The sequence below is a fragment of the Bacillus mycoides genome, from assembly GCF_018742245.1.
Lineage (GTDB): Bacteria > Bacillota > Bacilli > Bacillales > Bacillaceae_G > Bacillus_A > Bacillus_A cereus_U.
On the sequence record NZ_CP036132.1, the window covers coordinates 3,301,641 to 3,359,311 of the forward strand.

Consider the following 57,671-nt stretch of genomic DNA (forward strand, 5'->3'; position numbering starts at 1 on the left):
TTCAAGTGTACATAAACCTTCCGTTACTGGCCAAGGCCCATAAGTTGCTGCGTGCGAACTGATGAATGCGGACGTTCGAATATTATGAAGTTTAAATTTTTCACAACACTTTAGAAAATGATCATAACTTAATCCTGCATAACGATGAGGATAGAAGTTATGTGAACCTACTAAGTTCTCTTTATTAGGCTTATAAGCAATAATATTATCTAAATAATTCGTTGCATTACTCATATTAATTTCGATTTTTAAATTATAGGGATTATATGTCATGATAGACTCTTCATTCCCTGTAAACCCCATATCCAGACGAATTCCATACGCTCCTAAATCAGAAAAGAATGATAAATCAGCATAGGATATATCTAAATCCCCAAATACTCGAGGAGAAATATCGACCATTACTTCCATGCCTAATTGATTTGCAAATTCAATTATTTCTTTAAATTCCTTAATAATTTTTTCTTTATCACCTTCTACCGAAAGTAGGCAAGTAAAGATTTTTTTGAACCCATATTTTTGCGCCAGTACAATATACTCTTTATCCTTTTCTATAGTTGAATGTTCCGGGTAAATAGAAATACCTAATTTTCTCATCTTTAAACCACCTTTACCTTTCTACATCCTTCATTATTGCTGTGGTGCTAGTTTTTTTATAATGCGAATCATATGTTCAATCAGCTTTTGTTCACTTATCGCTGTCATTAAGTGATCTTGAGCATGGATCATTAACAATGTTTTTTCACTTTGAACTCCATTCAATTCCGCTTGAATTAACTTTGTTTGTGTTCTATGAGCCAAGCTAAGTTCTTCCCCAGCTTGGTTGATAAGTTCTTCCGCTCTTTCGAAGTTAAATTCTTCTGCGGCTGTTAATGCTTCATAAGCTAGTCCTCTTGCATTTCCACCGTGAGAAATAATTTCAAAAATTTCCATTTCATTATTATTGATTTCTGTTGACATATCATAACACTCCTAATTGTAATAAATTATAGACACGGCATTCTCTAAAAGAATCGATATTTCAGAGAATATCAGATTTCAATTAGTCCTTAATATTAAATTTATTAGTATTCTAATCATCTAAAAAATAGTGGTAAATACTCTTTATGCGCTTTTAATAGTTTCTGTAATACAGCTTCTGCTAAATCATCGCTTGGAATAAGCGGGTTAATTGATAAGGCTAATAAAGCCTTATCATAAGAACCTGTTACAGCTGCCTCAGCGCCTACTCTTTCAAATGATTTGATTTGTTGAATTAACCCTTGAACTTGAACTGGTAATTTCCCCATTGTTATAGGAACTGGTCCATTTTTTGTTACAATACAACTGACTTCGACAGCTGAATCATAATCGATTTCGGTAATGGATCCTTTGTTCTGGACATTTAATACTTGAATGTCTTTTTTATCATTATAAATAGAAGAAATAACATTACACGCTGCGTCACTATAATACGCACCACCTCGTTTTTCTAATTGAGGAGGTTTAATGTCAAGTTTTTCATCTTTGTATAAATCAAATAGATCTTCCTCTAGTTTTTTGACAATTTCAGCACGGGTTTGCCCTGATTTAAATGCTTCTAATTCTTCTTCTAAAATATTTTTTGTTTTGTAATAATAACGATGATATGGGCATGGTACTACACCTAATGACTTCAAAAATCTTGGATTCCAAGGAAGAGGTGCAATATTCTTCATTGTCATTTGGATTTCTGGATTTCCTAGCATATCAAGCACTTTCTCTGTCACTTCCTGATCATCAACGTACACGTGTGTCCCAAACACCATGTGGTTTAATCCAGCAAAATCAATATGTACTCTCCCCATCTCCACACCTAACATTTTTGAAATAGACATATGCATATTAAATGGCACATTACATACACCAATAACCTTTTTATGCTTGCTGTAACGAAGAAGAGCCTCCGTTACCATTCCAGCAGGATTTGTAAAATTAATTAACCATGCATTTGGGCAAAGTTCTTGCATTTCTTCTGCGATTTCTAGAAGCACTGGGATTGTTCGTAATGCTTTAAATAGCCCACCTGCACCATTTGTTTCTTGTCCAATTAATCCCAGTTGTAAAGGAATACGTTCGTCTTTAACTCGAGCATCTAGTAAACCGACTCTCATTTGCGTTGTCACAAAATCAGCACTCTGTAAAGCTTGACGACGGTCTAATGTTAAATGAATTTCCATTGGAACTCCTGCTTTTTCAACCATTCTTCGTGCTAAGGCCCCTACAATTTCAAGTTTTTCTCTTCCTTCCTCAATATCCACTAACCAAATTTCTCTAACTGGTAGCTCATCGTAACGTTTAATGAAACCTTCAATTAATTCTGGCGTGTAACTGGATCCGCCACCAATTGTAGCAATTTTTATTCCTTTTTGCTTTTCCATTTCACTAACACCTCATTTTAGATAACGAACTTTTTCTTTTCATTTACGCATAGACAATAGGGTAACAAATTAGTGCACTCACTACTATTAAAGACAAGAACAAAATTAACGCTTGTTTCTTGTTTTTAAACTTACCTTCAACCAAAGTAATAACAACAGTTAATCCTGCACTGAAGGCAAAGGTATTACCTAGGTACAATGACAATTGTTTATCTATCCCACCTACATTCATTAAAGGATTAAAGATAAGATTAAAAACAAGAATAAAACTAAAAAGTAAAAATGCACTTTTGTAACTAAAAAAGTGAATTTTGGATGTTGAATTCATTTTTATCCCCCTTCTCTTTTCATATTAAAAGGAGCTTGAAGCAATTAGTCCCAAACTCCTTTCAGATATTTTTATAAGGCCACGTTCGTGTCTTCTGTTGTTTCTGATGTATTTTCTTGTTCTAAAAGCTTTTTATCATACATTTTAAAGAATGGTAGATAAATAGTAACTGAGATTGCAAGATTGACTAATACAAGAATAATTGCTCTCCAATCACCGCCTGTTGAAAGATAGGCACCTATTGGGGCTGGCAATGTCCATGGAACCATTACATACGTTGGATTAACTAATCCTATTGACGTCGCGATGTACGCAAGTGTCGCACCAATTAATGGTGTTATAACAAACGGAATAATTAAGATTGGATTTAGTACAATTGGCATCCCAAAAATAACAGGTTCATTGATGTTAAATATGCTTGGAACAATTGTCGCTCTCGCCATCGTCTTACTATAACTAGATTTTGCTGTTAATAACATAGCAATTACTAATCCTAATGTTGCACCAGAACCACCAATCCAAATAAACCATTGGAAGAATGTTTCAGGAGCTATGTGCGGAATTGCCTCCCCAGCTGCAACTGCTGCTGAATTATTAGCTAAGTAAACTTCCCAAACTGGACGAGCAACAGCACCTACAACTGATACCCCATGAATACCGAATGCCCAGAAGAATGTTATTAAAAAGACAGGAATTAATACGCCCGGTAATGTATCTCCTGCTTTAATAAGTGGTGCAACAGCTTTATCAACAAGAGAATGTAAATCAATACCTAAGACTACTGTAATTAATGTCATGATAACCAATACGATTGTAACTGGTATTAACGCTTCAAACGAACGGGCTACAGAAGCTGGAACAGACTCTGGCATTTTTATTGTAATATTTTTGTTCTTACATAGACGTAAAGTTTCAACCGCAAATATGGAAACAATCATCCCTACAAAGAGTCCATGTCCGCCAAGATTTGACATTGGCAACACAAAACCTACACCCTCTATCATTTTTACACCTATTGTAAACAAGAAGGCAGCTACCGATAGTAATCCTCCTGATAGAGGATCTAACTTATAACTTTGAGACAAACTATAACCTATTCCAAAAGTAATATATAAGGTCATAATAAACATCGTTAATCGATAGGGTATTAAAATATCTGCGACATGTTTTGCTGCCCATTCACCTATTGCGGAATCTGCTGCTACAGGTGGGAACGCAATAATAAGAAATAAGCTCCCGAAGATGATGAATGGTAGAGCGGAAACTACCCCGTCACGTATTGCACGTAAATGTTTTTGCTCAGACAATTTAGCCATGGGTGTTGAAAGATTATTTTCTAAAAAATCAATAAACTTATTCATTTGCATTTTCCCCTTTAGCCATTTAATGGTTAAACCTATTTGTTAGATTATTACTTTACTAGTTCATTTACTAACTTTAATAGAGTGGGTCCACCCAGAGGACTATACGCTTGAGCTGGGATTACTTGACATGGTACTCCTGCTTCATCTGCAGAGTTTTTAAAACTATCAAAGCGATGTTTGACTTGTGGGGCTACCATTGCAACATCCCAACCATTACGTACTTCTAAATCAAATTCTTGAGTACCAACTGCCAATACCTCTAAATCTATCCCTTGTTTTCCACCTTCCTTTTTTAAAGCGTTTACAATAATTGCACTTGACATTCCACCAGAACATACGAATAATACCTTCATCTTTATTCCCCCTACTACTTCTTTTTTATTTAATAAACTTTAAATCGCTTTTCTTATAAATCCTTCTGCTGCTTTTAAGCGTTCTACCGCTTCTTCATAAGAAACATTTGTCAAAATCATGACAATAGCAATTTTAGGCTGATTATTTGCCTTTACTAAGTATTCTTCTGCCACTTTGTAACTGCATTCAGTGGCATCCATAATAATACGTTTTGCACGTTCAACTAGCTTTTCATTTGTTAACTGTAAATCTACCATTAAGTTCCCATAAACTTTTCCAATTCCAACCATAGAAGCTGTCGAGAGCATGTTACATACTAATTTTTGAGCCGTTCCGGCTTTTAAGCGAGTAGATCCCGTCAGTACCTCTGGTCCGTTTACAACTTCAATAGCAACTGTGGCAATTTTTCCAATCTCTGACTCTTTATTACAACTTATTGAAACTGTACCTGCCCCAAGTTGATTTGCATAATTTAAACCTGCAATAACATAAGGAGTACGCCCACTTGCAGCAATACCTACTACAACATCCTTACTAGTTAATTGAATTTCCTTTAGATCTTTAAGGCTTAATGTAAAACTATCTTCTGCCCCTTCAACCGCCTTAATAAATGCACCTTCTCCACCTGCGATTAGGCCTATTACTTTACTAGAATCAGTGTTAAACGTTGGTGGACATTCTACAGCATCCAACAATCCAATCCGTCCACTTGTTCCAGCACCTATATAGATTAATCTACCTCCTTGTTTCATTGCTGCAACAATCATCTCTACAGCCTTTGCAATTTGAGGAAGTTCCTTTTGAACACAGTAAGCAACTTTTATGTCTTCTTCATTCATCACCTCCAGTAAATTAAGCGTTTTCATTTCATCTAAAAACATAGTCTTTTCATTGCGACATTCCGTTGTTAAATGTTCTATCATATACACCATCCCTCTACCATTCGTAATCTAATCGCTTTCTTTGATACGACTATAACACCACTAAAAATAAATTTCAATTATTTTCCGTAAAATTAAAATGAAATTTCAAAACTGTATATACAACTAGAATATTAGCGAGTATAATACATAATTGTTAACGCTTACAAAAATATAAACTATACGGATCAGAAAGAAATTCATGCTATTGAGTAAAAGTAAATTAACAAGGAACTTAAAAATCTATGTAAAGTAGGTGTAATGATAATGTACATTGTTGGGTTAATGTCTGGAACATCATTAGATGGTATTGATGCTGCGCTTGTACGTGTGAATAATAGCGGCGTAAGGACGGAAATAGAAATGATTGAGTTTCTAACATATCCTTTCCCAAAAGATGTTGAAGGAGAAATTATACAGTCTTTGTCTGTAGATACATCTAACGTGCAACTAATTTGTAGTTTAAATTTTAAGCTCGGAAAATTATTTGCAGATGCTACAAAGGAAGTTTGCAAGAAAGCTAAACTATCTTTAGAACAGTTGGACCTTATAGGATCCCATGGACAAACTCTTTACCATCAGCCTTTACAAGAACAAAACTGGGTACCCTCAACGCTACAGATTGGTGAACCCTCGGTAATTGCTTATGAAACCAATACAACCGTAATATCTAACTTTCGTACTATGGACATGGCAGCAGGTGGACAAGGCGCTCCTCTGGTACCTTATACCGAATATATTCTTTATCGAAGTGAAACAAAGGGCAGATTGTTACAAAATATAGGAGGTATTGGGAATGTAACTGTTTTGCCTAAGCAAGCTTCACTAAATGATCTGTATGCCTTTGATACAGGTCCTGGGAATATGATTATCGATGAGGTATGTCGCCAATTGTTTAGCGTAGAATACGATGAAGGTGGTAATTTAGCGAAACAAGGAAAAATAAATGAACAGCTCTTATCATACTGTATAAACCATCCTTATATTATGAGCCCTCCCCCAAAAACAACAGGTAGAGAATTATTTGGGAAGCAGTATGTTGAAATACTATTAAATAAGTTTAATTCGCTTTCAAGCCACGATATAGTAGCGACTATAACAATGTTTACAGCAAAATCCATTGTAGAGAACTATTGCAAATTTATCTTTCCACAAGTTAAAATCGACGAAGTCATTATTGGAGGTGGTGGCAGCTATAATAAAACTTTACTCAACATGATTCAATCACTACTTGGGGAATCAATTCAAATTTACACCCAAGAAGAGTTAGGATACTCCTCGGAGGCTAAAGAAGCTGTAGCATTCGCTCTTCTGGCAAATGAAACCTACCATGGTAACGCAAGTAACGTTCCAAATGCTACAGGTGCAAAAGATGCTGTCATCCTAGGAAATGTATCCTTCCCTCCCTCGAATCAGTGGATTAAGAAAAGAAATCCTATAGAATAAAGTGAATTTTCCATCGCCAAAAAATTTTCTTCATCTCCAGCTGATTAGTAGATCTAACCAATCGGGATTTTTCATATTATTTTTTGTACATGATCACTTTAAACGAATTTATTATCTTCACACACTAAATAATACAGTTACTATAATTAACACAAATAGTTTTTAAGTGTCATTACCCTTTTTCATAAGAAATATCGCACTTCCTAGTGTCCATCCATATTTCCCCTTTCGTATAACAATTATGATAGATAGGTCATTCGTACAAGCCGCACTTGTCCTGCTTACATATCGTATTACGGTAATACGGAAGGAGGAAAGAACATGCATAGAAAAAGATGTTATGATACATGCCAACGTTATTTCGGTAAAGTTGTTCGAATTGAAGATCGTGATGGTCGCGTTCACTTAGGCAAAATAATCGATGTAACAAATGATTCTGTTTGGATTGAACCAATGCAGCAGCGCTCATCCTTTGATACAGGGTTCGGATACTCTAACGCATATTCAAACGGCGGATGTGATATTTGCGGTGGTATTAGCAGATGTGATAACTGTGGATTTGGATGTGGTGGTGGATTCGATGGTGGATTCAGTGGTGGATTCGGTGGCTGCGGATGTGGCCGTCGTGGTTGCGGCGGTTGTGGCTTTGGTGGCGGCTGGGGCCTTGAACTTGGATTTGGCTTTATTTTTGGAATTACTTTGGCTGCATTATTTTTCATCTAACATAGTAAAGAGTTGACTATCTTTAGCCAACTCTTTTTCTCTATTTTTCACATATAAAAATGCGATGTCCTAAAATATGTTGATACATAAGCAGTACTTGTTCGTGTTGCACCCACGCTTCATACAATTCTTCTGGAATAAACGGTGATACATTCCACTCTGGCTCTTCCATATGTCCTGCAACTGTTTCTGCAATAGTTCCGCCACCCGCAATTGTAATTCTTTTAAAATTTGCTGCTTTAAATAAATGAACCCACTCATTCTCAGTTAATACTTCTTTCATACCGTATAACTGTCCAATCTTTTCTTCCTCTTTCTTCTCAATATGTTTTTCGGTAATCATTTCAATGACAACAAGCTTTCCATCCTTTTGTAATACACGATAACATTCCGAAATAACCTTTTCTTTATTTGTAAAAGCTAGTATAGATTCCCCAAGCACTAGTTCAAATGAATCATGTAAACAAGGTAATTGTTCTACATTCCCTTGAATCAATTGAATATTTAACCCTTCATACGACCATCTATCTTTCGCTTTTTGAATCATAATTTCATTCTTTTCAACCGCCGTTACTTGATAGCTAAATTCTTTTGCCATATAAGCCGCCGTTTTCCCCGTGCCGCAACCTATCTCAAGGACATTCGCTCTATGTCTAAGTGGCAATTGTGCTAATAATTGTTTTGTTAATGTAAAACCACCAGGATGAGCACTCCCTATTCCGTAATAAGCTAGAAAATCGATGTATGTGTTTCTTTTCATGAGATTCTCCTTTGAGTTTTCTATAATACATATATTCATCCATAAAAAAATAGTGCACAGAAAAAAAGCATTTTCAAGTGCTATAATACCGCAACTTGAAAATGCTTTTTTCTTTTATTATTTCTCTTCTACATACGCCCATTTGAAACTATATTCCGGACTAATATTATGTTTCACAATTCCCTTTACATTTGGTTTCATAACATATGATCTACCACTTTGATATAAAGGTACGAGCGCTACATCTTCTTCAAGTAACAATTTTTCTGCTTTCCCTAACTCTGTCCAACGTTTTTTTGCATCAGCCATCCATTCCGTCTTACTTTTATTAATAATGTCATCATATTTTGAATTTGAGTAGCTCATTTGGTTCTGAGAATTCTTTGTTTCAAACATATCAAGGTACGTCATCGGATCCGCATAATCTGGATTCCAGCCGCCATATGAGAAATCATAATCTTGTTCTGATTCTAATTTTAGTTTTTGCTTAAATGGCTGAAGTTTAATATTTACTGTTACACCTTTTAAATTCTTTTCAATTTGATCTTTTACATACTCCCCAACTTTTTTCGCATTACCAGTATCATAATTTAATAGCTCTATTGTCACTTGATCTTTTCCAAGTTCTTTTTTCGCTTCTTCCCAAGCTGCTGCTGCCTTTTTCGAGTCTTGGTTTAAACCATTCTTAAATGTTTCTGCAAAATCTTTACCGTCTGGACCACTTGCTAAACCTTTTGGTACTAAGTAATCAACTGGTTTTGAACCATCATTTAAAATTACATTAGTTAAACCCTTCTTATCAACCGATAATGCAATTGCTTCACGTAATTTTTTGCTCTTTAGCGGTGTATCTTGCCCACCTCGTTTTTGATTTAAACGTAAGTAAAACGTACTTGTTTCTGAATATGCTCCAAACTCCTCTTTATTGTTTCTATACTTATCAACAAATTCACCTGATAAAAGTGCGAAATCAATTGCACCTGTATCATATAAATTTACTCTAGTAGCCCCTTCTTTTACTACACTATAATTAATTTCATCCAGCTTCACTGTCTTTTTATCCCAATACTGATCATTTTTCTTTAATTTCCATCCTTGCTCATGTTTCCAATCGGTAAGCACAAACGGTCCATTATAAACTGTCGTATCAGACTCTAAACCGTATTTATCTCCTTTTTCTTTTACGAATTTTTCATTTAATGGATAGTAAGACGCGAATGCCATTAAATTCAAGAAATACGGTACTGGTCTTTCTAGTTCAACTTCAAGTGTATAATCATCTACCGCTTTTACACCTAATGTAGAAACTTCTGCTTTCCCTTGATTTATTGCCTCTGCATTTTTAAGATAATATGCAATAAATGCATACTCAGCAGCTGTTTTTGGATCTACTAGACGTTGCCATGCAAATACGAAATCTTTCGCTGTTACAGGATCACCGTTTGACCATTTTGCATCTTTCCGTAATTTGAATGTATATTTTTTTCCATCCTCGCTTGTCGTACTAGATTCTGCCGCAGCTGGAATTGGCTTATTATCTTTATCTAGACGATATAACCCTTCCATCGTGTTTCCTAAAATTTGAGAACCTAACGTATCTGTATTTTTCGAAGTATCCATCGTCGGAATTTCATTCGTTTCTGTACGATTCATTACTTGCTTTGCAGCTAATTTTCCGCCTTCTTTTTCACCACTTTTCGGCGTTGTGCTTGCCTTATCTTTATCCCCTGATCCCGAGCAAGCTGTTAATGCCATACTCATTGCTAGAACTGGTGCTACAACCGCTGTTAATTTTGTCATCTTTTTTCTCTTCATTTTTTGGTACCCTCCCCAATTATATGTACGATATTAACATTTAGAGATTTTCTATTAACTTTCATTATCAGAAAATTCTTATTAATTAATATTCTACTATTTTTTTGAGTTTTGTAAAGTATTTTTGTGAATTTTCTAAATGTTTATTTTTTTATGATAGTAACTTGCTATTTTACTATTACTACTATATAAATTATCCCCCACCTACTATATGTAAACATACCTCTCCTTATTCTTCTCTATTGCTAATTTCTATCTTTTCCTTATCCATATGAAATCTTTTACTATATTTATCTTTCCACCGTTGAATTCTTTTCGAATATCCTACAGTAAAATTTAAAAAGTGTCCTCAACGCTTCTCAAGAATTCAATAAGCCTTATTCTCCTTATACTAAAAAAAGCATTTCAAAAGCATATTAGCCACTTTTGAAATGCTTTCATGTTATTTCTTTCCGCCACCCTCAGTTACATACGCCCACTTAAAGCTATATTCTGGACTGATGTTGTGTTTCACAATTCCTTTTACATTCGGTTTCATTACATATGATCTTCCTGTTTGATATAAAGGAACTAATCCTGCATCTTCTTCAAGGAATAATTTCTCTGCTTTTCCTAACGTTTCCCAGCGCTTCTTCGGATCAGATAATAATTCATTACCTGCTTTTTGCACCATTTCATCGTATTTTGGATTCGAATAACTCATTTGGTTATACGGGCTCTTCGAGTCAAACATATCAATAAATGTCATTGGATCCGCATAATCTGGGCTCCAGCCTGCATAAGAGATTTCATAATCTTGCGCTGACTCTAATTTTAATTTTTGTTTGAACGGCTGAATTTTCGTATTAATCGTTACACCTTTTAAATTTTTCTCAATTTGATCTTTAACATAATCAGCAATCTTTTTCGCAGTTCCATCATCATAGCTTAGTAATTCAATTGTAACTTGATCTTTTCCAAGTTCCTTTTTCGCTTCTTCCCATGCAGCTGCTGCTTTTTTCGTATCTTGTTTCAGACCATTTTTAAACGTATCTTGGTAATCTTTACCGTCCGGCCCTGTCGCAAGCCCTTTTGGAACCAATTGATCTGTTGCTTTTGATCCATTATTTAAAATAACGTTTGCTAAGCCCTTTTTATCAACTGATAACGCAATTGCTTCACGCAGTTTTTTGCTCTTTAATGGTGTATCCTGTCCGTTACGCTTTTGATTTAAACGCAAGAAGAATGTACTTGATTCTGCATACTCACCGTACTCATCTTTATTCGATTTATATTTATCTACAAACTCTCCTGATAGTAGTGTGAAATCAATTGATCCTGTATCATATAAATTTACTTTCGTAGCAACTTCTTTTACTACACTATAATTAATTTCTTCTAATTTCACAGTCTTATTATCCCAATATTTATCATTTTTCTTCAACTGCCATCCTTGTTCATGTTTCCATGAAGACATAACGAATGGTCCGTTATACACCGTTGTATCTGCTTCTAAACCAAACTTATCTCCTTTTTCTTTTACAAACTTTTCATTTAATGGATAGTATGACGGGAATGCTAATAAATTTAAGAAATATGGTACTGGTTTTTCTAATTCTACTTCAAGTGTATAATCATCTACCGCTTTTGCACCTAATTCCGTTGCAGGTTTTTCACCTTTATTAATTGCCTCGGCATTTTTTATATAATAAGCAATAAACGCATATTCTGCAGCTGTGTTTTTATCAAGTAAGCGTTGCCATCCAAACACGAAATCTTTCGCTGTTACAGGATCTCCATTTGACCATTTCGCATCTTTACGTAGTTTAAATGTATATTTTTTACCATCTTCGCTTTTCGTACTTGATTCTGCGGCAGCAGGAATAGGCTTATTATCTTTATCAAGACGATATAATCCTTCCATTGTGTTCCCTAAAATTTGTGCCCCTAATGTATCAGTAGATTTAGAAGTGTCCATCGTCGGAATTTCTTGGTTTTCCGTACGATTTAATACTTGCTTCGCTGCATATTTAATATCAGATTTTTTTTCTTCCCCACTATTAGATGTAGTAGTCGTTTTCTTTTCTCCACCTGATCCAGAGCATGCTGTCAATGCAACACTCATCGCTAAAACTGGTACTACAACTGCTGTTAACTTTTTCATCTTTTTTCTCTTCATTTTTGTATCCTCCCCAATTATATGTACAATACCAACCCTTGAGAGACCCCTTGCTAACGATTGACTTTTCAGAAAATTATAACTAATATTATTCTACTCTTTTTTACGCATTTGTAAATAGTTTTATTTTAAATATTCTGATTTTTACCTTCGTAATTTAGTATGATTTATCCCCCATCTACCGTATGTACATACTATCCCCCTTATGCTTCCCTATTTCCTTGCACTACAAATTAGTATTTTAAGCTCAATAAAAAAACATTCCAAAAGTAGAATAACTACTTTTGGAATGTTTTTTTAAATTCTATTACTTTCCATCTTTTTCAGTAATATAAGTCCATTTGAAGCTATACTCTGGACTGATGTTATGGTGAACAACGTCTTTTACATTCGATTTTTGAACGTAAGCATCACCACGTTGGTATAGAGGTACAAGCGCTACATCTTGCTCAATAAGTAGTTTTTCTGCTTTTCCTAACTCTTCCCAACGTTTCTTCGCATCACCCATTAATTCTCCGCCAGCTTTCTTAATCATTTCATCATATTTCGGATCAGAGAAGCTCATTTGGTTATGAGAATGCTTAGACTGGAACATATCTAAGAATGTCATTGGATCTGCGTAGTCAGGTCCCCAACCAGCATATGATAAATCATAATCTTGCTCTGTTTCTAACTTCAGTTTTTGTTTGAATGGTTGAAGTTTAATGGTAACTGTTACACCTTTTAAATTTTTCTCAATTTGATCTTTAACATATTCCCCAACTTTTTTCGCATTACCTGTATCATAGTTTAATAGTTCAATTGTAACTTGGTCTTTACCAAGTTCTTTTTTCGCTTCATCCCATGCAGCAGCTGCTTTTTTCGCATCTGGCTTGATACCATTTTTAAATGTTTCTTGGAAGTCCTTACCGTCTGGTCCAGTTGCTAATCCTTTCGGTACTAAGAAGTCCGCAGGTTTAGATCCATCATTTAAAATAACAGTTGCTAAATTCTTTTTATCAATTGATAACGCAATTGCTTCACGTAATTTTTTGCTCTTTAACGGTGTATCTTGTCCACCACGTTGTTGGTTCATACGCAAGAAGTACGTACTTACTTGTGAGTATGTTCCAAACTCATCTTTATTATTTCTATACTTATCAACAAATTCTCCTGATAAAAGTGCAGAATCAATTGCACCTGTATCATATAGGTTTACCTTTGTAGCTACTTCTTTTACTACACTGTAATTAATTTCATCTAATTTTACAGTCTTTTTATCCCAATATTGATCATTTTTCTTTAGTTTCCAGCCTTGTTCATGTTTCCAATCAGTAAGAACGAATGGTCCGTTATAAACTGTTGTATCAGATTCTAAACCGTATTTATCGCCTTTTTCTTTTACGAATTTTTCATTTAATGGGTAGTACGATGGGAATGCAACTAGATTTAAGAAGTATGGTACTGCTTGTTCTAATTCAACTTCAAGCGTAAGGTCATCTACTGCTTTTACACCTAATGTAGATACTTCTGCTTTCCCTTGGTTAACTGCTTCTGCATTTTTAATTGGAAATGCGATAAACGCATACTCAGCAGTTGTTTTTGGATCTAATAGACGTTGCCATGCAAATACGAAGTCTTTTGCTGTTACTGGATCTCCATTTGACCATTTTGCATCTTTACGTAGTTTAAATGTATATTTTTTACCATCCTCACTCTTCGTGCTTGATTCTGCTGCAGCTGGGATTGGCTTGTTATCTTTATCTAATCGATATAAACCTTCCATCGTGTTCCCTAAAATTTGAGAACCTAATGTATCTGTATTTTTAGAAGTATCCATTGTTGGAATCTCATTTGTTTCTGTACGATTTAATACTTGTTTCGCTGCTAGCTTTTCTCCTGACTTACTATCTCCACTAGAGCTAGAATTTGTGCTTGTCTTCTTATCTCCACCTGATGTAGAACATGCTGTTAATGCCATGCTCATTGCTAAAACCGGTACTACAACTGCTGTTAGTTTTTTCATTTTTTTCTTTTTCATTTTCTGTACCCTCCCTAATTCTAAACGATATCTATTTAAGAATTTTCTGATAATTCTGTTTTTCTTTATATATTTATCAGACGATTCTTACTACTTCCTATTCTACTAATTTTTTAAAATTTGTAAAGTGTTATTATTAAAAATTTTAAAAAAAATTATTTTTTTACAGTAATATTCATAAAAATTCTGTATAGTTTTTTAACATCATTTTTTTACCGTTACATATACACTAATTTAATAGTGTTAATTATGTTTTCTAATAAATAGACTGTGGATTGTCGTTAATAAATAATGTATATTATTAAATTGACCCTCCCGTTTCAGCCTCTCTATTAATTAAACTTTACACATATTAGACGGAGTATCCTAGAAAAAGGTTCCCTTCTTTTTGAATATTTCTATAAGAAAAAATGTAAACATTCCATTTTGACTATCTACTTAAATGTTTCTCTAAAAGATATCCCTTCGAATTTACAAACGAAAAAAGCCCACTAATTAAGTGGACTTTCTACTTTACAACGGTAAATCCCTCTTCCTAAACACTACAATTGCTACTATGAAGATACAGAGCGCTCCAGCAGTTAAACCTAAACTTACTGGCCATATATTATATGTTCCTTCAGCAATTTCTTTCGGACGAAACAATGTAAACAAGGATATATTTCTCATCCACTCTAACTTATCACTTAATTTCCCTACCATATCTAATACGAAAAATAAGATTGTTAAACTTGCTGAGTAGCTAAGTGCCTTCCTTTCATCATTACATATACAGGAAAAGAAAAATGAATAGGCACTAACTACTAAAAATATTAGCCCTCCGACTACATTTATCTTCAAAAATAATTCTTTATTTAAATTATTATCTTTTAAAAACCATTCTGCACCTAATATACCAGCTACATAAGTAACAATTACAATAATTAGTAGTCCTAATATGAGAACGGCAGCTTGTGTAATTGCAATTTTCACCCTTGATACAGGTGTTGCTAATAAATATGCCATCGCCCCTTTATCTACATGACGAGCAATTAAATGTGTTGCAACCGTGACACAAAAAATTGTTAAAATGATAATAAACAATAGGCTATAATACTCCCCAGCTAAAAAATCCATTACATTTTGAATTGGACTTTCCATTCCAACAATTTTTTTTACACTATCAGGCATGGCACTTATTAATTCATTTAACCCTTTCGCTGAAACCATCGATGGGAATATCCAAATTAATAACCATAAATAAAGCGCTGCACCAGTAGCATAGCTCAATATACTTTTTTGAGTTTCTTTCAAACTAGCTAAAAATAGTTGTTTATTCATGCTTTACCCCTTCTTTCTTCTCGTAATAATGCATAAATAAATGTTCTAAATCCGTCGCTCTCGTTTGAAGTGCCGTTACATTATAGTTTGAAAGTGTTTGTAAAACAGTTTGATAGTTTCCTTGCACAATAATTGATGCCTCTCTACCTTTCACTCCTTCAAATTGCAAATCACATTGTTTAAGAGACTCGATTTCTTCTTGAGATGATACAGTTACATCTATCACCTGTCTTCTCATGCCTTGTAAATCATGAATGTTTTCAACTGTTACAAGGCAACCATCTTTAATAATAGCCACTCTGTCACAAGTTCTCTCAATTTCAGTGAAAATATGCGACGACATAAGAATCGTTTTCCCTCTTTGCTTTTCTTCTAATATTAAATCTATAAATAGTTGCTGCATAAGTGGATCGAGTCCTGATGTCGGTTCATCTAAAATTAGTACTTCTGGATCATGCATAAATGCCGCAACTATACCTACTTTTTGTTTCATTCCTTTAGACATTTTTCGAATTGGTGTTTTCACATCGAATTGCAAACGTTCTATTAATTCATCTCGTCTTTTTATATCTTTTAACCCACGCATTCCTTGCATCAACTTTAAAAAATCTAATCCGTTCATTCCTTCAATAAAAGAAATTTCTCCTGGTAAATAACCAACTTCTCTTTGAATTTTCGCAGCATCTTCCCAACAATCTAATCCGAAAATTGTCGCTTTACCAGCCGTCGGTTTTATAAATCCCATTAAATTACGAATCGTTGTTGATTTCCCGGCACCATTTGGTCCTAAGTAGCCAAAAACTTCCCCTTCTTTCACTTCAAATGTAATATGAAACAAACCTTTTCCATTTGAAAACTGTTTTGTAACATTTTGAACTGAAATCATAAGTCCACCTCATTTTTTGAAATATTTAACATGTGATATTTCAAAATTATTGTACTCCTCATCTTTCATATTCGCAACAACTTTTTGAAATATTTATATGTCCATATTTCAAAAAAATTGTTTTCAATTATTTTTTCTTGTATATTTTAAATGAGGTGATTATATTGAACGGCTTTGAAAAAGTGAAAGAAAAGAAAAAGCGTGCCATTAAAGAGGCAGCCTTCGTATTATTTTCAGAACGCGGATTTAATGAAGTAAAAATAGAACATATTGCAAAAAAAGCAAACGTTTCTCAAGTTACAATTTATAATCATTTTAGAAGTAAAGATGCGTTATTTAGGGAACTTATACAAGAATTTATAATATCTGAATTTCAATATTATAAAGAACTTGCAGAAGAAAAGTTACCTTTTCATGATATGATGCAAAAAATGATTGTAAGAAAAATGAATACGGGCGGGTTATTTCAGCCTGATATGTTACTACAAATGATGCAAAAAGACGAAGAGCTCCGAGAATTTATTTATAGTTATCAAAATGAAAAAATCCTGCCTTGGTATTTAGAAATATTAGAACAAGCACAGCGCAAAAATGAAATTAATCCTCATCTTTCAAAAGAAATGATGTTACTGTACATTCAAATGTTCACTAAATTAGGTGATGATTTCGGGGCACAGCTTCTTGAAGGAGATCGAGAAAAACATATACAAGATATAGTTACAATGTTCTTTTACGGACTTTCTGTTCCGCAAAAATAAAAAAAGACACAGAATCGTGTCTTTTTTATTTTATAGAAATGACTCTACCAGTTTCACTGCTTTCAATTGCCAATTGAATAAGTCTAATAACTTCCAAGCCTTCTTCTGCTGTTACAGGTGGTTTCTCACCATTTACAATACTATCTCTTACACCTTTATAATACATGTCATAACAGCCGACTTCTGTCGGAATACGTACTAACTCTTCTTCTGTTTCTAAAGTAGCAAAATTCTCTTCAGAGTCTGCTCCATAACCATTATCCCCTGGCTTCATTCCAGTTTTTAATTGTTCTTCCTGTGAATCCATACCATACTTCACGATAGAACCCTTATCGCCATGCAGTGTAAAATGTGGTCCAGCTTGTTTCACATAACTGCTACTATGTAAAATGACACGTTTTACTCCGTAGTGAAGTACGACATGGAAATAATCATCAATTTCTGCACCTGGTCGTTGTTTTATTACATCTGCATTTATCGCATCTGGTTTCCCGAATAATGATAACGCTTGATCCATTAAATGCGATCCTAAATCATATAAAATTCCTGAACCTGGTAAATTCTTTTCTCTCCAGCGATCACGTACATGTGGACGGAAACGATCGAAATGCGCTTCATATGCGTATACATTCCCTATTCTATTTTCTTGTAATAGTTTCTTTATCGTTAAGAAATCATTATCAAAACGACGGTTGTGATACACACTTAAAACGACATTATGTTGCTTCGCTAATGAAATAAGTTCTTCTCCCTCTTCAATTGAAACAACGAATGGTTTCTCCACAACAACATGCTTACCGTGTACAATCGCTTCTTTTACATATGGAAAATGAGTTGTATTCGGTGAAGTAATGACCACTAAGTCAATATCAGCTCGGTTTACTAATTCATCAATTGTACCAACAACTTCAGCATTTGGTAATGCTTGTTTCACTACTTCTTCTTTTGATGATAAAATAGCACGGATATCGTATTCTTCTATCGTTTGTAATAACGGGATGTGAAATGTTGTACTAGAAAATCCAAATCCTACAATCCCTACACCTATTTTTTTCATGTTGCCCCTCCATTTGTCCCGCTACTTGCGGGCAGTAAGATCCCTACCTCAAAATTCAACGAATACAAAGAAGTTAGGTGAGGGATCAACTGCTCGTAAAAGCCCGATTGGTTCAACTAATAATCAGTGGGGAATGAAGACCCCCCCCACTGATTAAAGTTTCACTTTATGAGAACGATTTCATTTCATTATTATAACAAGATTATTTTTATATACATAATGATTTGCTTAGAAAAAAGCATCTTGCCATTATTCATAGCAAGATGCTTCCTTTATTACGTTCTTTTCTTCGTCCACGTTTCAATTACTTCACCAGTATCATTAACATCTAGTACTAAACTACCATTACTATACCGGTCTTTATTTCGAAACGCTTTCGGATCAATTTCTTCTACAATGTGTTTCTCTGTCTTCATGTAAACTAATTCATCATCTCGAACAATTTCAATACCGACAATACGGTACGGATTACGTTTTAACTCTTTAAAAATTACAAGGCCGCGCTTCGCCCTCGTTGATTTCTCAATTTCCGATGCCTTTATACGTTTCACAGCACCGCGCTGCGTAACGAGAATAAGTTGATCTTTTTCACCATTTAACGGTTTACCAGAAGCAACATAGTCATCTTCTTTTAAGTTAATTGCTTTCACACCGGCTGCTCTTACACCAACTGGACTTACTTCTTCTTCATTGAATACAAGTGCATATGCGCCATGTGTTGCAAGAACAATATCACTTGTCCCATCTGTCGCAAATATATCAACAACTTCATCATCTTTTTTCAAGTTTACAGCAACGAACGCCCGTGAATAACGCTGCACTTTATATTGGTTTAATTCTGTTTTCTTAATCATACCGTTTCGTGTAACAAATACGATAAATCGTTTTTCCTCTTCAAAATTCGGTACGACTGTTGCCCAAATTAACGCTTCATCTCGCTCGAGTGAAACAAGATTCGCAACGTGTTGACCTAAATCTTTCCAACGAATTTCTGGCATTTCATATACAGGAAGATAAATATAATTTCCTTTGTTCGTAAATAAAAGAACGGTTTCTGTCGTGTTTGTATCGAAACGCTCAAGTAAGATGTCACCCTCTTTCATACCGAAGTCTTTTCCGTTCGATGCATTATGCGAACGCCAACCAGTTCGTTTCACATATCCTTCTTTCGTTACAGTAACGATGACATCTTCTTGCGGAATCATAACTTCCACATCAATTTTAATTTCTTCAATTTCCTCTTCAATTATCGCACGGCGATCATCACTATATGTTTTCTTTACTCTCTTCAAATCTGTTTTAATAACTTGAAGAAGTCTTTTTTCACTTTGTAGAATCGCCTGTAACTCTATAATTTTCTTACTAAGTTCCGCTGCTTCTTGCTCTAGCGCTGTAATATCTGTATTCGTTAAACGATATAATTGCAGTGAAACAATTGCCTCTGACTGCGCCTCTGTAAATCCAAATTTCGCACTTAAATTATCTTTCGCATTACGCTTATCTTTAGACCCACGGATCGTTTCAATCACTTCATCTAAAATTGATAATGCTTTCTTTAAACCTTCTACAATATGTTGACGGTTTTCTGCTTTTCGTAATTCATATTGTGAACGTCTCGTAACAACTTCTTTTTGATGTCCAATATATGCATCCAAAATTTTAGGTAATGTCATAAGTGTTGGACGACGATGATTTATCGCTACCATATTAAAATTATATGGAATTTGCAAATCTGTATTCTTATATAAATAATTTAAAATACCTTCAGCATTTACTTCTTTTTTTAATTCTACAACGATGCGAAGACCTGTACGGTCCGTCTCATCACGCACTTCAGCAATTCCATCTAGCTTTTTATCTAGACGTAATTCATCCATTTTTTTAACAAGGTTCGCTTTATTTACTTCGTACGGAATTTCTGTAATAACGATTTGTTGCTTTCCACCACGAACCGTTTCAACTTCTGCTTTTCCGCGAATAATAATTTTACCTTTACCTGTTTCGTACGCTTTTTTAATACCATCAATCCCTTGAATAATACCGCCTGTTGGGAAATCTGGTCCTTTAATAACTGTTAATAAATCATCAACAGTACTATTCGGATTATCAATTCGCATCATCGTCGCATCAATTACTTCTCCAAGGTGATGCGGAGGAATTTCTGTTGCATAACCAGCTGAAATCCCTGTCGATCCGTTCACTAATAAGTTTGGGAACATTGCCGGTAATACAACTGGTTCTTCACTCGTATCATCGAAGTTTGACACAAATTCTACTGTTTCTTTATCAAGATCACGTAATAACTCAGATGCAATTGGTGATAAACGTGCTTCTGTATAACGCATTGCCGCTGCTGGATCGCCATCAACACTACCATTATTACCATGCATTTCAACTAAAACATTACGTACTTTCCAAGTTTGACTTAAACGGACCATCGCCTCATATACAGAGGAATCACCATGTGGATGATAATTACCGATAACATTACCTACTGTTTTAGCTGATTTACGAAACGCTTTATCATGTACGTTTCCTTCTACATACATAGAATATAAAATACGTCTTTGTACCGGTTTTAAACCGTCACGCGCATCTGGAAGCGCGCGGTCTTGAATAATATATTTACTATAACGTGCAAAGCGGTCACCTAACACGTCTTCAAGCGGGAGGTCATGAAACTTCTCTGCCTGCATGTTATTCCACCTCCGTCTCCATAATCATTTCATTTTCTAAAATATTTCCTTCTTCTTGCATACCAAATTGTACATTACGCTCAATCCATTTACGGCGAGGTTCTACTTTATCACCCATCAATGTCGTAACTCGACGCTCAGCTCTTGATGCATCATCAATTTTCACACGAATTAACGTACGTGTTTCAGGGTTCATCGTTGTTTCCCATAATTGATCAGCATTCATTTCGCCAAGTCCTTTATAGCGCTGCAACATATAGCCTTTACCGACCTTTTTCGTTACGCCACCTAATTCTTCATCAGACCATGCATATTCAATTACTTCACTTTTCCCTTTTCCTTTACTTACTTTATATAAAGGTGGAAGTGCGATAAATACTTTACCAGCTTCAATAAGTGGTTTCATATAACGGTAGAAGAACGTCAGTAGTAACACTTGAATATGTGCTCCATCCGTATCTGCATCGGTCATAATAACAACTTTATCGTAGTTAATATCTTCAACAGCGAACTCATTCCCTACGCCGCCGCCAATTGCGTAAATAATCGTATTGATCTCTTCATTCTTAAAAATATCAGCAAGCTTTGCTTTTTCCGTGTTAATTACTTTACCACGTAATGGTAGCACCGCTTGGAAACGGCGATCTCGCCCTTGCTTTGCTGAACCACCAGCCGAGTCACCCTCTACTAAATACAATTCGTTTTTCTGAGGATTACGTGATTGTGCAGGTGTTAACTTCCCACTTAAAGTACCTTCTGATTTTTTTTTCTTCTTACCAGTACGCGCTTCTTCTCTCGCTTTACGAGCAGCCTCACGTGCTTGCGCTGCTTTAATTGCTTTTCTTACAAGAAGTGTAGCTACATCCGGGTTTTCTTCTAAAAAGTAAGCTAAATGCTCAGATACAATTGCATCAATTGAAGAACGAGCTTCACTTGTACCTAGTTTCCCTTTCGTTTGCCCTTCAAACTGAAGTACGTCTTCTGGCACACGGACAGAAACAATCGAAGCTAATCCTTCACGAATATCTGTACCCTCTAAATTTTTGTCTTTTTCTTTTAATAAAGAAACTTTACGAGCATACTCATTGAACACACGTGTCATCGCTGTTTTAAATCCAGCTTCGTGTGTACCACCGTCTTTTGTACGTACATTATTTACAAACGAAAGAATGTTTTCTGAGTAACCATCATTAAACTGAAACGCTAACTCTGCTTCAATTCCATTTTGCTCACCCGAGAAATATACAACTGGATGAATCGAATCTTTCTCTTCGTTTAAGTATGAAACGAAAGCCTCAATTCCTGTTTCATAATGAAACACATCTTCTAAATCATTACGTTCATCTTTTATCGAGATTTTCATTCCTTTTAATAAGAATGCAGATTCACGTAATCTCTCACATAATGTTTCATAGTTATAATTTGTTGTGCTGAAAATAGTTGTATCTGGTTTGAAGTGCATCGTTGTACCAGACTCTTTCGTTTTCCCGATTTTCTCTAACGTCGTTGCAGGAGTACCACCATTTTCAAAGCGTTGTTCATAAATGCTACCATCACGCTTAATCGTTACTACTAGCCATTCTGACAAGGCATTTACAACTGATGCCCCAACACCGTGTAAACCACCACTCGTTTTATAGCCTCCTTGGCCAAACTTACCACCAGCATGAAGTACAGTTAAAATAACTTCAGGTGTCGGTTTTCCAAGCTTATGCATTCCCGTAGGCATTCCTCGCCCTTTATCAATTACGCTAATACTATTATCTTTATGTATTACGACAGAAATTTCGTCGCCAAATCCCGCTAATGCTTCATCAACGGAGTTATCTACTATTTCATATACTAAATGATGCAATCCACGGCTATCCGTACTCCCGATATACATACCCGGGCGTTTTCGAACGGCTTCAAGTCCTTCTAGCACTTGAATTGCATCTTCATTATATTGGAACTGATGCTTCGCCAAACTCCTTGCCCCTTTCCTAATCAAATAAGAACATATGTTTCTATTATAGAATAACGCCTCGACTATAGTTTTGGCAAGTTATCTTATCTCTTTTATATACTATTTTCAATAGAAAAATCCTTGTTTTTTTTCACAAGGATTCCTCTAGGCTACTATTTCAGAAAAATAATCGTTTGTCAACGAGAAATGGATATGTATTCCAACATTATACATTCCAAACCTTTATCATGATCCAAATGATCAATATCCAAAACGGGATAACAAGTAACAATCCCCAAAAACAGCCTTTAAAAAATCTCATGATGAACACCTCGTTCATCGGCCCTACTTATATAAAAAGTGAAGGCTGAATCAATCTTTCTATCGTTAAAGTCTATACTATTTTGTCATCGCATGCTCTACTTTAATACAACGATCCATTATTACAGTATAGCCTTTTTCTTGTAAAAGTTTATATGTATCTTCATCTTGTACTCCTAATTGTGCCCAGAAAACATCTGCATCAATCTCTACAAACTCTTTCGCAACATCCTTTAAAAATTCTGAACGACGAAATACATTTACGATATCAACATGTTCTTTAATATCTACCAGTGAAGAAACCGCCTTTTCTCCAAGCACTTCATCTACTGTTGGATTTACTGGAATAATGCGATACCCAGCATCTTGCATTGCTTTTGAAACCATATATGATGTGCGTTCTGGCTTATCTGATAATCCAACAACTGCAATCGTTTTACTTTTCTTCAATACTTCACCAATTTCCGTACGAGTTGGGTTTTCAATTGTCATAATTTATCCCTCCTATTCCTTTAGTATATCCGATAAAGAAAGTCTCTTTCAACATGAAAGAGACTTTCTTTTATTCCGATTATTGATTCTTTGTAGCTGAATTATCTGCTAATGTAGCTGTTTTCGTCATTTTTTGACCGTTGCGGTAGAATGTAACTTCTACGTTCTCGCCTACTTTTTTCTTTTCATATAAGTATTTACGGAACTGAAGTGAATTTTCTACTTTTTGATCATCTAATGCTACTACAAGATCATATTGCTCTAAGCCAGCTTTTTCTGCCGGTGACACAGGATAAATTTTAGCTAATACAACACCATTTGTTACTTCTTTTGGTACTTTCAATTGATTTACTGCATAAGCTTGCACATCTTCTAATGAAACAACACCTACACCAAGAGCTGGTCGTTTCACTACTCCGTCTTTTTCAAGCGATTCAATAACTGGTTTTGCAACATTAACTGGAATTGCAAAACCAATCCCCTCAACTTCTTGCTGCGCAATTTTACTTGAGTTAATTCCAATTAATTCACCGTTTTGGTTAAATAATGCACCGCCACTATTACCAGGGTTAATCGCTGCATCTGTTTGAATAACTTGTGCTTGCCAGTCTGGACGTTTGTCTCCATCAATATCTACTGGAATTTCACGTTCTTTACTACTGATAATACCTTCTGTTACACTGCCGTCAAATCCTAGTGGGTTACCGATTGCAATTGCTTTTTCACCAGCACGAAGTTTACTGGAATCACCTAAAGTTGCAACTTTATTAACAGTAGATCCATCAATCTCTACAACTGCTAAGTCTAACCAAGGGTCCTTACCAACTAATTTTGCATCAACTTGCTTTCCGTCGCTCAGTTTAACAGCAAGTTTATTTGCACCGTCTACTACGTGGTTATTTGTTACAATATATGCTTTATTTCCTGACTTTTTATAAATAACACCTGATCCTGTACCAGCTGTTTGCTCTTGTTCTGCTGGTTGCATCGCAAACGGATCAATAGTCTTCTGCATATTAATTACACCAACTACAACGTCCTTTGCGCCTTCAATCATACCTGGCAAATCAGTTTCGCCCTTCACTTTATTAACAACAGGAGCTACAGTACCTTCTACTTGTTGATTAGAATTGAATGACGAAACTGCTGCTCCATTATTTTGCATCCACGGCATGTAAGGTGCTGCAAAACTAATCGAAACCGCCCCGACTACAGCTCCAACTAAACCTGTGAAAAAATATCCTTTTTTACTACCTGATTTTTTCATTTCTCTCGTTTCACTATGCTCTTCATTTAAATTCGGTCCGTCGTAATATCCCATGTTTTATTTCCCCTCTCTGGTGAATTCGTACTTTCAGTATAGTCACAGTTTGTGTCCTTCTTGTGAACTCATCGTGAAATCCAATTAAAAAAATACTCCTATCTATCATTAGTAGACAAGAAAAGTATTTTTTGTACATTTCACCTACAAAGGAGAGTGTAAATTTGCTATATCCAAAAGCCGGGATGCACAGTAACTTAAAGGTTATTCTTCAAATTTGTAACCTACTCGAATAACAGTGCCGATATGCTTCGCCTTATCTCCTAGCTTATTTCGCAGTTTTTTAATATGTGTATCAACCGTTCGGTCATCCCCGTAGTAATCATATCCCCATAACTGATCTAATAAATGTTGGCGTGACAACACAATTCCTCTGTTCTCCATTAAATACACGAGAAGCTCAAACTCCTTATGTGTCAATATAATTTCTTCTCCATCTACTAAAACTGTTCTAGATAGTCGATTCACTTCTATTCCAGCTAATGACATAGTATTTTCTTCTGATACTCCTATCGCTCCATCCGCACGTTTCAATAACGTCTTTGCACGAGCTACTAACACTTTCGGACTAAAAGGTTTTGTTACATACTCATCTGCACCTAGTTCAAAGCCTAGTAATGTATCATCCTCATCAGAACGTGCTGTCAGCATAATAATTGGTACCGCTGACTCTTTTCTAATTCGTCTACAAACAGACCAACCATCTATTTCTGGTAACATAATATCTAACATAATTAAATCAATTGTATGTTCAGCAAATAATTCTAGCGCTTTTTTTCCATCTTCCGCTTCGATTACTTCAAAGCCTTCATTACGAAAATAATCACTAACAATTTCACGTAATCTTCTTTCATCTTCAACAAGTAATACTGTTTTATTCATATAACCTATCCCGCCTTTTTACTCTTTCAATCGAATAATACGTTGATTGGAGCTTCCGCGAAATGGAAGTGTTAAATCTTTTTTATCAAGTTCAAATCTTCCATCAACCAAAACATCCCCATAATGTAACAATTCTATCATATCATTATTTTGAGCACTCTGTATCTCTTCTAACGTGTAACCTGTATAAATCCATAGATTTTTTTTCAGATCCTTCACTGCTTTTGCTACTTTTTTCACTTCAACAGCTTGAAAAAATGGATCTCCACCTGAAAATGTTACATCGGTTAATGAATTTTTTTCAATCTCTTTCACAATTTCTTCTACCGTCATTTCAGTTCCATTGCAAACATTCCATGATTTCGGATTATGGCAACCGATACAACGATGCGGACAGCCCGCAAAAAACACGACTGTCCGCAACCCTTCTCCATCTACTACACTATCATGAATGATATTCATAACTTTCATTTATGCTTCACCCGATCCATCTCTTCACTACGTTTCGCGCTATTCCACTTTGACATATCTCCTACAAGATATCCTGTTATGCGGCGAATTCTTTCTATTTCATTCTCATCTTTATTTCCGCAGCTCGGACATTCATTCCCGATAATGCCATGATAACTACAACACTTACAACGATCGACAGGATGGTTAATTGAGCCGTACCCTACTCCGTACTGCGCCATCGCTTGTACAATTTGCTTTAACGCCTTTTGATTATGCACAGCTGCACCATCTAGTTCAATGTACGTAATATGTCCGCCATTACAAAGAGCGTGAAACGGTCCTTCTAATCGGATTTTATCTATCGCTTGAATATTGTAATACACCGGTACATGGAACGAATTTGTATAATAATTATGATTTGTCACACCGCTAATTTCACCAAATTCTTCTCTATCTTTCTTCACAAACTTTCCTGATAACCCTTCTGCTGGCGTTGCAATTACGGAGAAATTGAGTTGATGTTCTTCCGTAGCCTTATCCATTCTCTTCCTCATAAAGGAAATGATTTCATATCCAAGCTTCCACGATTCTTCATTTTCTCCATGGTGCTTTCCTGTTAACGCTACTAAACATTCTGCAAGACCGATAAACCCAAGACTTAACGTCCCTTGTTTTAAAATCGGCGCCACAGCATCTTCAGGTTGTAACGTTTCTCCGCCACGCCATACACCTTGTGAATATAAGAACTGAAAATCTCTTGCTCTCTTTGTACATTGATAAGCAAATCTCTCTAATAATTGCTTAACGCCTAAATCTAAGTAGTAACTTAGCGCTTCAAAAAATGCTTCTTTTGAACCACTAATTAGCGCTAATTTCACTAAATTAATAGAAGTAAACGATAAATTCCCTCTTCCAATTGCTGTTTCTTCCCCATGTATATTAGACATAACACGAGTACGACATCCCATATAACATACTTCACTTTCAGGTCGACCATCATAATGCACAGCATTAAACGGGGCATCTAAAAACGAAAAGTTAGGGAATAATCGCTCAACTGTCGTTTCTAACGCTAATTCAAATAAATCATAGTTCGGATCACACTCTTCAAAGTTTACGCCTTTTTTCATTTTGAAAATTTGAATAGGAAAAATCGGTGTTTCCCCTTTACCAAGTCCAGCTTGCGTCGCTTTTAAAAGTTGCTTAATTAAAAGCCGTCCCTCTTTCGATGTATCTGTTCCGTAGTTAATAGAAATAAACGGTACTTGGCCCCCGCCCCTACTATGCATACTATTTGAATTATGAACGAAAGCCTCACACGCCTGATACGTATCATTTTCTGTTTCTTTCCATGCAAATTCCTCTATTTGTTCTTTCGTAAGCGGATATGACTGCAATCGTTTTTTATGTCTCTCTACTGTTTTTCTCACATATGGAGCTAAATCAATATCAAAGAGTGCAAACGATTGACCACCGTGCTGCATATTTTGATTCGCCTGAAAAATAATTGAAGAAAGCGCCAACGCACTTTTAATATCTTGCGGTTGTCTCATATGTCCATGTCCAGTATGGAAACCGTCAGCAAGCATTTGCGCTAACGGAATTTGCGAACAAGTCGTCGTTCCTGTTGCATAAAAATCTAAATCATGTGGATATAATATATTTTGATCTATCGCTTTTTTCACTTGATCTGATAGTAAATTTGCTACAGCATAATACTTTGCACTCTCAGATGCGAACGTTCCCATTACTCCCATTGGAGATCGTCCATCTACATTTGCATTTTCCTGCATTAAATCTTGTTCATTACCGTGAATAATTGTCTCAAATACTTTCATTAATCCTTCTCCACGTACATTTTGTTTCAACATTCATAACCCTCCACCAACATGTTGTTGTCTTTTGATTAAAATCATACAACATATAGTTCTTCTGTTCCTGTGAAAAATGTAACATTCCTGTGAAAGTTTTTTTAAAAATTAATGACTTTTTCATTTGTAAAAAAGAAATGTGCTCTTTACAAATGTATGGTACAATATACGGGAAAAACTCTTTTTACCCTTTATCAACACATTTGTATAAAGGAGACTGAACTCATGATTATTACATATCTTTTATTTATCGTTGCCTATCTACTCGGTTCGATTCCATTTGCATTAGTCGTTGGAAAAATCGGTTATGGAATCGACATTCGTGAGCATGGAAGCGGTAATCTAGGCGGAACTAATACATTCCGTACGTTAGGGAAAAAAGCAGGTTTTATCGTAACAATTGCTGACATTTTAAAAGGTACATTAGCAACAGGTCTACCGATTATTTTCGGGTCAGATATTCACCCACTATGGTTTGGATTAGCCGCTGTTCTTGGACATGTCTATCCGATCTTCGCAAAATTCCGTGGGGGGAAAGCAGTTGCAACTTCTGCTGGGGTATTATTATGCTATTCACCAGTTGTTTTTGCAATATTAGCTGTTGTCTTTTTCAGCCTTTTATTTACAACAAGATACGTATCACTTTCTTCTATGATAACAGCTGTCGTTGCTGTTATTGCATCCATTGTTAGCGGGGATAAAATCTTCATTATTGCGATGTGTTTATTAGCAGGTATGGTTATTTATAAACACCGTGCAAATATCGGACGAATTATAAATAAAACTGAACCAAAAGCAAACTTTTCAAAAAAGCAAAAATAAGATCGTAACCCACATAACGCAAAAAGAAAACGTGAAGCATATTAATAGCGTCTTTTTGCGTTATTTTTTATACTTAAGAAAAAGCAACATAATTTGGAGGAACTATACATGAATCTTTCCGTAACAAAAGAAGCAGCACAATGGTATAAAAATGAATTAAACTTACAATCGGGTGAAACACTACGCCTTTTCGTACAATACGGCGGTTGCAGTACTGTGCAAAAAGGACTTTCTTTAGGTATTCGTAAAGATGACCCTGCACATCCTGCTGTTCAAACTCAAGAAGAAGGTATTAACTTCTTTATTGAAGGCGATGATGAGTGGTTCTTCGATGGACATAATTTATCTGTTACACTTAACGACGGTGATGATTTCCCTCAATTTAATTATGAAAAATAAAAAAAGCGTGGCTTCTGCCACGCTTTTTTATTTCTTTTTAATTTCCTCATATTTCGCATACCACTCAGGATATAATTTTTTAAATGATACAGGGCGGAACCCTTCTTTTTTCGCACAAATATTCGTTGTACTTGCAGTAATGCAAAGCTCACCATCACCGTTATATATTTCATAACCATATACAACACGAAGCGGGCTCACAGTATCAATCCACGTTTTCACAATTGCTTTTTCTCCGTAACGCATCGCTTTACGATATGAAATTTGCAAGTCTAATACAGGAGAAATAATTCCCTCTTTCTCCATTTCAACATATGAAAATCCTAATTCTTGTATAAGTTTAGTGCGCCCAAGTTCCAGCCACACTAAATAGTTTGAATGGTAAACAACACCCATCTGGTCTGTTTCCGCATAGCGGATTTCAACTTCATATTCTGCTACAAACATTTCTATTCGCCTTCTTTCACTTCTGCTACCTTGCATACATTTAATCATAATACAGTGGAATCAAAAATAAAATAAAAACAGTGAATCTTTTACCGAAAGGGGCAAACACATGATTCAAATTGTAACTGTTCGTAGCGGTGATAGTGTTTATAGTTTAGCATCAAAATATGGATCTACACCTGAAGAAATTGTAAAAGACAATGGACTAAACCCAGCCGAAACACTCGTTGTTGGTCAGGCACTTATCGTTAATACAAAAGGCAATAACTATTATGTACAGCCTGGTGACAGCCTTTATCGAATTTCTCAAACATATAGTGTTCCTCTCGCCAGTTTAGCTAAAGTTAATAACCTTTCATTAAAATCTATTCTTCATGTCGGACAACAATTATATATACCGAAAGGAACAAAACGAGCAGTAGAATCCATCGCTTATTTACAACCTTCAACAATACCGATCAAAGAAAGTTTAGTAAATGCTACACGTGCTATTAATCCATTTTTAACATATTTAGCCTACTTCAGCTTTGAAGCAAAACGAGACGGCACTTTAAAAGAACCTACAGAAACAGCTAAAATCGCTAATATTGCAACGCAAGGGAAAACCATCCCTATGCTCGTTATTACAAATATTGAAAATGGAAATTTCAGTACCGAACTGGCATCTGTTTTTTTACGCGACGCAATGATTCAAAACAAATTTATTACAAACATTTTGCAAACAGCTGAAAAATACGGTATGCGAGACATTCATTTTGATTTCGAAAATGTAGCTCCTGAAGATCGCGAAGCATATAATCGTTTTTTACGAAATGTAAAAACACGCTTACCTAGCGGGTACACATTAAGTACAACGCTTGTACCGAAAACAAGTTCCAATCAAAAAGGGAAATTTTTTGAAGCTCATGATTATAAAGCACAAGGACAAATTGTTGATTTCGTCGTCATTATGACATACGACTGGGGTTGGCAAGGCGGACCACCGATGGCGATTTCTCCTATTGGTCCCGTGAAAGAGGTACTTCAATATGCAAAATCTCAAATGCCACCACAAAAAATTATGATGGGTCAAAATTTATACGGTTTCGATTGGAAACTGCCGTTCAAACAAGGAAATCCACCAGCAAAAGCAATTAGCTCTGTTGCAGCTGTTGCACTAGCTCGTAAATACAATGTTCCTATTCGCTATGATTTCACGGCTCAAGCTCCTCATTTCAATTACTTTGACGAAAACGGCGTACAACACGAAGTTTGGTTTGAAGATTCACGGTCCGTTCAAAGTAAATTTAATTTAATGAAAGAACAAGGAATAGGCGGCATCAGCTATTGGAAGATTGGTCTACCATTCCCACAAAATTGGCGTTTACTCGTCGAAAACTTTACAATCACGAAAAAAGGCTGACGAAAGTCAGCCCTTTTTTCATATCCCTGTTAAAAATATATCTTTAATTCCCTCACAAAAAAGAAGAATGATAACATTCTCCTTTTTTAACCGTTATCAACAATCGGTTGCTTACCAGTTTGGTCTTGCATTTGCTTTCCTTTATTCCCACCAGCTTTTTTCGATTGTGTTCCAATTTGATTTGGTGCAAAGTCTTTTGAATTCTTTTTCGGATTACCCATTACTATCGCCTCCTTAACACTAGTATCGTACTAGTGTTAAGAATTATTCAGCCTGCTTAAAAAGTTTCATTGCATAACGTTTTTCAATACGTTCTTCAATTCGATCGATTGCATCACGATCGCTTAATAATTGTTGTTTATTTTCATTTACAAGTTCTTCAAACGATTTGCGGCGACTTCTTCTCATGTTGCTCACCCTTTCTCCTTCGCTTCATTACTACATAGTATGAGCAAATGAAAAACTCTTTAATCAGATTTGCAAGAAAATTTTATGTTTTAACAAAAAAAACCCATACGCAAATATTACGCACGGGATGTTTTTACATCATTATATTTAAATATTTTTTAATTTCTTCCTCAGCATCTTCTTCATTCACTCTATATTCATGCAGTGCTCGCAATACAGAATCGTATTCTTCTAAAATGTAGCTCTCTAGCTTCAAAATGTCCTCTACACTGTCAATCATAATTCTCGTGTTGCCAATCTCACTTTTCAATGCTGCCTCACACGTTAAGCTCGTACAAATACCGATTACATCGTCTTCCATTTTTTCTGTTAACACATATTTCTTTCGCCCGTTTACCTTCATCCTAATAATTGGGTAAAAAGCTTTTATATCTAAATAGCTCCCGACATTCATACAGCGAATCCATTCAATATCACGTTTATTTCGCATAAGAATTTCTTTTACTGCTTCGTATGCTACCGTTTCATCAAGTACTTCTTTCTGCACTTTTCTTTTTCCTTCTTCTTCAATAGATGCACATTTTTGATAAACAGCTGCACACGTAATACAGTCGTCAAATGCATTATGAGAACTTAGACGAATTCCAAGCATTCGCTTTAACGTCTCAAGTTTATGATTAGGTGCGTACTTCATATATTTTTTTGCTAAAAACACAGTGTCAATCACCTTATTTTTAGGTTCAGGAAGCCCAAGCATATTTACATTACTTTTCAAAAAGCGCATGTCAAAAGAAGCATTATGAGCCACAATAACATTTGTATGTAAAAATGCTAAAAATAAAGGTAATACTTCTTCAATTGTCGGTGCGTCTGAAACACGATAATTTGTAATGCCTGTTAAACTCGTAATCCGGCTCGGAATTGGCCGCTCTGGATTCACATACGAAACAAATTGATCTACTAGTTCATGATTGCGATATTTCACTGCCGCTACTTGAATAATTTTATCATTATAAGGGTTAAATCCTGTTGTTTCAAAATCAATTACAACATAATCTAACGGTAAGGATACATTCCCCACTCTACACACTCCTTTATCTCTAAACGTTTATATTTCTTTCACCCCGCTATTTGCGGGCAGTAAGACTCTCACCTCAAAATTCAGCTGTAAAGCAAAAAGGTTTAGTGGGAGATCAACTGCCCGTAAATGCCCGATTGGTGCGGGCTAATAATCAGCAGGGGATGGACACCCCCCACTGATTAAAGTTTCACTTTATCATATCACGAAGTTATTACTCCATGAAAAAGAAAAGGCAGAAATAGCCACTTCCCATCTCTGCCTTCTCACTTATTATTTTAATTTCTCAATCCGTTTTTCCATCTCTTTTTGTGTCATTGGTCCAATAAACTTATCTTGAATGACTCCTTTTGTATCTATAAAATAAGAAGTTGGAATCGTAATTACTTTATACGCTGTTGTCACATCAATGTTCTTGTCCAATAAAATAGGAAAAGTAATTCCTTTTTCCTTCGCAAAGTTGCTTACCTTTTCTTCTCCCCCACCTTTTTCTGAAGGAGTATAATTTATTGCTAAAATTTCTACGTTTTCTTTATGCTCTTTATAAAAGGTCTCCATATCAGGCATTTCTTTCTGACATGGGCCGCACCACGTTGCCCAAAAGTTTAAAATCACTTTCTTTCCTTTTAAATCTGATAACTTTACATTCGTTCCATCTAACTTCGTTAATTCAAAATCAGGTGCATTCTTTCCTATTTCAATACCATTCCTTGCAATCATCTCTTTCATAGCAGCTTCACTTTTTTCTTGCTTCCCTTGTACTACTTGATCTTTTTTACCAAACTGATCATAAGCTGCATATCCCGCTAAACAAAGTAACACTACAATAATCGTAAGCTTCCGCCACATTTTATATCACCCTAACGTGTTTATCTTCTTATAACATAATCATCAAAATACTATATACCTTATTTTAGCTTATACGGACAAGCTTGGAAATATTCACATTCGAAATAGTCGGAATATTTTTAACTAAGATGAAATATTTTCCTTTTTATCATATAATTAGAAAAACATATACAAACTGCGAGGTGATATGTATTTTACAATTACTTATCAACCCTTTTTCTTTTGTTTTCTTCACTTTACCATTACTATGTATTTCTTTTAGCGGCTTACTATACAAATTCAAATGGGCTGCAATTATTATTTCTTTTACTGTTCCACTTATATTTTTCATTATCGTCTCTGGATTCGATATACACCTAGCTTTACAAAACTTAGACGCTTGGATTATTTATAGTGCTATTTATTCTGTACTTTCCTACATAACAGCAGCGCTAATACGAAGAAAACTGCACATGTAGTGCTTTCAAAAAGGGGGATTTTTATGAATTTATTTGAAAAAATACTATTATATATTCTTAGTTTTATATTTTCCCCAATCGGGATTATCACTTGGATCATCTCGCTCTTCAGTAAAGATCCTGAAAAAAAGCAAGTTGGACGTATTTGTCTCTATATCGCTTTAATCTCATTTATTCTTTTAGCTGGTCTCGGTCTTCTTAGTTTCTTCACGATGACTACCACTACTATACAATAGTTACAGAAAGGATGATTATTTTGGGAGAACACCCTATTATTAAAGAACTTCGCTATATACGAATATATTTAGTTGTTTTAGTAATCGTTCTTTTATTTTTCAACGGTGAAAGAGTCACTGAAATTTCTACAAATCACGATTCCATAGAAAATATTCCCACCAGTAATATGACTCAGATTGCTGAAAATACGTTTGCTATTCAAGAATATAATCCATCACTAAGTAGCGAACGTACAGTCAAGATTTTCAATTATAATCCGGATACAAATCAACTTACTCTATTCAAAGAGTTTAGTACTAACGATCCTGAGTCTTATACGTATCAACTTAATAAGAGTGAATAAAGATAAGAGCGCTATGTAGCTCTTATCTTTTTATTAGCATCTCTTTAAACAATGACTTACAATTTAATAATTCTCTAGGATCCCCACATTCCGCAATACTTCCATTATTCATAACAACCACCCGATCCGCTATCATCGCACTCTCGACATCATGTGTCGTCACAATTCTCGTTACATTCCCCCCTAGCCCTTTAAGCATATTCCAAACCACTTCTTGATTGCTCGGATCTAATCCCGCAGTCGGTTCATCTAAAATAATGAGATTCGGATTGGATGCAATCGCTCGCAATAACGCAAGACGCTTTCTCTCTCCTCCCGAAAACTCTTCACCGCTTTTATGTAGTACAGTCTGAATACCTTCAGATAAACTCCTAATAATCGACTTCGCATTTACAAGTTCAATATTTTTTTCTAACTGTTTTTCTAAGCCCCCTTCCCCAAAATACATATTCTCTTTTACTGTCGTTCGAAAAAAACGTGGTTCCTGCCATATAGTAGTCATACGAGCTTTATTACCGTAATAAGTAATACTACCATTAGACGGTTTATATAAACCCGTGATTAATTTTAAAAGCGCCGTTTTTCCTGCACCACTTTCCCCCACAATGATAATGAGTTCGCCAGGATTAATTTGCAAATGAATATTTTTAATTCTACATCTCTCTTCACCGTTCTCTTGAAATGAAACGTTTGTTAATTTCATTCCCATCGCTCTTTCTACATTTCTGTATTCAGCCGGTATATCTAAAAAGCCAAAAACTCGACTGGCCGAAGCGATAGCAACTTGTGTCATCATCAATAAATCACTTGCATAACGAACAGGGTAAAATAACATCTCAATTGTAGCTAATACCGCCACAAGCGAACCTACTTCCATTTCCCCCTTCATTATTTTTTGTGCACCTATAATAAGAACGACTACATATGCGCCTGTTTCTATTACCGTTCCAACTATCCCAATACACTGTTGCAACATCGTCTTCTTTACTTCTGTTTTATAAGATTTTACTGTCACTCCTTTAAATAAGCCAATTGCCCAGCTCTCTTTTTGTAAACTACGCAAATCTTGTATACCTTTTACAAATTGTGACATCATCTCTACAACAATTGATTGATTTTTTTGAGCAATACTCGCAATATTTCTTACTTTTTTCCCCATAAGCATTGGAACCATTGCACTTAAAAATAAAAACGGAGTTATCCACCATATGAACTGTACATCGATATGTTGTAGCGCTATGAACGCACCAATAAATTGCGCAAGTGCATGAATATATTCAATTAATATAGATCCATATAACCGTATCCAGTTCGGAATATCAGACACGACCAAAGTTTCTAACTCTCCTTGCTTTACCTTCTCACTCTCTTCAAACGGTAATACGAAAAAATGTCGTAATACATCTATACGCTTCTCTCGTAATATTCGCTGACTTGCTTTTGAGCTTACATAATCAAATAAAAGATTGTTCACCCACATCAAAAAGCGGCTCCCTGCAAACAAAGCAATATATACATACGCACCTTTTAACTCCCGCTGAATAAGGTTATCTACAATTAGCCCCATAAATAGCGGACGGGATAAATTTAAAATGGCAGCTACTATCCCGCTACAAATCGCACTAATTAGCAATAGCTTTTCTTGTAGTAGCGGCAACATTATTCTTCTATACTCATTCATTGTCATTCCTCCAATTTTGCATAATAAAAGGAAAGGGATGAAACCAATTTGGTTTCATCCCTTTCCTCTTTGTTTACTCATATTATTTTAAAAACCTAATTTCCAAAACATAAAATAAAAATCACTACTTTATCTAGGGATATTCTTCTGCCAACGACCTATTAAATGCCGATATGTATTACTATATAAGTTTCATTAAAATAGCAAGTGTATTTATTGTCATATGAACAATAATAGGCACGATCAATCTATTAGTTTTTACATATAAAAAAGCATACACCAATCCTGCTAAAGTATAAGGAATAACACTTGCCAACTCCATATGAAGTAATGCAAATACAAGAGACGTAATTAAACACGCAATGTAGACATTTGTTCGTTTGCGTAACGTATCAAGAATAATTTTTTTTGTTAAAACCTCTTCCATTACAGGACCGAAAATTGCAATATTCACTATTATAAATGGAAAAGATATAAATTTGGTTTTTATCATTTCTGAGTGTTCTGAGTTAGGATCCATATTAAATACAACAATAGCTATTAATCCATAAATAGCTTGAACTAAAAAATAAATAAGAACACCATAGATACACCATAATATAGTTTTTTTTGGCGGATAAGCATTAGAAGAACCTCTTTCAATATCAGGTTTCATCAATATTAAAATTACTATAAAAGCTAAAAAATAACCTAAGATTCTACCATAGGCATTGGCCGCTTCCGTTGTTAAATTAAATAAAGTTATAAAAATCGGTTCGAATAAATAAATGGACAAGTAAAACAGTATGTAAGTAATTATGACTCCCCAATATCTTTTTGGCATATTCCACCTCTTTTGCAGCAACTATTAGTTGGATTTTTTATTCATTTCGAAAAATATCTTATCGCATGAATATTCCTTTCATTTAATTTTACCATTAACAGGGGATATGCAACTTTAATTCTCCCTTAATTTTACAAAACGCTTTAATCCATCCCACATTAACTGACAATAAGGTTTCCACTTAGAGGCCTTTAAATATACCGATGTTTTTTCATACTAAAGAGGGATGAGAAAATCTCATCCCTCTTTAAAATATACATTCAACAAATATTGTTGAATCCGTTTAGTTCGACACTTTAGACTCTTCGATTTTCGAACGAAGAACCATTTGCAAGATACCACCGTGACGATAGTAGTCAATTTCAACTTCACTATCGAAACGAGCTACTACTTCAAATTGCTTCTCTTTTCCTTCTGAATCGATTGCAACTACTTTTACAAGATCGCGTGGTCTAACTGTTTTGTCAATTTGAATTTCAAATGACTCGTTACCAACAAGACCTAACGTTTCAGCGCTTTCGCCATCTTTAAATTGTAATGGTAATACGCCCATTAACACTAAGTTACTGCGGTGAATACGCTCGAAGCTTTCTGCGATTACTGCTTTAATACCTAATAAGTTTGTACCTTTCGCAGCCCAGTCACGAGAACTTCCCATACCGTAGTCTTTACCAGCAACAACTAGAAGGCCTGTGCCATCTTCTTTATACTTCATAGCAGCATCATAGATAGATGTTACTTCACCAGTTGGCCAATATGTTGTATATCCGCCTTCTGTTCCTGGTGCGATTTGGTTTTTAATACGGATATTTGCGAATGTACCACGCATCATAACTTCATGGTTACCACGACGAGAACCGTAAGAGTTAAAGTCAACTGGTTGTACGCCGTTTTCTAGTAAATAACGTCCTGCTGGCGTGTGCTTACCAATTGAACCTGCTGGTGAAATATGGTCTGTCGTTACAGAATCACCAAATTTACCAACGATGCGTAAACCTGATAATGTTTCAACTTCACCTGGCTCTTTAGATAATCCTTCGAAGAACGGTGGGTTTTGAATGTATGTTGAATCATTATCCCAAGTATATAAAGCTTCATTTGAAGTTTGGATTTCATTCCAGCGCTCATTGCTGTTAAACACTTGTGCATATTCTTTTTTGAACAATTCAGATGTAACAACACTTTGAACTACATCTTCAATTTCTTTAGCTGATGGCCAAATATCATTGAAGTAAACAGCATTACCATTTACATCTTTACCGATTTCATCATTTTTCAGATCAATATCAACAGTACCTGCAAGTGCATATGCCACAACAAGTGGTGGTGATGCTAAGTAGTTTGCTTTTACAAGTGGGTGAATACGACCTTCAAAGTTACGGTTACCAGATAAAACAGATGTTACTAATAAATCATTTGCTGCGATTGCTTCTTCTAATTCCTCTGCTAATGGACCAGAGTTACCGATACAAGTCGTACAGCCGTAACCAACTGTTTGGAAACCTAATTGATCTAAATACGTTGTTAAACCAGACTTATCTAAGTACTCTGTAACAACTTTAGATCCTGGTGCTAATGATGTTTTTACGTAACCAGGTACTTTAAGTCCTTTTTCAATTGCTTTCTTCGCAACTAATCCCGCTCCAATTAATACGTATGGATTTGACGTATTTGTACAGCTTGTAATCGCAGCGATTGCAATTCCGCCTGTTTTCATCGTTACTTCTTGATCTTTTAATGTAACTTTCACTTCTTTATCAAACTCTTGCTCATTGAATCCAAGTCCTTGTGTTCCAACTGGTGCTACAACAGCTTTATGGAACTGTTCTTTCATATTTGAAAGCGGAATTAAATCTTGCGGACGTTTCGGTCCAGAAAGGTTAGATTCGATTGCATTTAAATCAATTTCAACAAGATCAGTATAGATTGGATCTTTACTGTCTGCTGTATAGAATAAGCCATTTGCTTTACAATATTCTTCAACAACGCGAATTTGCTCTTCATCTCTACCTGTTAAACGTAAGTATTCTAATGAGATATCGTCGATTGGGAAGAATCCACAAGTTGCGCCGTATTCTGGTGCCATATTTGAAATTGTTGCACGGTCAGCTAAAGGCATGCTCTTTAGTCCACTACCGAAGAACTCAACAAATTTACCAACTACACCTTTTTGACGTAACACTTGTGTTACTTTTAATGCAACATCAGTTGCTGTTGTACCACTTGGAAGTGTACCAGTTAATTTCACACCGATTACTTCAGGTACTGGGAAATATGAAGGCTGTCCAAGCATTCCTGCTTCTGCTTCAATACCACCAACGCCCCATCCAAGAACACCGATACCATTAATCATTGTTGTATGTGAGTCTGTTCCAACTAATGAATCTGGGTATGCAACTAAGTCACCTTCAGCATTTTTCACCGCATGAACAACCGGTGCTAAATATTCAAGGTTTACTTGGTGTACAATACCTGTTGCTGGTGGAACTGCACGGTAGTTATCAAATGATTTCTGTGCCCAGCTTAAAAATTTATAACGTTCTTCATTACGTTTAAACTCTAAGTCCATGTTGAATGCAAGCGAGTCTGCTGTACCTGCTCTATCAACCTGTACAGAGTGGTCAATTACAAGGTCTACAGTAATTTCTGGATTAATTTTATCAGGATCCCCGCCCATATCTGCCATTGCTTTACGAAGCGAAGCCAAATCTACAACAGCTGGAACACCTGTGAAGTCTTGTAAGATTACACGAGATGGTTTAAACGGAACATCGATATCTTGAACATCTTTCGTTCCCCATTTCGCTAAATTTGTAACATGTTCTTCTGTAATTACGCGTCCGTCTACTTGACGAAGTACAGATTCAAGTAAAACTTTAACGGAATATGGTAATTGAGATACGTTGCCAACCCCTGCGTTTTCAAGCGCTTTCAATTGATAATAATGATACGTCTTTCCATCTAGTTCAAAAGTTGCACGTGATTGAAATGGATTATGTTTGAACATTATGTTTCCCCCCTGTTAAACGTAACTAAGTTGTCTGAATATAAAATGTAGACAAACTTTTCAATACCTTACGATAATATTTTATTACAACTTTCTAAATAAGTAAATAATAAGAAACTTATGGATTATCATAAGTTTTCTTTATCTTTCTAAATTTGAATAGTGTCCATGCTCTTTATTAATACTATCACTATAAAGTAAATCACTCTTTCAGCGTTTTACTTTACGTTCATATATGCTATGAACAACTCATAGTTCGTCTATAAAAAACATTATAGAGGTGAGAAAAATGGGTAAACGAAAAGCCAATCATATTATTTCAGGAATGAATGCTGCATCCGCACAAGGACAAGGAACTGGTTATAACGAAGAGTTCGCAAACGAACCTTTAACACCAGCAGAGCGACAAAATAATAAGAAACGAAAAAAGAATCAGTAACGAAAAATCCCAAAAGGTATACCTTTTGGGATTTTCTCTAATGTTTATAACGTAACAACTCCGAAACTGTTACAAATCGATAACCCTGCTTTTTCAGCTCAGGTAAAATTTTTGCTAATGCCGCCACTGTTTGACTACGATCACTTCCTCCATCGTGCAACAGTACAATATCTCCACTTTTAGCATTTTTCACAACATGATTTACAATGGATTCAGTACCTGGATTCGCCCAATCACGAGGATCTTGATGCCATGACCATAGAACAATTTGATACCCAGCTTTTTTTGCCGTAGTAAATACAGCATCATTAATATATCCACCTGGGGGACGAAACAATAAAGGTTCTTTCGCCCATTTTTCAAAATATTTCTTTCCATTTAAAATATCATTTTCTAATTTTTCATCTGATGAATTGCTCGCATACAAATGATTCATCGTATGATTTCCAATTTCATGTCCTTCTTTCAACACTTGCTTTACTAAATATGGATTACGCTGAACTCGAAATCCAATCATAAAAAAAGTCGCTTCCGCCTTATATTGATGTAATAAATCTAGAATTTGCGGTGTGTATGTTGGATCTGGTCCATCATCAAATGTGATTGCAATAACCTTTTCATTATTTGGAACTTCCCACGTTACATAGCCAGTTGGCTCTAACTCTTTTCTTAACAACATTTTAGCTTCCACTTTATCCACTTGAAATATATGTACTGCACAAATTAAAGAAAAAATTAATAGAATAATTTTTTGTTTCTGCATATTAGCGCTAAAAGTTTTGAGGTTGTTGAATTCACAACAACCTTCTTTCACCTTTCTAATTGATCAACATTTTGCATTATATTTTGGAGATTACTTTCATATTGCTCAAGTTGTGGACGCTGCGTTTCTGATGCTACTTCAAGTGCATTTTGAATCTGTTCGTACGCCTCTTGCACTTCTTGGCGTAACTCTTTTAAATCATGGCCGTAATTCGGGTCATTTTTCACAATATTATTGAATATATTTTCCGCTTGAACAAACCCTTGCTGTGCAGCCTGAAAAGCCTGTTGCTTATCTTTATGATATGGCATATCATTTTCCCCTTCCTATATGAGTTAGTCCTACTTATCTTTACCCATTTCCAAAAAAACATTCTCGTATAAATTCGCAAACTTCTCTCATTCTAAATAGGAAGAGGAGGTGTAAAATACAATGGGTAAAAACAATAATCAATCTAATCGTCAAAGCGAGAAAAAAGGGCAATCTTCTGGACAGCCCGAACCTTTAAGTGGATCTCATAAAGTTAAAAATCGTAATCATTCACGTCAAAAAAATCATGCACATCATGATATGTAAAGCAAAAGCATTCACACACACTGTATCTTTCACATAAAATATTTATATTTTTCTATTTGTTCTTCACCTCTATTTCATTCATGCATAACATAGTATGAATTGAGATTTTACGGAGGGTGTCTTACATGGGCAAGAAAAAGAAGGATTGTCTTTTTCATGTTGATGGTTTCGAAGAATGGATGGATCAATTTTGTTCTGATTCTTGTAGTAATTTTAGTTTTCCAAATGAAATTCATATTGACCTTTGTGAAACAGAACAAGAATACATTTTGGAAACAGATGTACCAAATGCAACTGCACAAAATGTACTCATTAAAAAGATGGAGACAGGCCTAAACATTTGCATACTTCATAAAAACACTTCTTTACAGCGGATTATTCCTTTACCTGCTAATATCATTTACAAGAAGATGCTAGCCTGCTTAGAGAATGGATATTTAGCCATTCATATTTCCAAAAACGAAGTTGCCAATAAACATGAAAACAAAGTTCTTTTTTCAAATTAAGGATCACTATAAATTCAAATATAAGCCCCAGTAACTTGCTGGGGCTTATTTTATTTCACTTGTATTTCAATATTAGAATCTCTATCATATCTTTTGTTCAATAAACCTTTTGTAACTAAAAGTACAGGAAATGCTACAGTTGAAAATATAGCTAGCGCTGCAAATACTACAAATCCATTTTGATACCCGTAATAATCGAGAAGTACTCCCCCAAACCAAGGACCAATTACTCCTCCAATTCCTGAAAACCCCATCGCCCCGAAGTATGTTCCTTTCAGATTGGAATCAGCGATCTCATCAATAAATACATCTGTCATTGAGAACATTAAAACTTCTCCAAATGTAAAAACAATTGTACAAATAGCTGCCCCTAACATGGATTCTACTAGTCCAAATCCAAACAATCCCCCGCTCACAAATAACGTTCCAACCATAATAGACGCTAATGGCGTATACTTTTTACACATTTGAATAACAGGGTATTGAATAACTACTACCGTAATTGCATTTAAAGCTAGCATATATGAGAACAACTTCACTCCATCCTGAAATATATGTGCATTTGCAAAATATTGAGATACTGTCGTGGTTAAATGTGAAAAACCACTATTACTCAAAATAATCCCGACTAAAGCAACTAGAAATACTACATCCTTTCGCAAAATGCGAATTGCATTTAACATTGTAACAGGCTTATCTGTATTTACTTTCTTTTGTTCAAGTGGGTACTTCTTAAATTGGAACGCTAATATAGCTGTATATAGAATGTATACTCCAGCTGCTACTAAAAAAGGGATTGTTGATTTTGCACTTCCGATCTGTAATCCGACAAGTGGGCCAATCGCTACCCCAACATTTATTGCACCGTAACGCAAATTATATACGAGTAAACGATACTCTGGTTTCGTTAAATCTGATAATAAAGCTCTTGATGTCGGTTCAAAAAAAGACCGACATAACCCATTCAAAGCGTTTAATAGAAAGAAACTAAAAACATGATCTGCAACTGAAAACCCTATAAATACAAAAAACCAAACGATCATGGACCATATTATAATCACCTTTCGACCAAATCGATCCGATAAATTGCCCCCAATAAAACTAGCAAACACTCCAACAAGCGCACTCGTTCCAATAATAGCACCCGTCATTCCAGCTGACACACCTTTAACAGTCGTTAAATAAATTGCTAAAAAAGGAATACTCATTGAAGTGGCGAACCTCGCAAATAGAGTCCCTATTATAATTGTCATTCCAAGCGGATGAATCTGTTGTAACTTCCCCTTCATCTCTAACCTACTCTCCCTTTTCCTACATAAAAAAAGAAAGCAAAGGATCTGCTTTCTTTTTCCTTTTTATACTTGAGATGTTTGCACCCGAGCCGTTCTCGATATGTCCATATCAATGCCATATGTAAACTGTAATTCCTTACAAACATCTTTAATTAAAATCGCAACATTATATCTTTCATTAAATTGTAAAACTATATTTTCTACTTCCTCATATGTATACCTATATTCCCCTGTAATGACACTTTTTAAATCAAAGCATTCATTAATACAAAGTTGTACAAGTAGTTGTTCATATTTTTCTATTACATCTTCTTTCTTCCAAAGTAACTCCTTTACATATAACCGATCAAATTTCACACTTTCTCGGTTACAATCCGTTAAAATCCGGGTCATTTCATTTAGTTCTCGATATAATTCGGAAATATTTCTGCTTAAACTAAGCAGTTTATCTACGCCGTTTTCATATAACATATTCATTCCACCCCCGCATTTTCTTCTTATTATAGCAAGAAAATTCTAAAAATAGTTTCTTTCTTCTGAAATATTAGGAAACTAATTTCAATTGCTTTACAATGAAACTAGCTAACACGAAAGGGGAAAGAAAATTGGAGCAAAAATTATATTACATCGACGCTTATCAGCAAACCTTTACAACTAAAGTTATAAAACAAGAGCATGATACAGAAGGAAACTTATATGTTGTCTTAAATGAAACTGCATTTTATCCAACAGGCGGCGGACAACCACACGACACTGGAACTTTAAATGGTATTCCGGTAAGTAACGTTGAAGAAGTAAATGGAGAAATTCGTCATTTCATAATAGAACAATTACATACAGAAGAAGTAGAGGGTAAAATAGATTGGGAGCGCCGTTTTGATCATATGCAGCAACATACAGCTCAGCACATTTTATCTGCTGCTTTTTGGGACCATTTTGACATACCAACAATTGGGTTCCATCTCGGAAAAGAAACGGTAACAATTGATTTAGAAACGGAAAATCTTCCTACAGAAACGGTTGAAAAAGCAGCGCAAATTGCCAACAAAATTGTTTTTGAAAACCATCCAATCCGTATAGAGTGGATGGACTTAGAAGAAGCGAAAACATTACCTCTTCGCAAAGAACCGAATATGACAGAAAATATACGCGTTGTTATTATCGAAAACTATGATTACAACGGCTGTGGTGGAACGCATCCGAAACATACTGGTGAAGTAGGTCCTATTCAAGTACTAGGATGGGAGCGTAATAAAGGTAGTATACGCTTAACATTTATCGCTGGCTGGCGCACACTTAAATTAATGGGGCAACAGCACCAAATTATGAAAGATGTTTCTAAACAATTGAACAGTAGCGAAACTGATATTCCAGCAAAAGTAGCACAACTTCTTACTTCTCAAAAAGAAAACGAAAAAGCAATACAAACAATGAATGAAAAATTATTATTTGCAGAGGCAAATGAACTGTTACAACAACCTGCAGAAATACATGCTGGAACACTTATCTCTCGAGCATTTACAAATCGCTCTATGCAAGAAGTCGCAAAACTAGCTGCTATTATTACAGAACAGCAAGAGCATGCAATTACGTATTTCGTCATTGAAAATGATGACAAACTACAATGTATTCTTGCTTGTGGTAAAGCAGTGACACTCGATATGAATACACTTTTAAAAGATGCCCTCCCTTCTATTGAAGGAAAAGGCGGAGGAAATAAAAAGAGTGCTCGCGGCGGTGGGAAAGCAATTATGAGTGGAGATGAGTTTTTAAATCGGCTTGTTTCTTCTTTACAGTCAGCAGTGTAGATTATTTTATGAGGAAGTTGTCATCTAGTGAAGCTTTTTGACTAGGTGACATCTCTTTTTGTTTTACTAGCAATACCTTTTCGTCTTCAATTAAAATTCCAGTAACCCGAACTTACATTACATTCGTCATAATCTCTCCCCTTTTTCTATTAAATTTACACATAAATCCTTCCATAAAAAGAACGTACGTTTTATAATTAAAGAAAATTATGGAAGAAAGAAGTTGTTATATGCATGCGCCCACCTTTAACAAAAACTATATCTCTTGAAGATTTCCAAAACTATTATTGGTTAAAAACAGAACTGCAAACATTTTGTCGTGAGCATGATTTACCAGCTAGTGGCTCTAAGATCGAAATAAGCGGGCGTATCTCACATTATTTAACTACGGGTAAAGTATTAAAAAACCGTTCTCATCAAAAAGTGAGTAAAACTTCCCTCTCTTATAAAGATCTTTCTCTTCAAACAATTATTACTGAAAATCACCGCTGTAGTGAAGATGTACGTGCTTTTTTCAAAGAAAAAATTGGAGGGAATTTCCGCTTTACAGTAGCCCTTCAAAAGTTTTTTAAAAAGAATATCGGAAAAACGTATGAAGACGCGATAACGTTTTGGCATGAAGAAAACAAACGTAAAAAAGACCCCTCTTATAAAACAACCATCAGCGCACAGTTTGAATACAATCGTTTTACTTGTTCTTTTTTCGAAGACCCAAGCAACAAAGGAAAATCAAAAACAGATGCTATCGCTGCTTGGAACGAAATAAAAGCAAAACCTGGTAGCAACGCCTATATTCCTGAAAAAGTAGAAAACTAGTTAACTTGCTAGTCTTCTACTTTTTCAAATAAAAGAGCAAGCCCAATTCCCCCACCAATTCCTAATGTCGCAATTCCATATTTCATATGCTCTCTTTTAGCCTGATAAAACAAGCGCGTTACAAGCATAGCTCCAGACGCACCGTACGGATGACCAAGCGCTATTGCACCACCATTTACATTTAACTTTTCATACGGAATTTGTAATGTTTGCGCACATGCAACAACTTTAGCGGCAAACGCTTCATTCATCTCAATACAATCAATATCTTCTATCACTAAATTCATTTCTCTAAGTAGTTTTTGTACAGCAAATATCGGACCAGTTCCCGGAAGGTTTGGATCCACTCCAACTACAGCACTGCGAACGAAACGAAGAAAAGGCTTATATCCTAATTTCCGGGCTTGCCCCTCTTCCATTACAAGAACAGCACATGCCCCGTCATTTACACCACACGAATTCCCTGCTGTTACTGTTCCATTTTGTAAAAATACAGGTTTCGTTCTCTTTATCATTCTTTCATAATTCATTTCTCGCTTTATAGATTCATCTAATAATCCATTAAGTGACAATATTTCATCTTGTATATATCCATTTTCTAACGCTTGCAGGGTCCGTTTATAACTAAGACAAGCGTACTCGTCTTGCATTTCCCTCGTTATGTTATAACGCTCCGCGACATATTCAGCCGCTACTCCCATATCAGGATCTCCAAGTATTTCAGGTGAAAACCGCGCTCTCTTTTGAAAAGATGACGTACTTGTACTCTCTACTCCCCCGGCGATATAACAATTACCTGCTCCCCCTTGAATGAGATGACACGCCATACGTACTGCTTCCAATCCAGCACCACATTGCCGGTCAATCGTTACACCAGGAATATGATAACCGAGTCCCGCTTCTAAAGTAGACAGCCTTGCAATATTTCCTCCCGGTCCAACAACATTCCCTAATATAACATCATCTATTTCTCTCTCAATTCCTTTACTTAAAAACGAAAGAATTGGTGCTGCTAAATGCTGAACTTCATAATCTTTCAACATCCCATTTTTCTTACCAATGGGTGTCCTTTTCGCTTCTACAATAACTGCTCTATTCATATATCTTCTCCTGATTTCCAATGATACTTTTTGCTGCATTACGAGCTATTTTCCCGCTACTTGTATAAGGGATGTCATCTACAAAATGCCATTCTTTCGGTATTTTAAAAGAGGATAATCGTTGTAGGCAAAAGCTCTTTAATTGTTGCTTCGTAGCACTTCCTTTTACGATAGCGACAGGTTTTTCACCCCAATAACTATCTTTTATACCAACAACAACTATTTCATCAATAGCTGGATGTGTCTGTAATACACTTTCTATTTCTTCTGGGAAAATATTGATTCCTCCAAAAATAATCATATTCTTCTCTCTACCGACAATGTATATAAATCCCTCTTCATCTTGATAACCTACATCTCTCACTGTCATCCAACCATCTACAGTCAACTTTGGAATTAAAACCCCATCCAATATGTATCCCATAAAAAACTGATCACTTTTCACATAAACAGTTCCTACCTCGCCTTTCTGCACTTCTTCTCCTGCTTCATTACATATTCGAACTTGTACATTATGACAAGGTTTCCCTACTGAATTCGGTTTTCTTTCACTCTCTCCTTCAACCAATGCCGTTACAAAGCTTAGCTCAGACGCACCGTAAAACTCATATCTTTTTGCATAAGGAAACACATTTTTCATCTTTTCTTTTGCTTCAGCTTCCCATTTCGCTCCTGATGAAATAATTTTCATTTCACTTTCAATTACTTTATTTTCTTTATACAAAGACTCAAGCATTGTAGGGACTGTATACATTACAGAAATATTCTCTATCTTTATACTAGATAGCACTTGAACTGGTACAAACTTTCTCATTATATGTACCGTTTGTCCTAAATATAAGGCACTTATTGCTCCATATAAGAATAAAGAATGAACAAGCGTCCCAGCTATTAAAATAGAATCTGTATTTTTCATATAAAAATCATGTACATTGCAATTAAAACTATATACCCATGACTGTTGAGCACGTAAAAATGCTTTTGCTTTTCCAGTCGATCCTGATGTAAATCCCATATAAAAAGGAGCGTTTTGTACATTTTCTACAGGATGATATGTAGGAAGATAGTTCTCAATCATTTCTTTCCATTCTTCAATCTCAATAACCCTTCCTTCTTCGCAGGATATATCACTAAGCCTATACTGCTCCGCCACAATAATATCTGGTTTACTAATCGCTATTCTTTCTTTAAGTTCATCTCGTTTCCATTTTATATCTAGCGGCACACAAACCCATCCAGCCATTGCGGAACCCGCAAATATTTGTAAAAACTCAGTACAATTTTCTAATACAATTGCTACTGTTTTATTCTTCGATTCTTTTTCATTCAACCAGTTTGCTACTTTACAAACTGACTCGAACCAATCTTTATATGTTAACACTCTATCATTTTCTTTAATCGCTATTTTATTCGGTTGTAAAGAGGCATACTTTTTGTATTCTTTTGTAATCCCCATATGTGACGTCCTTTCTTTACAAAATAATAAAGAGAAACACGTAAGTAACGTGTTTCTCCTTTTTCTTATCCTGCATTTGTAATTTTTTTATTCTTTAAAGCAGGCGTAATAATATGTTTCAATGAGCGATGTAATCTTGTCACAAGAATCGCTGCTATAGTCGCCTTTATGCAATCACCTGGTAAAAATACGACACTTACTTTCATCGTTTCCCATACGGAAATATCCATTACGAAAGCTTGGACAATGATACCAAATACATAAACTACGAAAATACCACCAATTATATTAATGCATAATACTTTTATAATAGAAACTTCACGTAAACGCTCAATTAAATATCCAATGACAAACGCTCCAACGATATAACCAAGTAAATATCCTGCACTTGGCCCAACAAATACACTTGGACCCCCGCGTCCACCAGCAAGTAATGGTGCTCCAACTCCAACTATAAGTAAGAAAATAAGCTGACTTAATGCACCGAGACGTGATCCTAACAGTCCACCAGCAAGCATAACACCAAGTGATTGTAATGTAATCGGAACTGGTGTAATAGCAAGAGCAATTGGAGGTATTAACCCTAACACTCCCATAATAGAACTAAATAAAGCGACGAAAACTAAGTTTTTTGTATTCATATTTGCTTCTCCTATTTGTAAACTTAAATTAGTTTTTAGATAACATATTATAGGAGTTATATTATCTTTCTATCCACCCTTTGTCAACCTTATTTCTACATAAGTTTACAAATATAAATTCAATCACTTCTCTTTATGCAAATGCTCAAGTTCTTTCCTAAGCGCCTGTTTTAAAAACTTCCCAACAGATGTTTTCGGAATTTCCTCCATAAATACAATATCGTCTGGTAACCACCACTTCGCAAACTGTGGTTTTAAAAATTCATATAGTTCCTCTTTTGTAACAGTGCTATTTTTCTTTTGTACAACGCAGGCAACTGGACGCTCTTGCCACTGCGGGTGTGGAATTGCAACGACAGCCGCTTCAAATATAGCGTCATGTGCCATTAGAGCATTTTCAAGGTCAACGGAGGAAATCCATTCTCCACCGCTTTTAATAACATCCTTCGTACGATCAACAATTTTGACGCAACCTTCCTCATCGACTGTAACGACATCGCCAGTATATAACCATCCATCACGGAACCCTTCCACCGTACGCTCATCGTTATAATAGCTTGCAGCGATCCATGGCGCTCGTAAACATAGTTCTCCCATCTCCGTACCATCCCACTTCACTTCACCATTTGTACCGACTACTTTCATCTCTACACCAGGGACAAGATATCCTTGCTTCGATCTTATCTCAAGTTGTTCTTCATACGCCAAATCTGTTTCATAGCTTTTTAGACGTGCAAGCGTTACGAGTGGACTCGTTTCAGTCATGCCATATGCATGTACGAAAGGAACATTATATTTTTGCTCGAACGCTTTAATAACGCTTTTCGGTGCAGCTGCGCCTCCGCATAGTAATCTCGTTATACTAGATAAATCATAACTATTATTTTCTAACTCTTGTAAAACACCGAGCCAAATTGTCGGCACACCCGCAGCTATCGTTACTTTTTCAGTTTGAATCATTTCTAATAAAATTTTCGGAGTAAACATCGGTCCCGGAAGAACTTGTTTTGACCCAAACCAAGTAGCTGCAAAAGGAAGTCCCCAAGCGTTCACATGAAACATTGGCACAATAGCCATTGCTGCATCACTTTCCGATAAAGCTGTCGTATCCGCTAATCCAAGTGCCATACAGTGCAACACTGTACTACGATGTGTATAAACAACACCTTTTGGATTCCCTGTAGTCGCTGACGTATAACACATACCAGCAGGTGTATTTTCATCAATATCTTTAACAAATTGGAAATTTGGGTCGCCGTCTTCTAAAAGTTTCTCATAATGATATACAGGCTGAAGGGTCGTTTTTGGGAGCTCCTCTTTATCAGTCATAATAATATATGCTTGTACAGTCGATAATTCAGACTGGATATTCTCAATGAGTGGTACAAGATCTTCATCAATAAGTAAAATACGATCTTCTGCATGTTGAATAATGTATGAAATATGTTGAGGAGATAAACGAATATTAATTGTGTGTAATACGGAAGCAATACCTGGAATAGCAAAATATGCTTCTACATGTCGATGATGATTCCACGCTAACGTTCCTATGCGCTCGCCTTCTTTAATTCCAAGCTTTTTTAACGCACTTGAAAGTCTTCTTGTCCTTTCCCCTAGCTGCTTATACGTTAATGTCGTAACTGTATCATGTGTCCGTGAAATGATTTCTTTCTTTGGGAATAGTTTTTCTGCCCTTTCCATCATAGAACTAATTGTTAGAGGTACATTCATCATCATATTGTTTACATCCTCCCTTTAAAGCGTTTTCATTTCGTTCATTATAACAGACTTCTACAAATATTTACGGTATTTTTCAGTATTTTCTGAATTATTTCTTTGGAAATAATTCAGAACAATAAAAACCATAGCAATTAAAGGTCATTATTGTTACAAAAAAATAAAAACTCCTTTATTCATTTAAAGGAGTTTTCACTATAAAACATTTCATTGATTCATATATCTTTCCCTGGATATACAATACCTTTTCGTATCACGATACTTATCTTTGATGAACAAATCATTTTGAATCGTACACTTATACTCCATATTCAAGCGTTTCATTAATCTTTCAGATACTTCATTTTCTGAATTACATCCCGCTTCAATACTAGTAAGACATAGCTCGTTAAAGCCATAGCTAAAAAAAGCTAACGCCGCTTCGGTAGCCAATCCTCTTCCCCAATATTTTCGTGATAAGGCGTATGCAATTTCTGCTTTATGTGTATTTGAATCATATTTTATAAATCCACGAGTTCCTATGAGTTTTTGTTCTTCTTTTAGTACAATTCCAAGGGGAGCTACTTTTTCTTTCTCATATCCACCCACAATTTCTTCTATATATTTTTGTGTGTCATGTAACGATTGATGAGCATCCCATACAGTATAAGTTGTCATCTCTTTATCTGAGGCATACTCATATATATGTAAACTATCACTCATATTAACTTCCCTTAATATAAGACGTTTCGTATACAACGTTGGATACGCCCACTTCTCAACGATCATAATGGCTTCTGCTTAAATCTTTCATAATTCCGTACCTTTAATACAAGGATATTTCCGCAATCTGTACAAATATACGCATCCACTGGTGAAGATGTGAACATTGTCTCCTTCTTCCGTATTTGTGCATAGCCGACAAACTCACCCTCTCCTATGTTATGAGAACCACAATTAGAGCATGTTTGCACGTCCTTCTGTTTCATGAGAGCACCACCTTTAATCTGTTTCTACTCCCTTCGACAGTTAACTTCCATTTTCCTTCCAAAAAACTCTTATTCTCTTACATTCCAAGAGGAATCTCAGAATAAAAATCGTATATGTACTATGAAATACATTTATTGACGGAGGTATCTTATGAGTACGATTATGACAATCGATGCAGCACAAGAAATTGAAAAGACGGAAATAGATGTGCTCTCTTCTAGATTAGAGGCACTACAAGCAATGAACGGAAATCCAATGCAAGTGCAAATGAAAAAATTCGGGAGTGCCACTGCCTTTTCATCAAAAGTAATTGCTGGCCCTACTTTTAATACGGTAAAAGGCATTACATTTACAAATACAGATGAGATAGATGAAATCATCTCTTATTATCAATCACTACAAATTCCTTGCCGTTTTGAAATCACACCAGCGCAAGGCACAACTGAACTATTTCAACACTTATCTCAAAAAGGTTTTTACCAATCTAGCTTCCATACTGCTTTATATAGTATACCGAGAGAAGATTCATCACTTCTTCCGTCTAACATTTCAGTACGCAAACTGAAAGAAAATGAGTTTCATACTTTTGCAGATATTTATGTACGCGGATTTAATATGCCGTCTTTTACAAAAGATGGTGTCCATCAAAATAACGAAGTTCTTTACAATAAACCAGGCTGGCATTTTTTCATATCTGAAGTTCAAAATATCCCTGCAGGCATTGGTGTACTGTATGTAAATAAAGGTATTGCCTCACTAGCTGCTTCTGCTACTTTACCAGAATTTCAACGTAAAGGTTCTCATACTGCATTAATTCAAAAACGGATTGAGACCGCTGTTGAATCCAATTGCAATTTAATAGTTGGACAAGCTCGCTTTGGTAGCGGCAGTCAAAATAATATGGAACGTGCCCATATGAAAATCGCTTATACAAAATCAATATGGACTGCGAAAGACATGTAATTAACATTCGTTCTCTTTCCGTTACAACCTTATACATTTTATCCCGCATTAACGGGCAGTAAGACCCCCACCTCAAAATTCAGCGAAAGCAAAGAAGTTAGGTGTGGGATCAACTGCCCGTAAAAGCCCGATTGGTTCAACTAATAATCAGTGGGGGATGAACAAAACCCCCACTGATTAAAGTTTCACTTTATGACAATTCCTTTTCTATCCTATTAATCATTTGAATATTCAAACCGGATTTGTTACGCTATTACTAGATACATCATTCAACTTGCAATATGAAAAGAGAATTCTAATCAAACTACAAGGAGGAGAAATGTATGACAAAGCATGATCATGGTTTAAAAGAAAAAGTAGAAGGTGCAATTGATAAAGTAAAAGGCGAAGTAAAAGAAGTTGTCGGGAAAGTAACCGACAATAAGAAATTACAAGCTGAAGGAAAATGGGATAAGGTGAAAGGCACTGCTAAAGACACAATCGGTAATGTAAAAGAAAAAATACATGAATATACAGAGCATAAAGAAAACAAATAAAAAAGAGCCATCTGGCTCTTTTTTATTTACCCTCATTCTTCTCTAACACATACAAATCTTCTTCAATATTCGTTAATTTCTCACTTACAAGTTTTCTTGCATCTCCAATTGCTTGATTGTATGCAAATGGTCCTACTAATTTAATCATTTCCTCTATTAAACGTTCTGCTTGGAAACGTCCAATCTCATCTAAATCTTCTTCAACGAAAAACTGCTGAATTTGTGCTACAAGCTCTTCTTTTTTATCAGTCGGTATTTTTATGTTCATCATCATTAGTTACCCCTCTATATTTAAGATAATACTTTTCTTAACTCTACCATAGAAAAGCGATTTCCTGGACAAGTTTTTGTAACCCCTTCTAACTCCCTATGACCGAGTATATTTCCTTTCTCTATGGCAAACTGCTTCATAAACATTTTACATAAAGAATATAATGAATTCATTTGCGGGGTAGTTGGATCATATTTATCAAAATTTCCCGTCATACATATTCCAATTGTATCACTATTATTATCTTTCGCATGTGCTCCAATATGTAAACCTCTCCCTTCGACTACAGTTCCATCTTCTTCAATAAAATAATTGTAACCAATCCCGCTCCATCCTCTTACCTTTTGATGAAATTCGTGAGTTTTATACACATCCCATCCATCTTCTGACGTATGGTGGATAATCAGTTTATTTACTTTTTCTAAAGGAACTAACTCATTTTGAAATGTTAAATTTGCACATTTAATTTCCATATGAACATCCTCCTCTTACAAATCAATCATAATAACTGTTTTATCATCTGGTCTTATTCTATTTTCTCCTTCTAACCTTTCAATGATTGCTACATATTCTTTTATACTATTCTTTCTTATATATATCACAATTTGTTCTAACGACCACTCTGGATGGAACAATCCGTCCGAACAAATAAAGATTCCACTTACTTCAGCTACATGTAATTCACCATATTGTAAATAATCCATAGCTTCTTTCATCCCATTTGCAACTGAGTAGCCGTTTGGCATATTTGCAAGATAGCGATTGTATTTTAACTGCTCCCGAACATCTTGAAAAACGTGTTCTTCAGGTACAGGTAATCCCTTTTCTCTATCTTCCTCTCTCTTCTTTTTTGCACGTTTACTAATTCCTTGAACCGTATCTTTCGTTAATACTCTCATCGCTCCATTTTGAAGTATTGCAACGACCATACAATCACCTAACTGTGCATATTCAAGTTTTTCGCCTTCTATTTGAACTGCTGCAATACATGTACACCACAGATGGTCTTTTTTTCTCGTATCAACCTTGTACTCTAGCATCTTGTTTTGCAATAATTCATTCGCCTTTGCAACTTCACCTTGTAAACTATTAATCTCCCGTAACGAAGTAAAATGACTTGCAAATAAATGCGAAGCGATGTATGCTCCATTATGTCCTTCTTCATCACAAAACGGGACAAGTGGCGTTGCGCCATCACATACACCGTACATCATGTTATGTTCATTACAAAAAAATGAATCCTCACATTCTTGTTTTAAAGGACTTTTCTGTTGATACGTCGTTATCTTCATATCTGTATCCCCTTTCAAATCATCAAATACTCAAACTGTTTAGATTAATCTAATTTTCCAAAATAAACTGTTTTCACCTAAAACTTTCAATTTCATATATAATCTTGAAATAATATGATTATTTAGTGAAGGACGGGAAAAAGATGGTCAGATTTCTTGGTGTTATTTTTGGTTCTATTATTATTGCGATTGCCTTTAATCTTTTCCTTATCCCCCATAAAATTTTAAGTAGTGGAATTGGCGGAATTGCTATTATTTTAGGGATTGCAACCCCTGTAAACACAGGCATTATTAACTTTGTATTGAACTTACCTATCCTTATTTTAGGATACATAGGTCTTGGAAAAAAAGTAATTTTTAACACAGTTGTCTCTGTAATTGTATTATCTGCTGCACTATACTATGTTCCTGTAAAAGTCGTAGCAACAGACCCACTTTTATCTTCTGTATTTGGCGGTGTCATCGCCGGCGCTGGTATTGGCCTTGTCTTTAACTGCCATGGTTCAACTGGTGGATTTGATATTATCGGTATGTTGTTATCTCGTAAACGAGATATTAAACTTGGTGGATTCCTTATTGGATTAAATACAGTTGTTGTTGTCATTGCAGGATTTTTCTTCACTTGGGATGTTGCCCTTACAAGCTTACTTTCAATTTATGTAACTGGTAAAGTAATTGATGCCGTTCATACAAAACATCGTAAAGTTACACTTATGATTGTAACAAATCAAGCGGAAGAAATGAAAAAAAAGCTTCTTTCAACTGTAGTACGCGGAATTACGTTACTTGATGGTGAAGGTGCTTATTCAAACGAGAAAAAACGTGTACTTATGACAGTCGTTTCTCGTGAAGAATTAGCAAGTATGAAACTAACGATTTCCGAAATTGATCCTCATGCATTCGTTAATATTACAGAAACTGTTGAAGTGTTAGGATTGTTTAGAAAAGCATAAAAAACTAGGTGGACCTTCACCTAGTTTTTATTTTGCATAAATTCAATTCGATTTCCAAACGGATCTGATACGTAAAATCTAATCACGTCTGGTCGTGCATTATCATCTATTACTTCAACACCTTGCTTTATTAACTCTTGTTTAAATTCATCAATTTTCAAAACATAAAAAGCTGGATGCGCTTTTTTAGCTGGATTAAAGTTTTGCTCGACTCCAATATGAATCTCTTGATTTCCACACTTAAACCAACATCCGCCACGCTTCTTTAACTCTTCTGGTTTCGGAATTTCCTTCATACCAATTTTATTACCATAAAATTCTCGTGCTTCTTCTTCACATCCTACAGGTGCCGCCACTTGTACATGATCAATTCCTTGAATATAGCTTTTCATTTTTCTCCCCCTCTTCTAGTCTAATGTTATAACGAAAATACATTCATGTAACTTACAAAAAATTAATAAAACAATATAAGATTCTCTTATTACTACCTTTTATACCTTCCACTAAAAATAAAAAAGAAAATTCACTATGTAATTTCCATTTTTTATAGAAATACACATCACACCTATATTATAGTTATTAATAGATCCATCTTTTTTAGATGCCAGTTGTACGGAGGAAATATTATGAGTCGTAAAAAATATTCATCTACTCAAAAAAAGCGTCAACCAAACGTATCTGGACGCCTGCGAAACCATATACAAAATCGTTCTTTAGCAGAAATGTATGCATCTCTTTTTGAACATAACCCTGATAGTATTATTTCATTGAATTTAGAAGGAGTTATTTTACATATTAACCCCTCTGCTGAAAGAATATTAGGTTATACTTCTAACGAATTGGAGCGAAAAACAATCACTTCTATTTTAGAAGCACATATTTCTGATCAAGTGCTACAATACATCAAAAATACTGCGGCTGATAATCAAAAAGAGTATATCGTCTCTATTTATCATAAAGACGGATATTTACTAGATGTCGTAACAAAATTAGTTCCTATTTTTGTTAAAAATCGTTTAACAGGTGTATACGCCATTATGAAACCCCTTGAAAAATCAGAAAGAATTGAGAAAGTATTACAAGAGAGTGAGAAACGATTACGCACATTAATGAATTCGATGCCTGCGTTTGTTATTTTTAAGGATCATGAAGGACGCTGGCTTGAGGCGAATGACTATGCGCTTTCTTGTTTCAATTTCCATAACGTACCTTATCATGGAAAAAGAGATAATGAACTCATTCAATATAACGAAGCGTACCGCGAATCTTTTTTGCATTGTGAAGAAGTCGATGAACTAACATGGCAAAAA

Annotated in this window: 60 protein-coding genes and 1 pseudogene (2 of these 61 cut by a window edge); 17 read left to right on the forward strand and 44 right to left on the reverse strand. The window is 35.4% G+C overall.

Features of this window, described 5'->3' with window-relative positions:
* From EXW56_RS16845 to murQ, 7 genes are all read right to left on the reverse strand, one after another.
* Positions 1-597, reverse strand: partial view of a DUF871 domain-containing protein gene (locus EXW56_RS16845; protein WP_002111101.1) — the 5' portion only. It extends 489 nt beyond the left edge of the window; 597 of the gene's 1,086 nt are visible here — the first part of the coding sequence; it begins with the start codon at positions 595-597; its stop codon lies beyond the left edge, outside the window.
* A gap of 33 nt (positions 598-630) precedes the next feature.
* Positions 631-960, reverse strand: a complete 330-nt coding sequence (locus EXW56_RS16850) for a PTS lactose/cellobiose transporter subunit IIA (protein ID WP_000102498.1) — start codon at positions 958-960, stop codon at positions 631-633.
* Between the two features lie 116 nt (positions 961-1,076).
* Complete coding sequence (locus tag EXW56_RS16855) at positions 1,077-2,399, reverse strand: 6-phospho-beta-glucosidase (RefSeq protein WP_002111102.1); 1,323 nt, start codon at positions 2,397-2,399, stop codon at positions 1,077-1,079.
* 43 nt (positions 2,400-2,442) lie between these two features.
* Entirely contained in the window at positions 2,443-2,727 is a 285-nt protein-coding gene (locus EXW56_RS16860) for a hypothetical protein (protein WP_002111103.1), read from the reverse strand.
* Between the two features lie 71 nt (positions 2,728-2,798).
* Positions 2,799-4,088: a PTS sugar transporter subunit IIC gene (locus EXW56_RS16865; RefSeq protein WP_033716697.1), complete on the reverse strand. Its 1,290-nt coding sequence runs from the start codon at positions 4,086-4,088 to the stop codon at positions 2,799-2,801.
* A gap of 50 nt (positions 4,089-4,138) precedes the next feature.
* Complete coding sequence (locus EXW56_RS16870) at positions 4,139-4,444, reverse strand: PTS sugar transporter subunit IIB (RefSeq protein WP_002111105.1); 306 nt, start codon at positions 4,442-4,444, stop codon at positions 4,139-4,141.
* Between the two features lie 39 nt (positions 4,445-4,483).
* Positions 4,484-5,368: an N-acetylmuramic acid 6-phosphate etherase gene (gene murQ / locus EXW56_RS16875; protein ID WP_002199706.1), complete on the reverse strand. Its 885-nt coding sequence runs from the start codon at positions 5,366-5,368 to the stop codon at positions 4,484-4,486.
* A gap of 264 nt (positions 5,369-5,632) precedes the next feature.
* On the opposite strand from murQ, the gene anmK reads away from it, so the two are divergent.
* Entirely contained in the window at positions 5,633-6,811 is a 1,179-nt protein-coding gene (gene anmK / locus EXW56_RS16880; protein ID WP_002199705.1) for an anhydro-N-acetylmuramic acid kinase AnmK, read from the forward strand.
* A gap of 321 nt (positions 6,812-7,132) precedes the next feature.
* The gene (locus tag EXW56_RS16885) at positions 7,133-7,534 is read left to right on the forward strand and encodes a hypothetical protein (protein ID WP_002199704.1); all 402 of its coding nucleotides are present in this window, start codon (positions 7,133-7,135) and stop codon (positions 7,532-7,534) included.
* Positions 7,535-7,574: 40 nt separating this feature from the next.
* Here EXW56_RS16885 and EXW56_RS16890 read toward each other — a convergent pair whose 3' ends face one another.
* The 6 genes from EXW56_RS16890 to EXW56_RS16915 form a co-directional block, all read right to left on the reverse strand.
* The gene (locus EXW56_RS16890) at positions 7,575-8,294 is read right to left on the reverse strand and encodes a class I SAM-dependent methyltransferase (RefSeq protein WP_002199703.1); all 720 of its coding nucleotides are present in this window, start codon (positions 8,292-8,294) and stop codon (positions 7,575-7,577) included.
* 117 nt (positions 8,295-8,411) lie between these two features.
* Positions 8,412-10,109 carry a peptide ABC transporter substrate-binding protein gene (locus EXW56_RS16895; RefSeq protein WP_002199702.1) on the reverse strand — a complete coding sequence of 566 codons (1,698 nt, stop codon included), beginning with the start codon at positions 10,107-10,109 and terminating at the stop codon, positions 8,412-8,414.
* A gap of 442 nt (positions 10,110-10,551) precedes the next feature.
* Positions 10,552-12,267 (reverse strand): peptide ABC transporter substrate-binding protein, encoded by a 1,716-nt coding sequence (locus EXW56_RS16900; RefSeq protein WP_215596803.1) that lies wholly within the window; start codon positions 12,265-12,267, stop codon positions 10,552-10,554.
* Between the two features lie 307 nt (positions 12,268-12,574).
* Entirely contained in the window at positions 12,575-14,287 is a 1,713-nt protein-coding gene (locus tag EXW56_RS16905; RefSeq protein WP_002199700.1) for a peptide ABC transporter substrate-binding protein, read from the reverse strand.
* A gap of 513 nt (positions 14,288-14,800) precedes the next feature.
* Entirely contained in the window at positions 14,801-15,607 is an 807-nt protein-coding gene (locus EXW56_RS16910; RefSeq protein ID WP_215596804.1) for an ABC transporter permease subunit, read from the reverse strand.
* A complete protein-coding gene (locus tag EXW56_RS16915) occupies positions 15,600-16,493 on the reverse strand; it encodes an ABC transporter ATP-binding protein (protein WP_215557318.1) in 894 nt (297 codons plus the stop codon). The genes EXW56_RS16910 and EXW56_RS16915 overlap by 8 nt, the downstream gene beginning before the upstream one ends.
* A gap of 164 nt (positions 16,494-16,657) precedes the next feature.
* On the opposite strand from EXW56_RS16915, the gene EXW56_RS16920 reads away from it, so the two are divergent.
* On the forward strand, positions 16,658-17,251 hold the full coding sequence (locus tag EXW56_RS16920) for a TetR/AcrR family transcriptional regulator (protein ID WP_215557319.1): 594 nt from the start codon (positions 16,658-16,660) through the stop codon (positions 17,249-17,251).
* 25 nt (positions 17,252-17,276) lie between these two features.
* Here EXW56_RS16920 and EXW56_RS16925 read toward each other — a convergent pair whose 3' ends face one another.
* The 8 genes from EXW56_RS16925 to EXW56_RS16960 form a co-directional block, all read right to left on the reverse strand.
* The gene (locus EXW56_RS16925; protein ID WP_002199696.1) at positions 17,277-18,308 is read right to left on the reverse strand and encodes an oxidoreductase; all 1,032 of its coding nucleotides are present in this window, start codon (positions 18,306-18,308) and stop codon (positions 17,277-17,279) included.
* A gap of 275 nt (positions 18,309-18,583) precedes the next feature.
* Positions 18,584-21,004 carry a DNA topoisomerase IV subunit A gene (gene parC, locus EXW56_RS16930; protein WP_098988012.1) on the reverse strand — a complete coding sequence of 807 codons (2,421 nt, stop codon included), beginning with the start codon at positions 21,002-21,004 and terminating at the stop codon, positions 18,584-18,586.
* 1 nt (position 21,005) lies between these two features.
* The gene (gene parE / locus EXW56_RS16935) at positions 21,006-22,970 is read right to left on the reverse strand and encodes a DNA topoisomerase IV subunit B (protein WP_002087772.1); all 1,965 of its coding nucleotides are present in this window, start codon (positions 22,968-22,970) and stop codon (positions 21,006-21,008) included.
* A gap of 378 nt (positions 22,971-23,348) precedes the next feature.
* Complete coding sequence (locus tag EXW56_RS16940) at positions 23,349-23,762, reverse strand: CoA-binding protein (RefSeq protein ID WP_002199694.1); 414 nt, start codon at positions 23,760-23,762, stop codon at positions 23,349-23,351.
* Positions 23,763-23,841: 79 nt separating this feature from the next.
* The gene (locus tag EXW56_RS16945; RefSeq protein WP_002111123.1) at positions 23,842-25,083 is read right to left on the reverse strand and encodes a S1C family serine protease; all 1,242 of its coding nucleotides are present in this window, start codon (positions 25,081-25,083) and stop codon (positions 23,842-23,844) included.
* Between the two features lie 204 nt (positions 25,084-25,287).
* Positions 25,288-25,965, reverse strand: coding sequence for a response regulator transcription factor (locus EXW56_RS16950; protein WP_002199693.1), 678 nt, complete (start codon positions 25,963-25,965; stop codon positions 25,288-25,290).
* 18 nt (positions 25,966-25,983) lie between these two features.
* Positions 25,984-26,436, reverse strand: coding sequence for an anaerobic ribonucleoside-triphosphate reductase activating protein (gene nrdG / locus EXW56_RS16955; protein ID WP_215596805.1), 453 nt, complete (start codon positions 26,434-26,436; stop codon positions 25,984-25,986).
* Entirely contained in the window at positions 26,433-28,289 is a 1,857-nt protein-coding gene (locus tag EXW56_RS16960; protein ID WP_215557320.1) for an anaerobic ribonucleoside triphosphate reductase, read from the reverse strand. The genes nrdG and EXW56_RS16960 overlap by 4 nt, the downstream gene beginning before the upstream one ends.
* Positions 28,290-28,514: 225 nt before the next feature.
* Between EXW56_RS16960 and plsY the strand changes: the two genes are divergently transcribed.
* Together plsY and EXW56_RS16970 are read left to right on the forward strand one after the other, a co-directional pair.
* Positions 28,515-29,111, forward strand: coding sequence for a glycerol-3-phosphate 1-O-acyltransferase PlsY (plsY, locus tag EXW56_RS16965; protein WP_002199690.1), 597 nt, complete (start codon positions 28,515-28,517; stop codon positions 29,109-29,111).
* 108 nt (positions 29,112-29,219) lie between these two features.
* Positions 29,220-29,510 carry a HesB/YadR/YfhF family protein gene (locus EXW56_RS16970; RefSeq protein ID WP_001054451.1) on the forward strand — a complete coding sequence of 97 codons (291 nt, stop codon included), beginning with the start codon at positions 29,220-29,222 and terminating at the stop codon, positions 29,508-29,510.
* 27 nt (positions 29,511-29,537) lie between these two features.
* On the opposite strand, the gene EXW56_RS16975 is transcribed toward EXW56_RS16970, so the two are convergent.
* Entirely contained in the window at positions 29,538-29,957 is a 420-nt protein-coding gene (locus tag EXW56_RS16975; RefSeq protein WP_000495823.1) for an acyl-CoA thioesterase, read from the reverse strand.
* A gap of 109 nt (positions 29,958-30,066) precedes the next feature.
* On the opposite strand from EXW56_RS16975, the gene EXW56_RS16980 reads away from it, so the two are divergent.
* The gene (locus tag EXW56_RS16980; protein ID WP_215596806.1) at positions 30,067-31,359 is read left to right on the forward strand and encodes a glycoside hydrolase family 18 protein; all 1,293 of its coding nucleotides are present in this window, start codon (positions 30,067-30,069) and stop codon (positions 31,357-31,359) included.
* Positions 31,360-31,445: 86 nt separating this feature from the next.
* Here EXW56_RS16980 and sspN read toward each other — a convergent pair whose 3' ends face one another.
* From sspN to EXW56_RS17000, 4 genes are all read right to left on the reverse strand, one after another.
* Positions 31,446-31,580 carry an acid-soluble spore protein SspN gene (gene sspN, locus EXW56_RS16985; protein ID WP_000527988.1) on the reverse strand — a complete coding sequence of 45 codons (135 nt, stop codon included), beginning with the start codon at positions 31,578-31,580 and terminating at the stop codon, positions 31,446-31,448.
* A gap of 43 nt (positions 31,581-31,623) precedes the next feature.
* Positions 31,624-31,767, reverse strand: a complete 144-nt coding sequence (locus EXW56_RS16990) for an FbpB family small basic protein (RefSeq protein ID WP_070128854.1) — start codon at positions 31,765-31,767, stop codon at positions 31,624-31,626.
* 133 nt (positions 31,768-31,900) lie between these two features.
* The gene (locus EXW56_RS16995) at positions 31,901-32,848 is read right to left on the reverse strand and encodes a 3'-5' exonuclease (protein ID WP_215596807.1); all 948 of its coding nucleotides are present in this window, start codon (positions 32,846-32,848) and stop codon (positions 31,901-31,903) included.
* Positions 32,849-33,118: 270 nt separating this feature from the next.
* The gene (locus EXW56_RS17000; protein WP_002199685.1) at positions 33,119-33,694 is read right to left on the reverse strand and encodes a redoxin domain-containing protein; all 576 of its coding nucleotides are present in this window, start codon (positions 33,692-33,694) and stop codon (positions 33,119-33,121) included.
* Positions 33,695-34,175: 481 nt separating this feature from the next.
* Here EXW56_RS17000 and EXW56_RS17005 point away from each other — a divergent pair, with 481 nt between their 5' ends.
* Together EXW56_RS17005 and EXW56_RS17010 are read left to right on the forward strand one after the other, a co-directional pair.
* Positions 34,176-34,388 carry a hypothetical protein gene (locus tag EXW56_RS17005; RefSeq protein ID WP_002199684.1) on the forward strand — a complete coding sequence of 71 codons (213 nt, stop codon included), beginning with the start codon at positions 34,176-34,178 and terminating at the stop codon, positions 34,386-34,388.
* A gap of 20 nt (positions 34,389-34,408) precedes the next feature.
* The gene (locus EXW56_RS17010) at positions 34,409-34,732 is read left to right on the forward strand and encodes a YmzC family protein (RefSeq protein ID WP_215596808.1); all 324 of its coding nucleotides are present in this window, start codon (positions 34,409-34,411) and stop codon (positions 34,730-34,732) included.
* A gap of 22 nt (positions 34,733-34,754) precedes the next feature.
* Here EXW56_RS17010 and EXW56_RS17015 read toward each other — a convergent pair whose 3' ends face one another.
* From EXW56_RS17015 to acnA, 3 genes are all read right to left on the reverse strand, one after another.
* Positions 34,755-36,413, reverse strand: coding sequence for an ABC transporter ATP-binding protein (locus EXW56_RS17015; protein WP_215596809.1), 1,659 nt, complete (start codon positions 36,411-36,413; stop codon positions 34,755-34,757).
* A 181-nt stretch (positions 36,414-36,594) separates the two neighbouring features.
* The gene (locus tag EXW56_RS17020) at positions 36,595-37,236 is read right to left on the reverse strand and encodes a CPBP family intramembrane glutamic endopeptidase (protein WP_002199681.1); all 642 of its coding nucleotides are present in this window, start codon (positions 37,234-37,236) and stop codon (positions 36,595-36,597) included.
* 283 nt (positions 37,237-37,519) lie between these two features.
* The gene (gene acnA / locus EXW56_RS17025) at positions 37,520-40,243 is read right to left on the reverse strand and encodes an aconitate hydratase AcnA (protein ID WP_215596810.1); all 2,724 of its coding nucleotides are present in this window, start codon (positions 40,241-40,243) and stop codon (positions 37,520-37,522) included.
* A 289-nt stretch (positions 40,244-40,532) separates the two neighbouring features.
* On the opposite strand from acnA, the gene sspO reads away from it, so the two are divergent.
* A complete protein-coding gene (gene sspO / locus EXW56_RS17030) occupies positions 40,533-40,682 on the forward strand; it encodes a small acid-soluble spore protein SspO (RefSeq protein ID WP_002033549.1) in 150 nt (49 codons plus the stop codon).
* Positions 40,683-40,719: 37 nt separating this feature from the next.
* On the opposite strand, the gene pdaB is transcribed toward sspO, so the two are convergent.
* Positions 40,720-41,445 carry a polysaccharide deacetylase family sporulation protein PdaB gene (gene pdaB, locus EXW56_RS17035; RefSeq protein WP_070144374.1) on the reverse strand — a complete coding sequence of 242 codons (726 nt, stop codon included), beginning with the start codon at positions 41,443-41,445 and terminating at the stop codon, positions 40,720-40,722.
* A gap of 47 nt (positions 41,446-41,492) precedes the next feature.
* On the reverse strand, positions 41,493-41,756 hold the full coding sequence (locus EXW56_RS17040) for a hypothetical protein (protein WP_002199678.1): 264 nt from the start codon (positions 41,754-41,756) through the stop codon (positions 41,493-41,495).
* 121 nt (positions 41,757-41,877) lie between these two features.
* On the opposite strand from EXW56_RS17040, the gene EXW56_RS17045 reads away from it, so the two are divergent.
* A complete protein-coding gene (locus tag EXW56_RS17045; protein ID WP_002111142.1) occupies positions 41,878-42,021 on the forward strand; it encodes a small acid-soluble spore protein P in 144 nt (47 codons plus the stop codon).
* A gap of 125 nt (positions 42,022-42,146) precedes the next feature.
* Positions 42,147-42,527: an Hsp20/alpha crystallin family protein gene (locus EXW56_RS17050; RefSeq protein ID WP_002111143.1), complete on the forward strand. Its 381-nt coding sequence runs from the start codon at positions 42,147-42,149 to the stop codon at positions 42,525-42,527.
* 50 nt (positions 42,528-42,577) lie between these two features.
* Here the strand turns inward: EXW56_RS17050 and EXW56_RS17055 are convergent, their stop codons facing one another.
* Complete coding sequence (locus tag EXW56_RS17055; RefSeq protein ID WP_215557325.1) at positions 42,578-43,816, reverse strand: MDR family MFS transporter; 1,239 nt, start codon at positions 43,814-43,816, stop codon at positions 42,578-42,580.
* Positions 43,817-43,882: 66 nt separating this feature from the next.
* The gene (locus tag EXW56_RS17060) at positions 43,883-44,290 is read right to left on the reverse strand and encodes a hypothetical protein (RefSeq protein ID WP_002111146.1); all 408 of its coding nucleotides are present in this window, start codon (positions 44,288-44,290) and stop codon (positions 43,883-43,885) included.
* A gap of 134 nt (positions 44,291-44,424) precedes the next feature.
* On the opposite strand from EXW56_RS17060, the gene EXW56_RS17065 reads away from it, so the two are divergent.
* A complete protein-coding gene (locus EXW56_RS17065; protein WP_176555902.1) occupies positions 44,425-45,627 on the forward strand; it encodes an alanyl-tRNA editing protein in 1,203 nt (400 codons plus the stop codon).
* 55 nt (positions 45,628-45,682) lie between these two features.
* On the opposite strand, the pseudogene EXW56_RS17070 reads toward EXW56_RS17065, so the two are convergent.
* A pseudogene (locus EXW56_RS17070) lies at positions 45,683-45,802 on the reverse strand (NUDIX hydrolase); the annotation flags it as partial.
* A gap of 59 nt (positions 45,803-45,861) precedes the next feature.
* On the opposite strand from EXW56_RS17070, the gene EXW56_RS17075 reads away from it, so the two are divergent.
* Positions 45,862-46,443 (forward strand): DUF6434 domain-containing protein, encoded by a 582-nt coding sequence (locus EXW56_RS17075; RefSeq protein ID WP_215596811.1) that lies wholly within the window; start codon positions 45,862-45,864, stop codon positions 46,441-46,443.
* 8 nt (positions 46,444-46,451) lie between these two features.
* Here EXW56_RS17075 and EXW56_RS17080 read toward each other — a convergent pair whose 3' ends face one another.
* From EXW56_RS17080 to EXW56_RS17105, 6 genes are all read right to left on the reverse strand, one after another.
* Positions 46,452-47,543, reverse strand: coding sequence for an acetyl-CoA C-acyltransferase (locus EXW56_RS17080; protein WP_002199674.1), 1,092 nt, complete (start codon positions 47,541-47,543; stop codon positions 46,452-46,454).
* A complete protein-coding gene (locus EXW56_RS17085) occupies positions 47,536-48,999 on the reverse strand; it encodes an acyl-CoA synthetase (RefSeq protein WP_215596812.1) in 1,464 nt (487 codons plus the stop codon). Before EXW56_RS17085 ends, EXW56_RS17080 begins: the two co-directional genes overlap by 8 nt.
* Before the next feature lie 65 nt (positions 49,000-49,064).
* Positions 49,065-49,640 carry a biotin transporter BioY gene (locus EXW56_RS17090; protein ID WP_002111152.1) on the reverse strand — a complete coding sequence of 192 codons (576 nt, stop codon included), beginning with the start codon at positions 49,638-49,640 and terminating at the stop codon, positions 49,065-49,067.
* A 123-nt stretch (positions 49,641-49,763) separates the two neighbouring features.
* Positions 49,764-51,377, reverse strand: coding sequence for a long-chain fatty acid--CoA ligase (locus tag EXW56_RS17095; RefSeq protein ID WP_070139808.1), 1,614 nt, complete (start codon positions 51,375-51,377; stop codon positions 49,764-49,766).
* A 207-nt stretch (positions 51,378-51,584) separates the two neighbouring features.
* Positions 51,585-52,145 (reverse strand): GNAT family N-acetyltransferase, encoded by a 561-nt coding sequence (locus tag EXW56_RS17100; protein ID WP_141558656.1) that lies wholly within the window; start codon positions 52,143-52,145, stop codon positions 51,585-51,587.
* Positions 52,142-52,345: a hypothetical protein gene (locus EXW56_RS17105; protein ID WP_002199668.1), complete on the reverse strand. Its 204-nt coding sequence runs from the start codon at positions 52,343-52,345 to the stop codon at positions 52,142-52,144. Before EXW56_RS17105 ends, EXW56_RS17100 begins: the two co-directional genes overlap by 4 nt.
* A 151-nt stretch (positions 52,346-52,496) precedes the next feature.
* On the opposite strand from EXW56_RS17105, the gene EXW56_RS17110 reads away from it, so the two are divergent.
* Positions 52,497-53,309, forward strand: a complete 813-nt coding sequence (locus EXW56_RS17110; RefSeq protein WP_002199667.1) for a hypothetical protein — start codon at positions 52,497-52,499, stop codon at positions 53,307-53,309.
* Positions 53,310-53,632: 323 nt separating this feature from the next.
* A complete protein-coding gene (locus EXW56_RS17115; protein ID WP_002111160.1) occupies positions 53,633-53,845 on the forward strand; it encodes a CsbD family protein in 213 nt (70 codons plus the stop codon).
* Between the two features lie 22 nt (positions 53,846-53,867).
* Here EXW56_RS17115 and EXW56_RS17120 read toward each other — a convergent pair whose 3' ends face one another.
* Genes EXW56_RS17120 through EXW56_RS17130 form a run of 3 tightly spaced genes read right to left on the reverse strand, consistent with a single transcriptional unit; the run spans position 53,868 to position 55,408 of the window.
* Complete coding sequence (locus tag EXW56_RS17120) at positions 53,868-54,119, reverse strand: DUF2164 domain-containing protein (protein ID WP_002087817.1); 252 nt, start codon at positions 54,117-54,119, stop codon at positions 53,868-53,870.
* Between the two features lie 17 nt (positions 54,120-54,136).
* Positions 54,137-54,589, reverse strand: coding sequence for a peptidoglycan recognition protein family protein (locus EXW56_RS17125; protein ID WP_002111162.1), 453 nt, complete (start codon positions 54,587-54,589; stop codon positions 54,137-54,139).
* A gap of 15 nt (positions 54,590-54,604) precedes the next feature.
* Positions 54,605-55,408 carry a protein phosphatase 2C domain-containing protein gene (locus EXW56_RS17130; RefSeq protein WP_033716691.1) on the reverse strand — a complete coding sequence of 268 codons (804 nt, stop codon included), beginning with the start codon at positions 55,406-55,408 and terminating at the stop codon, positions 54,605-54,607.
* A 143-nt stretch (positions 55,409-55,551) separates the two neighbouring features.
* Here EXW56_RS17130 and EXW56_RS17135 point away from each other — a divergent pair, with 143 nt between their 5' ends.
* Positions 55,552-56,361, forward strand: a complete 810-nt coding sequence (locus EXW56_RS17135) for a YitT family protein (RefSeq protein ID WP_002199664.1) — start codon at positions 55,552-55,554, stop codon at positions 56,359-56,361.
* Positions 56,362-56,381: 20 nt separating this feature from the next.
* Here the strand turns inward: EXW56_RS17135 and EXW56_RS17140 are convergent, their stop codons facing one another.
* Positions 56,382-56,753: a VOC family protein gene (locus EXW56_RS17140; protein WP_002111168.1), complete on the reverse strand. Its 372-nt coding sequence runs from the start codon at positions 56,751-56,753 to the stop codon at positions 56,382-56,384.
* Positions 56,754-56,987: 234 nt separating this feature from the next.
* Between EXW56_RS17140 and EXW56_RS17145 the strand changes: the two genes are divergently transcribed.
* Positions 56,988-57,671 carry the 5' end (the start) of a BA3702 family sensor histidine kinase gene (locus tag EXW56_RS17145; protein ID WP_002199663.1) on the forward strand. It continues 849 nt past the right edge of the window, so the window shows 684 of its 1,533 coding nt (coding positions 1-684); it begins with the start codon at positions 56,988-56,990; its stop codon lies beyond the right edge, outside the window.

What these genes read in the sequence shown, in the direction of transcription:
- EXW56_RS16850 (WP_000102498.1), bottom strand. Translation starts at nt 960, where the DNA reads ATGTCAACAGAAATCAATAATAATGAAATGGAAATTTTTGAAATTATT.
- EXW56_RS16855 (WP_002111102.1), bottom strand. Translation starts at nt 2,399, where the DNA reads ATGGAAAAGCAAAAAGGAATAAAAATTGCTACAATTGGTGGCGGATCC.
- EXW56_RS16860 (WP_002111103.1), bottom strand. Translation starts at nt 2,727, where the DNA reads ATGAATTCAACATCCAAAATTCACTTTTTTAGTTACAAAAGTGCATTT.
- EXW56_RS16865 (WP_033716697.1), bottom strand. Translation starts at nt 4,088, where the DNA reads ATGAATAAGTTTATTGATTTTTTAGAAAATAATCTTTCAACACCCATG.
- EXW56_RS16870 (WP_002111105.1), bottom strand. Translation starts at nt 4,444, where the DNA reads ATGAAGGTATTATTCGTATGTTCTGGTGGAATGTCAAGTGCAATTATT.
- murQ (WP_002199706.1), bottom strand. Translation starts at nt 5,368, where the DNA reads ATGATAGAACATTTAACAACGGAATGTCGCAATGAAAAGACTATGTTT.
- anmK (WP_002199705.1), top strand. Translation starts at nt 5,633, where the DNA reads ATGTACATTGTTGGGTTAATGTCTGGAACATCATTAGATGGTATTGAT.
- EXW56_RS16885 (WP_002199704.1), top strand. Translation starts at nt 7,133, where the DNA reads ATGCATAGAAAAAGATGTTATGATACATGCCAACGTTATTTCGGTAAA.
- EXW56_RS16890 (WP_002199703.1), bottom strand. Translation starts at nt 8,294, where the DNA reads ATGAAAAGAAACACATACATCGATTTTCTAGCTTATTACGGAATAGGG.
- EXW56_RS16895 (WP_002199702.1), bottom strand. Translation starts at nt 10,109, where the DNA reads ATGAAGAGAAAAAAGATGACAAAATTAACAGCGGTTGTAGCACCAGTT.
- EXW56_RS16900 (WP_215596803.1), bottom strand. Translation starts at nt 12,267, where the DNA reads ATGAAGAGAAAAAAGATGAAAAAGTTAACAGCAGTTGTAGTACCAGTT.
- EXW56_RS16905 (WP_002199700.1), bottom strand. Translation starts at nt 14,287, where the DNA reads ATGAAAAAGAAAAAAATGAAAAAACTAACAGCAGTTGTAGTACCGGTT.
- EXW56_RS16910 (WP_215596804.1), bottom strand. Translation starts at nt 15,607, where the DNA reads ATGAATAAACAACTATTTTTAGCTAGTTTGAAAGAAACTCAAAAAAGT.
- EXW56_RS16915 (WP_215557318.1), bottom strand. Translation starts at nt 16,493, where the DNA reads ATGATTTCAGTTCAAAATGTTACAAAACAGTTTTCAAATGGAAAAGGT.
- EXW56_RS16925 (WP_002199696.1), bottom strand. Translation starts at nt 18,308, where the DNA reads ATGAAAAAAATAGGTGTAGGGATTGTAGGATTTGGATTTTCTAGTACA.
- parC (WP_098988012.1), bottom strand. Translation starts at nt 21,004, where the DNA reads ATGCAGGCAGAGAAGTTTCATGACCTCCCGCTTGAAGACGTGTTAGGT.
- EXW56_RS16940 (WP_002199694.1), bottom strand. Translation starts at nt 23,762, where the DNA reads ATGACAATTGAAAACCCAACTCGTACGGAAATTGGTGAAGTATTGAAG.
- EXW56_RS16945 (WP_002111123.1), bottom strand. Translation starts at nt 25,083, where the DNA reads ATGGGATATTACGACGGACCGAATTTAAATGAAGAGCATAGTGAAACG.
- EXW56_RS16950 (WP_002199693.1), bottom strand. Translation starts at nt 25,965, where the DNA reads ATGAATAAAACAGTATTACTTGTTGAAGATGAAAGAAGATTACGTGAA.
- nrdG (WP_215596805.1), bottom strand. Translation starts at nt 26,436, where the DNA reads ATGAAAGTTATGAATATCATTCATGATAGTGTAGTAGATGGAGAAGGG.
- EXW56_RS16960 (WP_215557320.1), bottom strand. Translation starts at nt 28,289, where the DNA reads ATGTTGAAACAAAATGTACGTGGAGAAGGATTAATGAAAGTATTTGAG.
- plsY (WP_002199690.1), top strand. Translation starts at nt 28,515, where the DNA reads ATGATTATTACATATCTTTTATTTATCGTTGCCTATCTACTCGGTTCG.
- EXW56_RS16970 (WP_001054451.1), top strand. Translation starts at nt 29,220, where the DNA reads ATGAATCTTTCCGTAACAAAAGAAGCAGCACAATGGTATAAAAATGAA.
- EXW56_RS16975 (WP_000495823.1), bottom strand. Translation starts at nt 29,957, where the DNA reads ATGTTTGTAGCAGAATATGAAGTTGAAATCCGCTATGCGGAAACAGAC.
- EXW56_RS16980 (WP_215596806.1), top strand. Translation starts at nt 30,067, where the DNA reads ATGATTCAAATTGTAACTGTTCGTAGCGGTGATAGTGTTTATAGTTTA.
- sspN (WP_000527988.1), bottom strand. Translation starts at nt 31,580, where the DNA reads ATGGGTAATCCGAAAAAGAATTCAAAAGACTTTGCACCAAATCAAATT.
- EXW56_RS16990 (WP_070128854.1), bottom strand. Translation starts at nt 31,767, where the DNA reads ATGAGAAGAAGTCGCCGCAAATCGTTTGAAGAACTTGTAAATGAAAAT.
- EXW56_RS17000 (WP_002199685.1), bottom strand. Translation starts at nt 33,694, where the DNA reads ATGTGGCGGAAGCTTACGATTATTGTAGTGTTACTTTGTTTAGCGGGA.
- EXW56_RS17005 (WP_002199684.1), top strand. Translation starts at nt 34,176, where the DNA reads ATGAATTTATTTGAAAAAATACTATTATATATTCTTAGTTTTATATTT.
- EXW56_RS17015 (WP_215596809.1), bottom strand. Translation starts at nt 36,413, where the DNA reads ATGAATGAGTATAGAAGAATAATGTTGCCGCTACTACAAGAAAAGCTA.
- EXW56_RS17020 (WP_002199681.1), bottom strand. Translation starts at nt 37,236, where the DNA reads ATGCCAAAAAGATATTGGGGAGTCATAATTACTTACATACTGTTTTAC.
- acnA (WP_215596810.1), bottom strand. Translation starts at nt 40,243, where the DNA reads ATGTTCAAACATAATCCATTTCAATCACGTGCAACTTTTGAACTAGAT.
- sspO (WP_002033549.1), top strand. Translation starts at nt 40,533, where the DNA reads ATGGGTAAACGAAAAGCCAATCATATTATTTCAGGAATGAATGCTGCA.
- pdaB (WP_070144374.1), bottom strand. Translation starts at nt 41,445, where the DNA reads ATGCAGAAACAAAAAATTATTCTATTAATTTTTTCTTTAATTTGTGCA.
- EXW56_RS17040 (WP_002199678.1), bottom strand. Translation starts at nt 41,756, where the DNA reads ATGCCATATCATAAAGATAAGCAACAGGCTTTTCAGGCTGCACAGCAA.
- EXW56_RS17045 (WP_002111142.1), top strand. Translation starts at nt 41,878, where the DNA reads ATGGGTAAAAACAATAATCAATCTAATCGTCAAAGCGAGAAAAAAGGG.
- EXW56_RS17050 (WP_002111143.1), top strand. Translation starts at nt 42,147, where the DNA reads ATGGGCAAGAAAAAGAAGGATTGTCTTTTTCATGTTGATGGTTTCGAA.
- EXW56_RS17055 (WP_215557325.1), bottom strand. Translation starts at nt 43,816, where the DNA reads ATGAAGGGGAAGTTACAACAGATTCATCCGCTTGGAATGACAATTATA.
- EXW56_RS17060 (WP_002111146.1), bottom strand. Translation starts at nt 44,290, where the DNA reads ATGTTATATGAAAACGGCGTAGATAAACTGCTTAGTTTAAGCAGAAAT.
- EXW56_RS17075 (WP_215596811.1), top strand. Translation starts at nt 45,862, where the DNA reads ATGCGCCCACCTTTAACAAAAACTATATCTCTTGAAGATTTCCAAAAC.
- EXW56_RS17080 (WP_002199674.1), bottom strand. Translation starts at nt 47,543, where the DNA reads ATGAATAGAGCAGTTATTGTAGAAGCGAAAAGGACACCCATTGGTAAG.
- EXW56_RS17085 (WP_215596812.1), bottom strand. Translation starts at nt 48,999, where the DNA reads ATGGGGATTACAAAAGAATACAAAAAGTATGCCTCTTTACAACCGAAT.
- EXW56_RS17090 (WP_002111152.1), bottom strand. Translation starts at nt 49,640, where the DNA reads ATGAATACAAAAAACTTAGTTTTCGTCGCTTTATTTAGTTCTATTATG.
- EXW56_RS17095 (WP_070139808.1), bottom strand. Translation starts at nt 51,377, where the DNA reads ATGATGATGAATGTACCTCTAACAATTAGTTCTATGATGGAAAGGGCA.
- EXW56_RS17100 (WP_141558656.1), bottom strand. Translation starts at nt 52,145, where the DNA reads ATGATCGTTGAGAAGTGGGCGTATCCAACGTTGTATACGAAACGTCTT.
- EXW56_RS17105 (WP_002199668.1), bottom strand. Translation starts at nt 52,345, where the DNA reads ATGAAACAGAAGGACGTGCAAACATGCTCTAATTGTGGTTCTCATAAC.
- EXW56_RS17110 (WP_002199667.1), top strand. Translation starts at nt 52,497, where the DNA reads ATGAGTACGATTATGACAATCGATGCAGCACAAGAAATTGAAAAGACG.
- EXW56_RS17115 (WP_002111160.1), top strand. Translation starts at nt 53,633, where the DNA reads ATGACAAAGCATGATCATGGTTTAAAAGAAAAAGTAGAAGGTGCAATT.
- EXW56_RS17120 (WP_002087817.1), bottom strand. Translation starts at nt 54,119, where the DNA reads ATGATGATGAACATAAAAATACCGACTGATAAAAAAGAAGAGCTTGTA.
- EXW56_RS17125 (WP_002111162.1), bottom strand. Translation starts at nt 54,589, where the DNA reads ATGGAAATTAAATGTGCAAATTTAACATTTCAAAATGAGTTAGTTCCT.
- EXW56_RS17130 (WP_033716691.1), bottom strand. Translation starts at nt 55,408, where the DNA reads ATGAAGATAACGACGTATCAACAGAAAAGTCCTTTAAAACAAGAATGT.
- EXW56_RS17135 (WP_002199664.1), top strand. Translation starts at nt 55,552, where the DNA reads ATGGTCAGATTTCTTGGTGTTATTTTTGGTTCTATTATTATTGCGATT.
- EXW56_RS17140 (WP_002111168.1), bottom strand. Translation starts at nt 56,753, where the DNA reads ATGAAAAGCTATATTCAAGGAATTGATCATGTACAAGTGGCGGCACCT.